Origin of the sequence: Trichocoleus sp. ST-U2, assembly GCF_039961875.1 — a bacterium.
GTDB lineage: Bacteria > Cyanobacteriota > Cyanobacteriia > Cyanobacteriales > FACHB-T130 > FACHB-T130.
In genome coordinates, this window is the sequence record NZ_JAMPJY010000025.1 from 1 (window position 1) to 57,671 (window position 57,671).

Annotated in this window: 42 protein-coding genes, 1 tRNA gene and 1 other annotated feature; of the genes, 30 read left to right on the forward strand and 13 right to left on the reverse strand. The window is 47.0% G+C overall.

The genetic code is table 11. From position 1 onward, the window contains the following. Nucleotides 1-120 precede the first annotated feature (120 nt). Nucleotides 121-816: a cytochrome b N-terminal domain-containing protein gene (locus NC996_RS16880; RefSeq protein WP_190441204.1), complete on the reverse strand. Its 696-nt coding sequence runs from the start codon at nt 814-816 to the stop codon at nt 121-123. A 151-nt stretch (nt 817-967) separates the two neighbouring features. After that, nucleotides 968-1,669 carry an alpha/beta hydrolase gene (locus NC996_RS16885; RefSeq protein WP_190682935.1) on the reverse strand — a complete coding sequence of 234 codons (702 nt, stop codon included), beginning with the start codon at nt 1,667-1,669 and terminating at the stop codon, nt 968-970. A 41-nt stretch (nt 1,670-1,710) separates the two neighbouring features. On the opposite strand from NC996_RS16885, the gene NC996_RS16890 reads away from it, so the two are divergent. The 4 genes from NC996_RS16890 to rfbB all read left to right on the forward strand — a co-directional run bounded on the left by NC996_RS16890 (nt 1,711) and on the right by rfbB (nt 6,941). Beyond that, on the forward strand, nt 1,711-2,430 hold the full coding sequence (locus NC996_RS16890) for a precorrin-2 C(20)-methyltransferase (RefSeq protein WP_190415225.1): 720 nt from the start codon (nt 1,711-1,713) through the stop codon (nt 2,428-2,430). A 246-nt stretch (nt 2,431-2,676) separates the two neighbouring features. Next, a complete protein-coding gene (locus NC996_RS16895; RefSeq protein WP_190682938.1) occupies nt 2,677-4,575 on the forward strand; it encodes a hypothetical protein in 1,899 nt (632 codons plus the stop codon). Between the two features lie 227 nt (nt 4,576-4,802). Beyond that, the gene (gene rfaE1 / locus NC996_RS16900) at nt 4,803-5,828 is read left to right on the forward strand and encodes a D-glycero-beta-D-manno-heptose-7-phosphate kinase (RefSeq protein WP_190427557.1); all 1,026 of its coding nucleotides are present in this window, start codon (nt 4,803-4,805) and stop codon (nt 5,826-5,828) included. 51 nt (nt 5,829-5,879) lie between these two features. After that, a complete protein-coding gene (gene rfbB, locus NC996_RS16905; protein WP_190682941.1) occupies nt 5,880-6,941 on the forward strand; it encodes a dTDP-glucose 4,6-dehydratase in 1,062 nt (353 codons plus the stop codon). Nucleotides 6,942-7,146: 205 nt separating this feature from the next. Here rfbB and NC996_RS16910 read toward each other — a convergent pair whose 3' ends face one another. From NC996_RS16910 to rpaB, 3 genes are all read right to left on the reverse strand, one after another. Beyond that, nucleotides 7,147-7,680, reverse strand: coding sequence for a DUF456 family protein (locus NC996_RS16910; protein WP_190415217.1), 534 nt, complete (start codon nt 7,678-7,680; stop codon nt 7,147-7,149). Nucleotides 7,681-7,686: 6 nt separating this feature from the next. Continuing rightward, entirely contained in the window at nt 7,687-8,355 is a 669-nt protein-coding gene (locus tag NC996_RS16915; RefSeq protein ID WP_190682944.1) for a cofactor assembly of complex C subunit B, read from the reverse strand. Between the two features lie 97 nt (nt 8,356-8,452). Beyond that, nucleotides 8,453-9,181, reverse strand: a complete 729-nt coding sequence (gene rpaB / locus NC996_RS16920; RefSeq protein WP_190415215.1) for a response regulator transcription factor RpaB — start codon at nt 9,179-9,181, stop codon at nt 8,453-8,455. Nucleotides 9,182-9,357: 176 nt separating this feature from the next. Here rpaB and radA point away from each other — a divergent pair, with 176 nt between their 5' ends. Together radA and NC996_RS16930 are read left to right on the forward strand one after the other, a co-directional pair. Continuing rightward, the gene (gene radA, locus NC996_RS16925) at nt 9,358-10,917 is read left to right on the forward strand and encodes a DNA repair protein RadA (protein ID WP_190682947.1); all 1,560 of its coding nucleotides are present in this window, start codon (nt 9,358-9,360) and stop codon (nt 10,915-10,917) included. A gap of 562 nt (nt 10,918-11,479) precedes the next feature. After that, a complete protein-coding gene (locus tag NC996_RS16930) occupies nt 11,480-12,817 on the forward strand; it encodes an MFS transporter (protein WP_190682951.1) in 1,338 nt (445 codons plus the stop codon). 854 nt (nt 12,818-13,671) lie between these two features. Here the strand turns inward: NC996_RS16930 and NC996_RS16935 are convergent. After that, the gene (locus NC996_RS16935; protein WP_190415210.1) at nt 13,672-14,418 is read right to left on the reverse strand and encodes a creatininase family protein; all 747 of its coding nucleotides are present in this window, start codon (nt 14,416-14,418) and stop codon (nt 13,672-13,674) included. A 170-nt stretch (nt 14,419-14,588) separates the two neighbouring features. On the opposite strand from NC996_RS16935, the gene NC996_RS16940 reads away from it, so the two are divergent. The 14 genes from NC996_RS16940 (at nt 14,589) to rplL (ending at nt 27,386) form a co-directional block, all read left to right on the forward strand. Next, complete coding sequence (locus tag NC996_RS16940; RefSeq protein WP_190415208.1) at nt 14,589-15,341, forward strand: response regulator transcription factor; 753 nt, start codon at nt 14,589-14,591, stop codon at nt 15,339-15,341. Between the two features lie 198 nt (nt 15,342-15,539). Next, nucleotides 15,540-16,856 (forward strand): ATP-binding protein, encoded by a 1,317-nt coding sequence (locus NC996_RS16945; RefSeq protein ID WP_190429550.1) that lies wholly within the window; start codon nt 15,540-15,542, stop codon nt 16,854-16,856. 340 nt (nt 16,857-17,196) lie between these two features. Further along, a complete protein-coding gene (gene phoU, locus NC996_RS16950) occupies nt 17,197-17,862 on the forward strand; it encodes a phosphate signaling complex protein PhoU (protein ID WP_190415204.1) in 666 nt (221 codons plus the stop codon). Between the two features lie 147 nt (nt 17,863-18,009). Beyond that, on the forward strand, nt 18,010-18,876 hold the full coding sequence (locus NC996_RS16955) for an iron uptake porin (protein ID WP_199302900.1): 867 nt from the start codon (nt 18,010-18,012) through the stop codon (nt 18,874-18,876). Between the two features lie 372 nt (nt 18,877-19,248). Then, nucleotides 19,249-21,150, forward strand: a complete 1,902-nt coding sequence (locus tag NC996_RS16960; RefSeq protein ID WP_190682954.1) for an iron uptake porin — start codon at nt 19,249-19,251, stop codon at nt 21,148-21,150. A 436-nt stretch (nt 21,151-21,586) separates the two neighbouring features. Then, complete coding sequence (pstS, locus tag NC996_RS16965; protein ID WP_190682957.1) at nt 21,587-22,690, forward strand: phosphate ABC transporter substrate-binding protein PstS; 1,104 nt, start codon at nt 21,587-21,589, stop codon at nt 22,688-22,690. 275 nt (nt 22,691-22,965) lie between these two features. After that, nucleotides 22,966-23,328: a 50S ribosomal protein L19 gene (gene rplS / locus NC996_RS16970; RefSeq protein WP_190682960.1), complete on the forward strand. Its 363-nt coding sequence runs from the start codon at nt 22,966-22,968 to the stop codon at nt 23,326-23,328. A gap of 92 nt (nt 23,329-23,420) precedes the next feature. Continuing rightward, nucleotides 23,421-23,493 (forward strand) — tRNA-Trp (locus NC996_RS16975). A gap of 324 nt (nt 23,494-23,817) precedes the next feature. Then, entirely contained in the window at nt 23,818-24,042 is a 225-nt protein-coding gene (gene secE, locus NC996_RS16980) for a preprotein translocase subunit SecE (protein ID WP_190415197.1), read from the forward strand. Then, a complete protein-coding gene (gene nusG, locus NC996_RS16985; RefSeq protein WP_190415196.1) occupies nt 24,039-24,695 on the forward strand; it encodes a transcription termination/antitermination protein NusG in 657 nt (218 codons plus the stop codon). Before secE ends, nusG begins: the two co-directional genes overlap by 4 nt. 9 nt (nt 24,696-24,704) lie before the next feature. After that, on the forward strand, nt 24,705-25,130 hold the full coding sequence (gene rplK, locus NC996_RS16990) for a 50S ribosomal protein L11 (RefSeq protein WP_190415195.1): 426 nt from the start codon (nt 24,705-24,707) through the stop codon (nt 25,128-25,130). Between the two features lie 99 nt (nt 25,131-25,229). Then, nucleotides 25,230-25,946 (forward strand): 50S ribosomal protein L1, encoded by a 717-nt coding sequence (gene rplA / locus NC996_RS16995; protein WP_190415194.1) that lies wholly within the window; start codon nt 25,230-25,232, stop codon nt 25,944-25,946. 92 nt (nt 25,947-26,038) lie between these two features. Beyond that, nucleotides 26,039-26,238: a sequence feature (ribosomal protein L10 leader region), on the forward strand. A gap of 45 nt (nt 26,239-26,283) precedes the next feature. Then, the gene (gene rplJ, locus NC996_RS17000) at nt 26,284-26,862 is read left to right on the forward strand and encodes a 50S ribosomal protein L10 (RefSeq protein WP_190415193.1); all 579 of its coding nucleotides are present in this window, start codon (nt 26,284-26,286) and stop codon (nt 26,860-26,862) included. A 131-nt stretch (nt 26,863-26,993) separates the two neighbouring features. After that, nucleotides 26,994-27,386: a 50S ribosomal protein L7/L12 gene (gene rplL, locus NC996_RS17005; protein WP_190415192.1), complete on the forward strand. Its 393-nt coding sequence runs from the start codon at nt 26,994-26,996 to the stop codon at nt 27,384-27,386. Nucleotides 27,387-27,691: 305 nt separating this feature from the next. On the opposite strand, the gene NC996_RS17010 is transcribed toward rplL, so the two are convergent. Continuing rightward, the gene (locus tag NC996_RS17010; RefSeq protein WP_190682963.1) at nt 27,692-28,936 is read right to left on the reverse strand and encodes a serine hydrolase; all 1,245 of its coding nucleotides are present in this window, start codon (nt 28,934-28,936) and stop codon (nt 27,692-27,694) included. 73 nt (nt 28,937-29,009) lie between these two features. Further along, the gene (locus tag NC996_RS17015) at nt 29,010-30,530 is read right to left on the reverse strand and encodes an IMS domain-containing protein (RefSeq protein WP_190682966.1); all 1,521 of its coding nucleotides are present in this window, start codon (nt 30,528-30,530) and stop codon (nt 29,010-29,012) included. 164 nt (nt 30,531-30,694) lie between these two features. On the opposite strand from NC996_RS17015, the gene NC996_RS17020 reads away from it, so the two are divergent. Beyond that, nucleotides 30,695-33,076, forward strand: a complete 2,382-nt coding sequence (locus tag NC996_RS17020; RefSeq protein WP_190682969.1) for an ATP-binding cassette domain-containing protein — start codon at nt 30,695-30,697, stop codon at nt 33,074-33,076. A gap of 177 nt (nt 33,077-33,253) precedes the next feature. On the opposite strand, the gene NC996_RS17025 is transcribed toward NC996_RS17020, so the two are convergent. Further along, complete coding sequence (locus tag NC996_RS17025) at nt 33,254-35,086, reverse strand: serine/threonine protein kinase (RefSeq protein ID WP_190682972.1); 1,833 nt, start codon at nt 35,084-35,086, stop codon at nt 33,254-33,256. Between the two features lie 65 nt (nt 35,087-35,151). Then, complete coding sequence (locus tag NC996_RS17030; protein WP_190682975.1) at nt 35,152-35,697, reverse strand: GIY-YIG nuclease family protein; 546 nt, start codon at nt 35,695-35,697, stop codon at nt 35,152-35,154. 427 nt (nt 35,698-36,124) lie between these two features. Between NC996_RS17030 and NC996_RS17035 the strand changes: the two genes are divergently transcribed. From NC996_RS17035 to NC996_RS17045, 3 genes are all read left to right on the forward strand, one after another. Continuing rightward, on the forward strand, nt 36,125-37,777 hold the full coding sequence (locus NC996_RS17035) for an ABC transporter substrate-binding protein (protein ID WP_190682977.1): 1,653 nt from the start codon (nt 36,125-36,127) through the stop codon (nt 37,775-37,777). Between the two features lie 189 nt (nt 37,778-37,966). After that, nucleotides 37,967-38,869, forward strand: coding sequence for a VWA domain-containing protein (locus NC996_RS17040; RefSeq protein ID WP_190682983.1), 903 nt, complete (start codon nt 37,967-37,969; stop codon nt 38,867-38,869). A 166-nt stretch (nt 38,870-39,035) separates the two neighbouring features. Then, on the forward strand, nt 39,036-42,314 hold the full coding sequence (locus tag NC996_RS17045; RefSeq protein WP_190682986.1) for a tubulin-like doman-containing protein: 3,279 nt from the start codon (nt 39,036-39,038) through the stop codon (nt 42,312-42,314). Nucleotides 42,315-42,340: 26 nt separating this feature from the next. Here the strand turns inward: NC996_RS17045 and NC996_RS17050 are convergent, their stop codons facing one another. The 3 genes from NC996_RS17050 to NC996_RS17060 form a co-directional block, all read right to left on the reverse strand. Continuing rightward, entirely contained in the window at nt 42,341-45,850 is a 3,510-nt protein-coding gene (locus NC996_RS17050; protein WP_190682989.1) for a PAS domain S-box protein, read from the reverse strand. A gap of 406 nt (nt 45,851-46,256) precedes the next feature. Then, on the reverse strand, nt 46,257-46,586 hold the full coding sequence (locus tag NC996_RS17055; RefSeq protein WP_190682992.1) for a hypothetical protein: 330 nt from the start codon (nt 46,584-46,586) through the stop codon (nt 46,257-46,259). Between the two features lie 220 nt (nt 46,587-46,806). After that, entirely contained in the window at nt 46,807-47,307 is a 501-nt protein-coding gene (locus tag NC996_RS17060) for a pentapeptide repeat-containing protein (RefSeq protein WP_190682994.1), read from the reverse strand. A gap of 414 nt (nt 47,308-47,721) precedes the next feature. On the opposite strand from NC996_RS17060, the gene NC996_RS17065 reads away from it, so the two are divergent. The 6 genes from NC996_RS17065 to NC996_RS17090 all read left to right on the forward strand — a co-directional run bounded on the left by NC996_RS17065 (nt 47,722) and on the right by NC996_RS17090 (nt 57,571). Next, nucleotides 47,722-50,214, forward strand: coding sequence for a GH116 family glycosyl hydrolase (locus tag NC996_RS17065; RefSeq protein ID WP_190682996.1), 2,493 nt, complete (start codon nt 47,722-47,724; stop codon nt 50,212-50,214). Between the two features lie 692 nt (nt 50,215-50,906). After that, complete coding sequence (locus tag NC996_RS17070) at nt 50,907-54,113, forward strand: peptidase domain-containing ABC transporter (protein ID WP_242037458.1); 3,207 nt, start codon at nt 50,907-50,909, stop codon at nt 54,111-54,113. A gap of 418 nt (nt 54,114-54,531) precedes the next feature. Next, nucleotides 54,532-56,292, forward strand: a complete 1,761-nt coding sequence (locus tag NC996_RS17075; RefSeq protein WP_190682999.1) for an HlyD family efflux transporter periplasmic adaptor subunit — start codon at nt 54,532-54,534, stop codon at nt 56,290-56,292. 27 nt (nt 56,293-56,319) lie between these two features. Further along, nucleotides 56,320-56,745 (forward strand): HetP family heterocyst commitment protein, encoded by a 426-nt coding sequence (locus NC996_RS17080; RefSeq protein ID WP_190415179.1) that lies wholly within the window; start codon nt 56,320-56,322, stop codon nt 56,743-56,745. A 253-nt stretch (nt 56,746-56,998) separates the two neighbouring features. Next, nucleotides 56,999-57,217, forward strand: coding sequence for a hypothetical protein (locus tag NC996_RS17085; RefSeq protein WP_190429765.1), 219 nt, complete (start codon nt 56,999-57,001; stop codon nt 57,215-57,217). Between the two features lie 141 nt (nt 57,218-57,358). Beyond that, nucleotides 57,359-57,571, forward strand: a complete 213-nt coding sequence (locus NC996_RS17090; protein WP_190415177.1) for a hypothetical protein — start codon at nt 57,359-57,361, stop codon at nt 57,569-57,571. Nucleotides 57,572-57,671: the final 100 nt, after the last annotated feature.

Genomic DNA, 57,671 nt, shown 5'->3' on the forward strand with positions numbered 1-57,671 from the left:
ACGACAATCATCAAGTTAGGAAAGTCTATGCTAGTCATCGGAGAGATGAGTTTCATGGGTGGTACTTTGATTCTCAATCTCTCCCGTTCCTTTGTCTAATTCACATTAGACGTAAATTTGCTATTTCTGTGACTCAGCACTACTGAGGCTGAGAGATTTTGGATCGTTCTTTGCCTGCGCGGATTCTGACTCGGTGGCTAAGTTAGTGGCGGCTAATTTTATCTGAAGCCGCTTGTGCTGTCTTTCCTGGACTAATAACCCGCCTAGATGAATCAGAGCGATCGCGATCGCTCCCACGGATAAAATGTAGCTGTGTAGGGTGTAGAGGTGTTCGACAGTAGCTGTAGTAATGGCTCCACCACCTGTAACGATGTCTCGCAGCTGGGAGCCAATAAAAGGAATGGCTTCGATAGTTCCCAATTCGATGCTCAGACGCCAGTAGCCGAGTTGAGTCCAGTCGAGAATCATCGCCGTCCAACCGAGCGCGATCGCGGTTAATGTCAATAGAATGCCACTAATCCAAGCAGTTAACCAACTATTCGTAAATTGTCGCCCCAGAAACATCACGACAATTTCGATTAAAGACACTGCAATTAACCCATTTCCCGCGAGATCGTGAACGCGGAGAATCACCCAGCCATTGGAAACTTCATTTGCGATCGCTTGCAGGGAATCATAAGCACCACCCGCCGCCGGTTCGTAGTAGAAAGCTAACAGGATTCCAGTCACAGCAGCGATTAGGCTCAAGGTTAGAATCCCAACAGCCAGGATCGTAGCCAGACGCCGAAGGACAAATTCATACTGCTCGGTTTTCATGGCTAAACTTTACTTTTCTTAACATTAGTCAAATGCTAGCCAGTTACAGAAGGAATTTCGTTGTCCTAACAGCGTATGCCTAAAGGCTGAATCGTTGTGATGAGTCATGAGTGATTCGCCAACCGCCAATGACTCATCAGCATTACCCATGTCATGCCAAATACTCCACCCAAGACGGTAAAGCGACTGGCGAACCGTACCAAATTCCAGGAGTTCTGGGTGAGTGCTTGACACCTTCGATAACCAGATTGGTTGCTCCCTCCAGATGAGCGGCTTCAATCGGCGTAATCCCATCTCCCCAAGTGTTACCAATCCCGCAGGTAAGTTTGTAACTGCTATAGGCTAGCCACTGCCCCGGACGCCTCGCCCCGAAGATAGATTTACCGGCAACGCAGATATAACGCACCGTTGAGTAGAAGGCTCCTGGATAGTTCATCTTGACAAAATCTAGATTTTTCCGCGTCCAGCGTTCCCCGCTGATATGGGGCGTTCCCAAGGTGACAAGCGTGGCAACATAAGGGTGAGCGTGCCACAAACCAGCGTCTTCTGTGACATCTCTGTGAATAGAATAAGGTTTTTCCCCCAGGTAGATCCGGGAAATCCAGCCGCCAGCGGAGTGACCAATCAGGTTAAGCTGAGAAACGTTGTATTGCTGCAACATTTGTTTTACCGTGCGGTCGAGTTGCCGCAAAATCGGAATCATCGACCGTCCTCCTACAGTGGGCACCCAATCCCGACTTCGCAAGGGTACGGTTACAGTGGGGAAACCCGATTCTTGTAGAGATTGTTCGAGTGGACGGTAGGCGATCGCGCCTTCGAGATATCCGGGCAAAATGACAGTCGGTAAAGGCATTTGAGATTTTGGGTTTTGGCTTTTAGATTTTAAATTTTATTGTGCAATCAGGTATCTTGTACGGCATTGGCGTGGGTCCTGGCGACCCAGAACTGATTACAGTGAAAGGACTCGGCATTTTGCAACGGGTGCCAGTGGTGGCTTTTCCCGCTGGGTTACACGGTAAGCCAGGAATCGCTCAGCAGATGGTGGCTCAATGGTTGAATCCCCGCCAAGTGCAATTAGCTTTAACTTTTCCTTACGTACAAGAAAGCGAGATTTTGACTCAGGCGTGGCAAGTCGCAGCCCAAGAAGTCTGGCAATCTCTAAAATTGGGTCAAGATGTTGCTTTTGTCTCGGAAGGCGATGTCAGTTTCTATAGCACGTTTACCTATTTGGCGCAGACACTGCAACAACTGCATCCTGAAGTAATAGTGCAGACAGTGCCGGGAATCTGTTCCCCTTTGGCGGCGGCAGCGGTGTTAGGAATTCCACTGACAATTCGCGCTCAGCGCCTTGTTGTGTTACCAGCGATCTACACGGTAGGAGAGTTGGAAGCCGTTTTAGAATGGGCAGATGTGGTGGTGCTGATGAAAGTGAGTTCAGTTTACGAGCAAGTTTGGAAAGTGTTGCAGCAGCGCGGGTTGCTGGAACGTAGCTGGGTTGTGGAACGGGCAACGCTACCAGAGCAGGTAATTTATGCGGGGTTAAGCGATCGCCCGAATCTGAAATTGCCTTACTTTTCTTTATTAATTGTGCAAGTAAACGAGTCAGTGGATTAATTTCTTCAGGAACTTGAGGAGAGTGGCAACTTTTGGGCTTTTTTTCCAGTCTTGGCGATTGGGTCAGAGAACCTGAAAATTAACTTTTAAGCATTTTAGACTGAAATAATTGAGATTAAAATTCAGAATCTGAAACTAATATAAAAGCGGAGTGCTTGTTTTGATCGCGATCGCGTGCTTGCCGCACGTACCCACCTGACCTGATTCCCAGCCTGTCCTGTCGCTGAGGAGTGTAACTTACCTGCTATGTCCTATCTCTCATTCATTAGAAACCTGCCTGAAAAGTTAACTCAGCCGCCTCTGATTGCAGCTTTGGCTTCCGTGGGCATCCACGGAGTGCTGGCGATGACCCTTCCCAGTTTATCCGCGTCCTCCAAACCGGAAGAGCAGAAGCCGCGAGGGACTGTCAAAGTTGTGGAGTTAACACCGGCAGAGCAAAGCCGCATTCCGCAACTTGCACCGCCGCCCGTGTCGCTGCCACCGAGTCCCAACCAAACCCAGCTGTTGCCACCTTTGCCGCCGCCGTCTTCCGTATTGCCGCCGATCCCTAGCTCCCCACCCTACAAATTTCCGCTGAACTCCACACCGCAACCTAACACAGGGGCTGGGTTGCCGGAGATTTTTCAGAGATCGAGCGATCGCCGTCAGCAAAGAGCTAGGCAAAATCCTTTCAATCCCAACAACCCAAACTTTATCGTAGGACGGCTTCCCGACCCCCCCAAAGTTCCCCAATCAGGTTCTCGGAAAGTTACACAGCAAGAGATTCGCCGTCGCCTGTTTCAGGGATTGCCCGCTGGTGTCCAGCCGGGGCAGGACGACATTTCCGCTCTATTTCCGCCGCCACCGCCCACTTCCGATCAACAGACACCTTTCAACCCTTCTGAGGAATCTTCTGGGAAACAGCCGCCTATCGATTTTGGACAACAGACGCCTAGCAATCCCAAGCCACAGAGGTCGATTGATTTTGGACAACAGACGCCAAATTCGGAATCACAAATAGCAGCGAATTCCGAACAACAAACGTCTAAAAATTCTGAGCAACAACCTCCAGCGACTTCCGGACAACAGACGCCTCCTCTTTCTCCACAACAAATAGCAATGGCGCGGCGCGAACTGCAACGGCAGCAAGTCCTTGCTGATATACGGCAGCAACGTCGAAACTACGCCTATGACGGCAATGGCACTCGTGATGACGATTACAGACAAAAGTTAGCGGGTTGGGGTTCTAGACTCAACAAAGTCCCATCGAAAGAACAAGAAATTACGCTGACTTCTCAATTTCGTGCGTGCTTTATTAAGAAGCCGGAAGTAACTGCTTTAGTTGGGGCGCAGGTGGATGCTAAAGGTAGTGTCACGACCGAACTGCTTAGGAGTTCTGGTTACAACATTTTGAATGAGAAAGCGCAGGAAGTCGTTAAGGCTCATTCCTTTGGTGCAAAGGAACAAGTTTATGTTGTTCAGGTCAAGTTTGCGTACAACGAAAAAGATTGTCCGCCGATGACAGCTTCACGAGAAGCTCGAAATTCTCAAGAAGTTCAAGATTCTAGAAAACCACGAGATTCTCAAGAATCCTCTGAGTCTCAAAAACCACGGGATTCTCAAAATTCCCAAAACTCCCCTGCGCCGAGAAAACTACGAGATTCTCAAGAAGCTCAAGATTCTAGAAAACCACGAGATTCTCAAGAATCCTCTGAGTCTCAAAAACCGCGGGATTCTCAAAATTCCCAAAACTCCCCTGAGCCGAGAAAACCACGAGATTCTCAAGAATCCTCTGAGTCTCAAAAACCACGAGATTCTCAAAATTCCCAAAACTCCCCTGAGTCGAGAAAACCACGAGATTCTCAAGAAGCTCAAGATTCTAGAAAACCACGAAATTCTCAAGAATCCTCTGAGTCTCAAAAACCACGAGATTCTCAAAATTCCCAAAACTCCCCTGAGCCGAGAAAACCACGAGATTCTCAAGAAGCTCAAGATTCTAGAAAACCACGAGATTCTCAAGAATCCTCTGAGTCTCAAAAACCACGGGAATCTCAAGAATCCTCGGAGTCCAAAAAACCGCAAGATTCTCAAAATTCTCAAAACTCACCTGAGCCGAGAAAACCACAAGAATCTCCGGATTCTCAAAATTCTCAACAGACACCCTGAATATAGTTCACAAGAAGCGAAGACAGTATTAGACAGTCAGTTGGGTTGAGGAACGAACCCCAACCAATACTTATGCGTGTTGAGGTTCGTTCTTCAAGCTAGCCTACAACTCTCAATAAACTCAAAACTCACGTGGGAGTAAGCGGCTAGTGGTTGGAATCCATCTGGATTCATTAAAAGCGCCCTCTTGCAGGATAATAAACCCTTGGACTTTTGCGACTTCCTCTATGGCTTTAGATGCTTCCTTCTTGGCTCAGCTGCAAAATTCATCTGAGCGATTAATTCAGCTACTGGATAACTTTGCCCAAGCACGGGTGCTGGTTGTCGGGGATCTTACCCTCGATGAGTTTCTGACGGGTCAAGTGGAACGAATTTCTCGTGAAGCACCTGTGTTGATTCTGCGCCACGAAAATACCCGGCAGGTACCTGGGGGTGGAGCAAATGCCGTCTATAACCTGGCAACGTTGGGGGCACAGGTGAAGGTGGCTGGATTAGTCGGAAAGGATGACCAAGGGCAAGCATTGCGCCATATCTTTGAGGCAGCTGGAATTGATACCAGTGGAATGTTGCTCGATCCAGACCGCCCGACGGTGACGAAAACCCGGATTTCTGGTCATGCTCGGCAGTCGGTGACTCAGCAGATTGTGCGAGTTGACCGGAAATCGGATGAGTTGCCAGATCCAGATTTGCAGCTACAGCTTGCTGAGTATATTCAGCAACATCTAGATACAGTGGATGCAGTAGTTTGCTCAGATTATGGCGATGGCGTTTTTACTCAGCCTGTAATTGAGGCGGCGTTGTCTCACCAGAAGACAATAGTGGATGCTCAAGTCGGTCTCCAAAGATACCAAGGAGCGACGCTGTTTACGCCAAATTTGCCGGAGGCGGAGCAAGCGGTGGGGTATGCGATCGCGTCTGGGCAAATCACCCAAGCTGGACGCGACCTCTTGGCACTGACTCAAGCTCAGCAAATGCTGATTACTCGCGGTGAAGAGGGCATGAGTTTGTTTGACCGCAACGGGACGGAGCAGCATATCCCAGCGTTCAACCGTACTGATGTGTTTGATGTGACTGGGGCTGGAGATACTGTGGTAGCGGCGCTGACGCTAAGCTTAGTTGTTGGGGCGTCATTCTGGGAAGCGGCGGTTTTGGGAAATTTGGCGGCTAGTATCGTGGTACGCCAATTTGGAACGGCAACCACTAGCCCAGAAGAGATGAAGGCGGCTTTACTGGCGTTGTTAGAAGAAGAATAAACGAACCGCCAAGACGCAGAGTCCGCAGAGGGAAGAAAAGGAGAGAGTTTGATGAGAGGAAGCCGTCGGTTGTTGGTGACAGGTGGGGCTGGGTTTATTGGTTCCAATTTTGTGCATTATTGGGGTAAGGCTTACCCTGACGATCGAGTGTTGGTACTAGATGCGCTCACTTATGCAGGGAATCGCTATAATTTGGCGTCCTTGGAGGGGCAAGAAAATTTTCGGTTTGTCAAGGGGGATATTTGCGATCGCGCTTTATTAGACTCACTCTTACAAGAAGAAAATATTGATACAGTAGCTCACTTTGCCGCTGAATCCCACGTTGACCGCTCAATTTTAGGTCCTGGTGCCTTCATTCAAACCAATATTGTCGGCACATTCACCCTATTAGAAGCTTTTCGGAAACATTGGGAAGGAAGGCAAGAGGGGATATTTCTTCATGTTTCCACTGATGAAGTCTACGGTAGCCTAAATCCCAGCGATCGCGCATTTACAGAAACAACGCCCTATGCCCCAAATAGTCCCTATTCCGCATCGAAGGCGGGTAGCGACCATTTAGTCCGCGCCTATTACCACACCTATGGCGTCCCCACCATTATCACCAATTGCTCTAACAATTACGGCCCTTATCAGTTTCCTGAAAAGCTCATTCCCTTGATGTGTATCAATATCTTAATCGGCAAATCTTTGCCTGTTTATGGGGATGGACAGAATATCCGGGATTGGCTATATGTTGGCGATCATTGCAGCGCTTTGGACGTGGTGATTCATCGCGGAAAACTAGGCGAAACTTACAATATTGGCGGCAATAATGAAGTTAAAAATCTTGACTTAGTGAATATGTTGTGCCAGCTAATGGATGAATTAGCACCTAATTTACCCGTGCATCCTTGCAAAAAATTGATCGCATTTGTGAAGGATCGACCGGGGCACGATCGTCGCTATGCGATTGATAGCACTAAATTAAAAACTGAGTTAGGGTGGACTCCTTCTGTAACGGTTGAAGAAGGTTTACGACGCACTGTTGAATGGTATCTCACTCACCGCAATTGGTGGGAACCGTTACTGTCTGAGGAGTACCAAGCTTATTATCGCCAGGTTTATGTTTCTTAAAAATTTCCTACCTTAACGCGAATAGCACTGATTTAAGAGCCGTAAAATAAATTTCCGGCTTCACCACGCAAACCCATTGAAACAAATTGAAATCGCTATCTAGTTGGCTTTAGCTAACTTTAGAGATTAGCTAGCCCGAAATTTGTTTCAGGGCAGAGCTGTGGGTAAGGCTAAGCTTAAGCCAGTGCAATTCGATTTAAGTTTCTTATGCCCCAGCTCCAGGGGGCCAAGTTGTGTAGAGGAAAACGCTCACGGCGGCGATCGCGAGTAATCCCTGAATCAAATTTCCAATCAGCGAACCCACCACAATGCCTATCCCGGCTTTCAGCGCTAGCTTGATTCTTGGCTCAAATTCTAAATCGCGTCGGTAGAGAAACTCTCCAGTAATCGCTCCCAGAAGCGGTCCGATCAAAATTCCGATCAGTGGCCCCGCAACTAGAAAAGCGGGTAACAATCCCAAAAAGCCTAGCACCAAGCCAACAATGGCTCCAATCTGCCCCCACTTGCTAGCCCCTGCTTGTTGCGCCCCCAAGTAGGTTGCTAAGAGATCGACGCCAACGCTAAGTAGCAACACTAGGATAGCAACGCCCAGCGCCACAGACACGCTGCTAAAACTGTGAACGGCTCCCCAAACCACAATAGCAATCACAATCAAGCTAGTTCCAGGAATGCCGGGAACCACTGCGCCCACGACGCCAACGAGCATGAGGACAACGAGAAGCCAGTAGAGAATCGTCATGGATATTTAAATTCCAGCGGGTGCAACATCATCTAAGTGGTAGCTGAGAGTAACGTCTAGTTTTTCAGCAATCCCAGCTATCCAGTTTTCATCTTGCTTGGTGTAACTGCGCGGAGCATTGGCACCTAAAATCAAGACGCCTTGATTGCCAATCGGCTGACAGATCGCTCCTTGAGTATTCTCTGGTAGATAGTCAAATTCAATCCGTCCTGGGTATATTTTTAGAGCCACTAGATAAACGGGTTTTTGTTTTTCCAACACCCGCTGTAGAATCGGCCCTGGTTTTACTTCTGGGTTGACGCCTAAGATACCCCGCCGCAACAACACTCGTCCTTTGTACCAAACGACGAGCGATCGCGTCCCAGTGTTCGTGAGCAACAGATGCGATGCCCAAGCCAGTTCTATCTTTACGGCTTCCGGCAAGTCGGGTGCTAATTCAAACCCCTCCTCACCGATGAGTTGGACAGCTTCAGGCGATCGCGGCTGCACCTGCTGCCACAGCAACCCCGTTAAAATTAACACCGCACTGATAATCACGCCCAACGCATCCGAACGAGCTTGAGAATCCGCTAGCTGCGGTGTCAATAAACGGTTAATCAACAGCAGTACCCCTGCCAACCCACCAACCACAAGGGGGAGTTGTCGTAGAACCTGATTTTGATCTGGCTTAGCCATTCTCTTAGTGCTGAGGATTGAGGGCTGAGGAATGAGTAGGAATAAAAGAGTAGAAATTTTCTCACCTTTTAACGTAATTCATTCTTCATCCTTCAGTTCAGATTTCATCCGGCTCAATGATCCGTTGAAACAAATAGCCAGTGCCTCGCGCCGTCAGTATTAGCTCTGGATTGCTCGGATCGTCCTCTAACTTTGCCCGAAGGCGCGAGATATGCACATCCACCACGCGAGTGTCTACGTGGCGTTCTGGCGTATATCCCCACACCTCTTGCAAAATCTCAGAACGGGAAAAAGGTTCTCCAGAACGGCTGACTAATAACTCCAGCAGACTGAACTCCATTCCGGTAAGCCGAATTCGCTCATCGCCTTTATAGACTTGCCGCTTATTGGTGTCAATCTTGATATTCCCGACATGGATGACGCCAGAACTGGGAATCCCAGAGGCACCCGTTTTGTCTACGCGCCGCAACACAGAGCGGATGCGGGCTTCCAGTTCCTTGGGGGAAAAAGGCTTGACAACGTAATCATCTGCACCCAGCTCTAAACCAGTGATGCGGTCGGCGACATCCCCTAAAGCCGTTAGCATGATAATTGGCACATCCGATTCCTTCCGCAATTCCTGACAGACGCCGTAGCCATCTAGCTTTGGCATCATCACATCCAAAACTACTAAGTCAGGAGTGGCATTGCGAAAGGTATCCAGCGCTTCTTCTCCATCGGCAGCCGTCACGACATCGTAGCCAATCATGGAAAGGCGCGTTTCCAGAATGCGACGGATGCTAGCTTCATCGTCAACTACCAGAATTTTTTCTTTATGGCTTTCCAAGCTCGTCAACGCTCCTTAAGTTCCGATTTCTAATCGTTAATTTTAGATACCATTACATTAAGATATCATTCTGTTTAGTCGGTTTGGAAAGCCTGAAATCCTCACAGTTGCTGGATTTTTATATTCTCTTATTCCTTGCGATTTATTAAGATTCTTTAACAAATCGAGAATGGTGCATGGCAAAGCCGCGAACTAACTATGTTTGTAACGAATGTGGGTCAGAATCTTCACAATGGTTTGGCAAGTGTCCCGCCTGCGGCACCTACAACTCCCTGGAAGAGCAGTTTGTGTCCCAGCTTAATTCTTCCCTTCCCAGCCGGGGTTTGCAAAGCTCACAGCGCAATGGCAAATTAGCTGCCAAAGCACCCCAGGCGAGGGCATCGCTGACATTCGCGCAAATTACCGATAAGTATCAGGAGCGGTGGACTTCTGGTTATGGAGAATTTGATCGCGTACTGGGCGGGGGGGTTGTTCCTGGCTCTTTGGTGTTAATTGGTGGCGATCCGGGCATTGGTAAGTCAACGCTGCTGCTGCAAACGGCGAATCAGATGTCGCAGATGTATCGCATTCTCTATGTCTGTGGGGAAGAATCGGGACAACAAGTGAAACTGCGAGCTTCGCGTTTGGGTGTTAGCAACCTGAATCCGGATCGGGAAAAAAACGGCGATCGCGTGTCTCTCCAGCCAGAAATAGAGGCATCTGTAGAGACATCTGTAGAGACATCTGTAGAGACTCCGGTGACATCTATCTCAGCGGGTGCGGATCTGTATGTGTTGGCAGAAACCGATTTAGAAGAGATTATCAGGGAGTTGGAATCTCTGAAACCGAATGTGGCAGTAATTGATAGCGTGCAGACGATTTACTTACCGTCTCTAACGTCGGCAGCGGGATCGGTGGCGCAGGTGCGGGAATGTACTGCTGCATTGATGAAGGTGGCAAAGAGAGAGAGTATCACCCTGCTGATTGTGGGACACGTTACTAAGGAGGGCGCGATCGCTGGGCCAAAAGTCCTAGAACACCTAGTAGATACCGTATTGTATTTTGAAGGCGATCGCTTTGCTTCTCATCGGCTTCTGCGTTCTGTCAAAAACCGCTTCGGCGCAACTCACGAAATTGGCGTTTTTGAAATGGCAGATCGAGGACTCCGAGAAGTTTCTAATCCCTCGGAGTTATTTTTGGGCAATCGGGACGAAGTGGTTCCGGGTACCGCCCTTGTCGTCGCCTGCGAAGGCACTCGCCCGATTGTCGTGGAACTGCAAGCCTTAGTGAGTCCAACCAGTTATAGTTCCCCCCGCCGCTCAACGACGGGTGTTGATTACAACCGACTGCTACAAATTTTGGCAGTATTAGAAAAACGAGTCGGCATCCCTTTATCTAAATTAGATTCTTATGTGGCTTCAGCGGGGGGTTTGAGTGTAGAAGAACCTGCTGTCGATTTGGGAATGGCGATCGCAGTTGTGGCTTCTTTTCGCGATCGCGTTGTCGATCCCCGCACTGTCTTAATTGGCGAAGTTGGCTTAGGCGGACAAGTCCGCGCTGTCTCCCAAATGGAACTGCGCCTGAAAGAAGCCGCCAAACTAGGCTTTAAGCGAGCAATTGTCCCCAAAGGGCAAACTTTCCCAGAATTGGGATTAGAAATTGTACCCGTCGCCAAAGTTATCGATGCCATCATTGCTGCTATCCCAGCCTCTCATCATCATGATGATGAAGAAATGCTAGATGATGATGATGAATAGACGGCATTAAGGTGCAAGTGGTAGCGCTTGGGGAATGATGCGCGATCGCCTTTATTGCGTTTTTTAGGCATCTTGTATCATTTTGGAATCTATCCATTTCACCAATTTTTGTAATATACGCTCTCTCAAAAACCGTTATTAAGCGGAACCAAGGAGAAAGCGAATATAGCAATTCTATTTGAGTTGTGAGCCAGCTCTTCAGATCCCCGACTTCTCTAGGAAGTCAGGGATCTCGCTTTCCCGCATCATTTAGGCTTGCTGTATATTGGCTCAAAAAAATGAATTTATTTATATCCCCAATTATAGAAATTTAACTTTCAATCCCTTAAGAAAATAAACTTTTTATAAAACTAAATAGTTTTATTTGTTAATATTTACCCGCAATTTTATCCGTAATATTACTGATGCACAAATACAAAAAAATAGGCTGAATTAAGAAAAGGGTTAATAATAATTAACTGTCTGGGTGCAGATAATCGATCCTGTTATTGATGAAGAACTCTGGTAAATCTTAACAGAGAGTTACAGCCAATCCAGCACCCAGATTCAGTTTAATTTAGCAATGAATATTACTACCAAGAAAAACGCATGGAAGCTTGAAAGCTCAGTTCCATTATGGTTTTTCGCTTTTGTTCCTTATAAAATAGGTGAAGGCCTACTAATTATACTAATGCCCCTATTTATCATTCAGGTAGTAGGGGGAACCGTCTCTGATGTCGCTAAAGTAAACTCACTGATCGCCCTAGTAGGTATGTTTGCCTTCATTTTATGGGGCAACCTATCAGATAAGATGGGCTATCGTACTCCCTTCTTGATATTGGGATTTCTGGGATTCACTCTCTGCACATCAATGCTCAGCTTTAGCGATAACCTCTCACAAGTATTAATTCTTGGCAGTGTGGGGGGCTTTTTCATGGCAACAATTACCCCAGTAGGTTCAGCATTGGTACTGGATAGTTTTCCCGAACAGGAGTGGCCTAAGTTTTTCGGTAAATTCTATCAGGTAACAGGATGGAGTTTTGTCGCTAGTGTTCTATTCGGGATGCTCTGGCTCAACTTTGCTTCCAAATGCGTGGGCAATGTTGCAGCAATGCGCGGATTATTATTATTTGCAGGTGTTGTTTCGTCGCTGAGTTTACTTCTGTGCTTTCTTTGGGTAAAAGAACCGAAATTTGTTCGCAAACGCCGAAAATTTAATCCGAAACTGCTAGGACAATTGACTGTAGGAGTGATTGAAAGACGAGCAGTTTTTTACCCATCCCGCGCCCTCTACTTTGTACTGCGCCCAAGCTCTCTGAGCCAAGCGGTTCAGCCACTAGGAAGCCCTTTAGGGCGTTATTATCTATGTTCTTTACTATTTTTCGTTGCCATCAACCTGGTTATTGTGCCCTTCCCGGTTTTTCTCACCAACACATTAAAAGCTACGAATACTCAGGTATTCTTAATTGCCTTAGTTAAGTCAACAATAGAGTCTTGGTTGTACGTTCCTGTCGGTCATTGGGTGCATCAGCGACCTGGTATCAAACTCCAAGCCCAGGCTACGGCTCTTAGGGGTGGCGTTTTTGGAATTTTTGTCTTGTTGGCTTTAATTCCGCCTCAACCGAGCAGTCTGGCGTTCGTTGGATTAGCTCAGATATTAAGCGGTATTACTTGGGCAGCGATCGCTGTATCTAGTAGCACGGCAGTGGGTATACTGGCTGGCAAAGACAAGGAAGGTTCGGCAATTGGGTTTTACAACGCAATAATTGGGGCATCAGGCGCACTGGGTAGCTTGGGAAGCGGATACCTTGCTGCTACCTTTGGGTATAGCGTTTGTTTTGGGATAGGCGCACTATTGACAGCATTCACTGCATGGTTGCTTTGGCAACTACAGCCTGTTGTATTAGCCAAAACGTCCTGAGTGGCTTTTGGGCTTTGTAAATAGAAGATACTAGGCAACAATTTTTGAAATGGCCGGGCAAGTGCAAACTCCGGCAAGTGCAAACAAAGACAAATTCTTGAGCGCGATCGCTTGCACTCTGTCTGATTCTGTCTGATTCTGTCTGATTCTGTCTGATTCTGTCTGATGAGGATGCGATCGCATTGCCCCAAATTGTTTCTTGTCTATTTTTATACAACTGTAAGCAAATAGACACTTGTCCTCCTTTGCATCCGACCCAAGTTTGATATTCTGCTAACCACAAAAACAAATCGAAGAATACGGAAGCTTTATCTAATCTTCATAATTTAGTTAAGTATTAATATTCAGCAAAACTCCTTAAAGCCAAGGAAATAGCAGCTTTATAGTTTTACCTACTCTATTTGTAGGTAAATCAAGATATTTTTTTGATAAAGATTCCGTGAACCTACTGGGAATTCATAGCAAGCTATGTAAGTATTTTTAAGTAGACGCCTGTATTTTATAAATATTATGTACAACTCTTCCGAAAGCTCACCTTTAAGCACACGTACAAATTTTGATACGCACAGTGGATGGATTTTGGGAAACCCCATGCAAATCAGCCGACGCAACCGCCGCTTGCTCTTTTGCGCGTTCCTGCTTTTAGGGTTTGTAGGGTGTGTTTTTGGAATATTGCTGGGAGCGGGTCTGGATATTGGAAAAGCTATACTGGCATTTATCGTCTTGTGGGCAGGATTGTGTACTCTTAGTGCCCGCTAAGCGTAAAACGAGAACGATTTTATAGGTCTAGTAGGAAATTAAGCAGATTTTACTCAATTTGCCTAAATAAAGACCTAAATAAAGAAAAGAAGCGCTCAGTTTGCATTCAAAAATTCCAGATATCCATTGCTGAGTTCTTTTACGGCTAATTCATAAAATTGCTTGCCGTGTTCGGGTGTTGCCAAAGCGGGATTAGAACCCATACGCCCATCAGGATAACGGTTACGGAAATCAGTAGCACCATAAATTGGGTGTCCAGAAGCGACTTGATCTGAGAGGGGCGCTTGTTTAATGGCTTCTGGATAGACGTACTGAGTGAGGGCAACTTCACTAGGGGTGGCATGAGAACCTTCTTGGTCTTTATATAGCTCTTTTGCCAGCTTGTAGACAGAACTGCACATGAACCAGTTGCCGACTTGACACTGCACTAACTGGGCATTGGGAATATTTAAATCAGCTAAATGAGCGTAAGTTTCCGAGAAAGCCGCCTTTAGCGTCGCAATATTACCGCCGTGACCATTAATAAAGAAAAATTTGGTAAATCCAGCCCTAGCTAAACAGAGGATATAGTCTCGAATTAGCTGAATCATGGTGCTGGGGCGCAGGCTAATTGTGCCAGGAAAAGCCGTATGGTGCAGCGCCATGCCAACATTGATAGTAGGGGCTACCATTGCGTCAATCGCTTCGCCAACCCCGCGCGCGATCGCTTCTGCACAAATTGCATCTGTCCCAATCAACCCAGTTGGCCCGTGTTGCTCTGTCGAACCAATCGGGAAAATTATCCCCTGAGAACGGTTGAGATAGACTTCTACTTCAGGCCAGGTACTTAAGTGCAGCAGCATAATCAGAATAATCAGAAATGTTGGGCGATCGCTAAAGATAAATTTGGGCGAAACAGCGCACCGACTCCATCCTAGCTGGGTTGAGGGGTCATGTACTCGAAAAGGAATCTCTGAGGCAGCAATTTTGTTGTATGAATGAGGATGGAATTACACTCTCAAGTTCCCCAATTATGCTTTCCCTCGACCTCCCGAAGAACCCATCTAGTCCAGAATTAGGGCGAACAAGCCAGATCCTAATTGTTGAAGATGAGGATCTCATCCGGGAAATGATAGTTTTGGCTCTAGAAGAGGAAGGTTTCGAGGTGGTAACAGCCGCCGATGGGCGTACCGCTTTGACATTTCTTCAGGGTGAGACCCCTGCTACGGTAGATTTCCCCTTTGACCTGATTATTCTCGATTTAATGCTTCCTCAGGTCAATGGCTTGGATCTTTGTCGCTTGTTACGGTATCAAGGAAATCCAGTCCCGATTTTGATTCTCAGTGCTAAAGCAACTGAAACTGACCGAGTTTTAGGTCTAGAAGTGGGAGCCGATGACTATTTAACCAAGCCATTTAGTATGCGGGAGTTAATTGCCCGTTGTCGTGCCTTATTGCGACGCCAACGACTTGGCGGATTGCCCCAAGCGCCAGTGCTGCAATTCAAGGATGTGACGCTTTATCCCCAAGAGTGTCGCGTGATTGTTCGGGGCGAGCAAGTTAACCTATCACCCAAAGAATTCCGCTTGCTGGACTTATTTATGAGTTATCCGCGTCGAGTTTGGTCGCGGGAGCAGCTGATCGATCAGGTGTGGGGTCCAGATTTTGTGGGGGACAGTAAAACAGTAGATGTTCACATTCGCTGGTTGCGAGAAAAATTAGAACGCGATCCTAGCCAACCAGAATACGTAATTACGGTACGTGGGTTTGGTTATCGGTTCGGCTAAAAGATGCAATATGAAGAAGGAAGAGTGAATTTTCAACCTTCCTTCTTCATCAGTAGAGGGGCACAACTAAACATGGCTGGTAGCGGTCGATGGTTGAGAGGCGCTGTTTTTATGAATCACTCCCCCCAACCATTCCCATCACCTTACGTTTATTGGCACTCACCTCTACTAACTTTGTATTTTAAACTGATAGCTTAAATGACCCTCATCGCATTTTTTGTGGGGCTAACTTTAGGAATTGGGTTTTGGATCTGGCGGCGGAACAAGCTTTACCGCCAGTTAGAGCAAATTCTTGGGTTGCTACCTTCAAGTGTCATTGGGGTATCTTTACCGCTGGTTTCGCAGCTACGCAGTGGAATTGCTTTGGCAAATCAGCAGTCTCTTCAGCTAAAGACGCAGTTGCAAATGAATCAAGAGATTCTGCAAGTGGCACCCATCGGCTATCTGGAGGTGGATGAAGAAAACCAGTTGATTTGGTGCAACGAGCAAGCCCGCATTTTATTAGAGCTTCATCGATGGGAACCAGGACAGGTGCGTTTGCTGCTGGAGTTAGTGCGATCCTATGAACTCGATCAGCTAATTGAGCAAACTCGACACCAGCAAAAGCCTTGTGAACAAGAGTGGGTATTTCACCCAGATTGTTCAGATGCAGCGGTAATTGGGGAGATGCGATCGCTTACTTTACGCGCATCTAGCTTGCCCTTAGCCTACGGACAAGTGGGTGTATTTCTAGAAAATCGCCAACCTTTAATCGAACTTTCCCAATCGCGCGATCGCTGGGTTTCCGATTTAGCTCACGAACTCAGAACCCCCCTCACCTCCATCCGTTTGGTAACTGAAACCTTGCAAAAACGCTTGCAGTCTACAAAAGAGCGCTCATTAATTGACCGCCTCCTGCCAGAAGTCAACAGACTAATGAACCTAGTTCAAGACTGGCTAGAACTAAGCCACTTAGAGCAAGATCCCAGCAAACACCTCACCCTAAAATTAGTAGAACTGCGAAGCTTAATTCACTCTGCCTGGGAAACAATAGAGCCTTTAGCACGACAAAAGCAACTCAGCTTTAGCTATTCTGGTTCCGACACCTTACTCATCAAAGCCGACGCATCTCGTCTCACCCAAGTATTTCTCAACTTACTCGACAACAGCATTAAATACAGTCCCCTTGAAGGAGCTATCCGTGTTGAAGTAAATCTTATTCCGAATAAGGATATCCCTAACTTGGTTCAGATCAATATTATTGATTCAGGGATTGGGTTCCCTGAGTTCGATTTACCCCATGTTTTTGAGCGGCTCTACCGAGGAGATCCCTCCAGGCGGCGTCAGCACAACTCCTCTGGAACTTCTGAAGAATTGTCAGTTGTGGTAACGACTGGCAGCGGTTTAGGCTTAGCGATTGTGCGGCAAATTGTCATCGCTCATGGCGGCTCCGTCAAAGCGAAGAATCATCCAGAAACCGGCGGCGCATGGCTGCAAATTGAATTACCTTCCTTTCAATCCCCGCTTGAAATTTAAGGTTAGCCTTCGTTGCAGTTTTGATATTCACTTTGAGTTTTTTGCACCATTTAAGAAAATTAGTATTAACCAATCATGCTAGTCAGACAGAACCCACAATTTAAAAGGGTCCTGAAACACTAAGATGACCAAAGTATGATTCGACTAAATGATTTTTCAAGGGTTTCAGCCCCTGAACTCGGATCGTTAAGTTATTAACTGTGCCTTCCAAAATTAGCTCATAAAAATTACATCTATCCTACGATAGGTTTTCATTTAGTCTATATGCATACAGCCAAATCAACAAATTTAAGCCATCTTAGAGAGTACAGTCGTTTTGTTTTTCTACCAGCAGAGGTGAATGCTTTCCTCTAAACACGTGCATACGGAACGGATACACTTCGATCGCAGAACTAGGGGCTTATTAAGGGATGTTTTGCGAATGGGAGCCTTAGTAGAAAACTCCTTTCGCCTCTCGCATCAAGCCTTGTTTTCCCGTAACCTGGCAGCCGCTAGGGAAATTCCCTTATTGGATAAACAAATTGACCGATTTTATCGCCAAATCGAGCTAGATTGTGCAACTTTAATGACCCTGGAAGCTCCGGTTGCACAGGATTTGCGTTTACTCAGTGCTTGTATGCAGCTGGTGCGAGACTTAGAACGCATTGGTGATTACGCCAAAGACCTAGCAGAAATTGCGATTAAACTCTTTCCTTACCCCCCTCATTCTTGCCTACCGCAGATTGAGGTAATGTCCCATCATGCTCAAGCCATGCTGGCGTCGAGTTTAGTCGCGCTGGCAGATTTGGACGCAGCCGCCGGGAAAGCTGTCAAGCAGCAAGACGATGCTGTGGATAGCGCTTACGAAACGGTTTATCAAACCTTAGCCTTTCAGCGGGATATCAAAGGGGTGGTTGAACCGATTCTGTTGATGGGGTTGATCATTCGGCATTTGGAACGAATGGCAGACCACGCCACCAATATTGGTCAACGAGTTGCCTACATTGTCACGGGAACCCGGTCTTAAAGGCTACAGTCACGGCACGGCAGTGCCCATACTGATTTAAAAGTAAACTTGCACTCATATAGCATTTTTTACTTGCGTTCTATACAGTTCGCGATAAGGGTCTACAGCTAGCTACCTGTAGACCCCTATCGCTGTATTTCCCTCTTATTGAGAAGTGATATAACTGTTACCCTCACTGCTGCTAATGGACTGCATCACTATTACGCTGACACAGTTAACCCGTATTTTGAAGGCAATGGCGGTGGCAATAATGCCCTATCCCGCTTTGCCGAACGCAACCCCATTTATCGGATTGGACCTTTAGGTGCTGGTGTCGGCTTGAACTACAAGATTAGCAACGCTCTGAAGTTGGACTTAGGTTATCTCTCCAACACAGCCAACAATCCCGAAGATGACAACGGGGTTTTTAACGGTAACTACTCAGGTTTGGCACAGTTAGTTTTTGGGACTAACCGATTTAAGGTTGGATTCACTTACATTCACGCCTATGATAATGGCGGCAATAATGCTCCCCGCTTTGCTATGGGCGGTACTGGTACTGGTCTTGCCAATTTGAATCCAGCAACGCTAGCTGCTGCGACTACAGGTGGTCTAACCCAAGCTCAGTTGAGCAGACCCGTTTCAAGCAACTCTTACGGGTTAGAAGCTTCCTTCCAATTAACCCCTCAATTTGTTCTAAATGGCTGGGTGGGCAAAACTGACGCTCGTTTGATTGGCTTAGGCGATGCCGACATTTGGAACTTTGCCCTTGGTCTTGCTATACCAGATTTTGGCAAAAAAGGCAATTTGCTTGGCATTATCGCTGGAGCCGAACCAACTCTCAGAGGTTTAAATGTTCCTGGCCCAGAAAACTTCGAGCGTGATTTTGCCTATCACATTGAAGGTTTCTATAAGTATCAGATGACAAATAACATCTCAATTACTCCGGGCATTATCTGGCTGACATCTCCTAACCAAAACAGAGATAATGATGACATCATTATTGGTACGATTAGAACAACGTTTACCTTTTAATTAGCGGTCAGGGTGAGGATCGATAGTCACAAGTGACAACTAATCACATAAACTAATCTAATCGCTTAATCGCCAACTTTGCTCTTGCCGATTCGGAGCGCAACTTGAAAGCCTCTAAATCGGCTTTATTTGTTGGGTTCCTAGCTAGCGGATTGTCAGGATTGCTTAACCTGTAGATTACCAAATCCTTACCTATCCCTAAACTGACACAACTAGCATTAGAGGAAATTATGTCGCCTACAAGACAATGTTGAGCTTGAGTTGGCAGTGTTTCATGTTTAATAATGATGGAGTTTCTCAAGAAGACTCCCTATAGCGTTCCGTTAATCCGGGATTGTTTCCCTTGAGTTCAGTTAGGTGTGAGGAGATTAGATGTCTAAAATTTTGTGGAATACTCTAAAATTAGGGCCAGCGATCCTAGGTGCATCTTTATTAGTTTGCAGTAGCACGCTTGCCGCACAGACGCCTGAAACTCAAATGGCGAGCGAGCCGATAGCTGCCACTAACCAGGTGACTGATTTATTAAAACCAGCCGACCAATCCCAGCAAGCGCAGCAGACACCTGTTCAAGAACTGGCTGTTCAACCAGAAATTAGTTCTATTCCAGTTTTCACCAACGGCACGTCTGCCCAAGAAACGCCGGTTGCTGAAGCTGAATTAGTGAGTCCGAAACCAGTTTTAGCAGATAACGCGATCGCGCAACCCACTGCTGATGCTGTCCCCACGAGCCAAAACAGCGAATTAGAACAAATCGACCAATACACCAATGAAGTCGGTACAACCGACTCAATGGATCAAGTCACCAACGTCTCGCAGTTGCAAGACGTAGAACCGACGGATTGGGCTTACGAAGCACTGCGAAGCCTGGTGGAGCGCTATGGTTGTATCGCTGGGTATCCCGATGGTACCTTTCGCGGCAACCGGGCACTGTCGCGTTATGAATTTGCCGCCGGGATGAACGCCTGTTTGCTGCAAATCGAAAAACTGATTGCGGCAAGTTCGGCTGACTTTGTCACTAAAGAAGATTTAGCGACGCTACAGCGGCTAATTGATGAATTTGGGGCAGAATTAGCCACCCTCAGAACGCGAGTAGATAACTTAGAAGGTCGCACGGCATTTCTGGAAAGCCATCAATTCTCGACGACGACTAAGCTGACTGGCGAAGTTATCTTTGCGCTTGCTGACGTTTTTGGTGAAGAAAGGGCTGGCGGGGGCGACATAGACGCTAACCTCATTTTTGCTGACCGTGCCCGTTTGAATTTTGACACTAGCTTCACGGGCAAAGACCGCCTGCGAACCCGCCTGCAAGCTAGAAACATCTTTCAATTTGATGCCGGTAGCGCGTCAAGACCCAATATTACGGGTACCAGCATGACCCGCTTGGGATTTGACGGAAATAACGGAAATGATTTCGAAATCGACGACTTTTACTATCGTTTTCCCCTAGGCGATAAGCTCTTAATCCAAATTGATGCCGCCAACGTTGAATTCAATGACAACGTCTACACCTTCAACCCCAATTTCGAGAGTAGTGGAAGTGGCTCTATCTCCCGCTTTGGGCGTTTCAACCCCATCTACCGACTAGGTTCTGAGGGGACTGGGTTGACTGCGACCTACAACTTTAGCAAGGCATTAAACCTATCTTTAGGTTATCTAGCGCCTCGAGGCAACGATCCTTCAAACGGTTACGGGGAATTCAGTGGTGCCTATGCAGGTTTAGCTCAACTTGTTTTCCGTCCTAGTGACGCCCTGAATGTGGGTTTGGTTTACGCCCATACTTATGAGAACCAAGAAAAAGGCGTCAGCTTCATGTCGAGTACGGGTAGTAGATTTGCCAACCGGCCCTTCGGGAACATTGCGACTTCAGGCAATCACTACGGACTGAATGCAAGCTTCCGGCTTGGTTCTGCCATTACCCTCTCAGGCTGGGCAGGTTACTCAGTAGCTACAGCTGAAATTAGTCCGGTTGGTCTTGCAACTACAGGATCTAATGCAGATATTTGGAACTGGGCTGTAAGCTTAGCCTTCCCAGACTTGGGCAAAAAAGGGAACCTACTTGGTTTCGTATTTGGGATGCCGCCTAAAGTGACCGACAACGATGTCAGTAACAATGAAGATCGGGACACCTCATATCATGTAGAGGCTCTGTATCGCTATCGGTTGACTGACAACATTGAACTCACCCCAGGTTTGTTGGTGATTCTTAATCCCGAACACAACGACAACAACGACACACTCTACGTAGGAACGCTGCGAACAACCTTTAAGTTCTAAGCACCTGCGTTTCGGGTAGGGGCGGGGGATTCCTCGCCCGCTCGTCTCTGACCCAACAAACGGTAGATTTACGCCAATAAAATGCTGTGTGCGATCGCTCCTATCTGAACTTAAGCGATCGCACTTTCTTGTGCAGATCCAAGCCTCCGAAACTGCTTCGATCTGCGCTTTCCTGCTGCCAATCATCACCTTTGCTTAACCTGTAGATTACCAAAGCCTTACCTTTACCTAAACTTGCAGAACTAGCATAAAGATCGGCAGGGGTAGCATTTTATTTTTGTAAATACGCTATCTTGTGGAGTTGGTTTTCATTTGCTCTAGTTCTTTCCCACCTCCTGGCAGTAAATACAACGACAATAACCGCCAGGAAGGAACATGCACCTAGCATTTTTGACAATTCTTCAGCGTCAGCTTTTTAAAGACTCAAAGATTCAGTATGTTTTCTCCAATGCATTCAACACGACGGGCTTTTCTCGTTCCCTTTATTGCCCTCTCACTGAGCGTGGCTGCCTGTCAGTCGCCAAATACCACTCCTACCAGCAGTCCAGCGGCAGGACCAACAGGTAGCCCCACTCCTGCTGCCGCTGGCGGTGGCAACGTCAGCCTCACAGGTGCCGGTGCTAGTTTTCCAGCTCCTTTGTATCAGCGGTGGTTCTCTGAGTACAACAAGCAAAATCCCAATGTCCAAGTCAGCTATCAATCGGTTGGCAGCGGCGCTGGTGTGGAACAGTTCACCCAGGGAACCGTGGACTTTGGTGCCAGCGATACGGGGATGAAACAGGAGGAAATCACCAAGGTTAGCAAGGGTGCTGTGTTATTACCCATGACAGCAGGCAGCATTGTTCTAGCCTACAACCTGCCCGATGTCAAAGGTCTCAAGCTACCGCGTGCAGTTTACACCGATATCTTCTTGGGCAAAATCAAGAAGTGGAACGATCCCAGAATTACCCAAGCCAATCCTGGGCTGAATTTACCAGACAGGGAGATTACTGTTATCCATCGCTCCGATGGTAGCGGTACTACAGCAGTCTTCACCAAACATCTGAGTGCGATTAGTCCGGCATGGAAAAGTGGCCCTGGCGACGGTAAAACTGTCAACTGGCCTGTCGGCGTGGGTGCCAAAGGCAACGAAGGCGTCACCGCTCAACTCCTGCAAAGTGATGGTGCCATCGGTTATGTCGAGTACGGCTACGCCAAGCAACAAAATATCCCTGTAGCGGCGCTGGAAAATAAAGCGGGCAAGTTTATTGAACCCTCCAGCGAAAGCGCGGCTAACACGCTAGCCGCAGTGACTCTGCCCGCAGACTTGCAAGTTTCTATCACCGACCCAACCGGCGAGAATTCTTACCCAATTGTCACCTATACCTGGGTCATGGCTTACAAGACCTATGAGAATCCTGACGAGGCAAAAGCCCTCAAGGATGTCTTGAAGTGGTCGTTAAACGAAGGACAAAAGTACAGTGAAGAGCTAGGATACGTGCCTCTTCCCCAGCCTGTTGTAGCCAAAGTTCAAGCAGCAGTGGATACCATCAAGCCGTAAGTTTCAGCGTTAGATATTGCCCGAATCGGCAAGAGGCTAATCCTTTCTGAACCGGAATGTTAGTCAAGTAGGCACTGCTTACCCTACTTGACTATGAAAACTTTACAATGAAGTTTTTGGGATTGGAGAGTGAGAATCTAGAACTTCCAATCCTGAATTCGCCTAGCACTATATCGCCTACAAAAGTAAAAACTTGGGAAAATTCAGAGATTCCCGGTAGACGTATACCTAGCTCTTGATATAAGATTAAAGGCTGTGACTTTTTGGCGAAACCAATGAACGCTCAGGAAATCATCCGCTCGATTGAAGCGGAGCATCTGAAAAAAGAGTTGCCCATTATCCATGTGGGCGACACCGTTAAGGTTGGGGTAATTATCCAGGAAGGCGGTAAAGAACGGACGCAGCCCTATGAAGGCGTCGTCATTGCCAAGGGCGGGAGCAGCATTAACTGTACGATTACCGTGCGGCGGGTATTCCAGGGAGTAGGCGTTGAGCGGGTATTTCTGCTCCATTCTCCCCGAGTTGAAAGCATCAAGATTCTTCGTCGGGGTAAGGTGCGTCGTGCTAAACTATACTATCTGCGCGATCGCGTTGGGAAAGCCACTCGCGTTAAACAACGCTTTGACCGTAGCCTGTAGTCCAATTTGGACAAGGCTATTCCCGATTGACGCCGCTAGGGGTTAAACTTAAATAGAGAAAAGTTCAGCCTCTCGCTCTCAAATCCACCTGTGCGCTCTTAGTTCAGTTGGTAGAACGCAGGTCTCCAAAACCTGATGTCGGGGGTTCAAGTCCTCCAGGGCGCGCTCTCATCACAAAACAGGACTGAGAACTGAAGAGTGTTCGCGAAGTAGCGCAACAGCGCTAACAGAGTGAAAACATAGAGGGACTCAGAACTTAGGCATCAAAGCTCTGCCCGAAAGCATTCCTGTGGTTGCATAGTCAGCCTCAAAAACGTTTACTTTCGGGTAGACTTGTGTTGTGTAGGTGGTTCATCAGTATTGCCTAAGTCAGGTGCTAGACCCAACGATTGCATCGGTATCTGCGTAGATTGGCAGCACATTAGGCTGTACACAGCTAAAAGCGGTAGAAATGAACTGCTCAAGAGCTGTATTAACGGGAGAGATATTGTGGCAAAGAAAAACGAAGCCGAGAGCGAAGCAAAAACAACTGGGTTTAATATATCAACCTTTTTTCAGGAAACCAAAGACGAACTGAATAAAGTCGTCTGGCCCAGTCGGCAGCAATTGCTCAGCGAATCTGCTGCTGTGCTGTTAATGGTAACTCTTTCGGCAGTTTTAATTTATCTGGTTGATGGTTTCTTTGCTTGGGCAGCAAAGCAGGTGTTCGGATGAGTTTTGCAACCGACAATCCACAGGATTTCAATCAACTCGAAGACACGTCAGATGGCTCGGTAAAATCCCGGTGGTACGCTGTTCAGGTGGCATCTGGATGTGAAAAGCGTGTCAAGACAAACTTAGAACAGCGGATTCAAACTCTTGATGTTCGCGATCGCATTCTCCAGGTGGAAATTCCTCAAACTCGCACCCTGAAAATGCTCAAAGATGGCACTCGCAAGGAGTCGGAAGAAAAAGTCTTTCCCGGCTACGTGCTAGTCCGGATGCGGCTAACTCCTGGGGCAGATGGTGAATTGGAGATGGACGATGAAGCTTGGCAGGTTGTCAAGAACACCCCAAACGTGATTAACTTTGTCGGTGCAGAACAGAAACGCCGTTACGGACGGGGACGCGGACACGTTAAACCCTTGCCGCTGAGTTTTTCAGAAGTCGAACGTATCTTTAAACAAGCTACCGAGCAAGAGCCAGTAGTGAAAACTCATCTGGCTACAGGAGATAAAATTATTGTCCTTTCTGGTGCGTTTAAAGATTTTGAAGGCGAGGTCATTGAAGTCAGCCCAGAAAGAAGCAAGCTGAAGGCGTCACTATCCATTTTTGGACGCAATACGCCGGTAGAATTGGAGTTTAATCAGGTTCAGAAACAAAGCTAAATAGTTAAGATGGCAAAGAAAGTTGTTGCAATCATCAAGCTAGCTCTTAATGCGGGCAAAGCTAACCCTGCCCCGCCAGTGGGACCAGCGCTCGGTCAGCACGGGGTCAATATCATGGCGTTCTGTAAAGAATACAACGCCAAAACAGCGGATCAAGCTGGGATGGTAATTCCGGCAGAAATCTCAGTCTATGAAGACCGCAGTTTTACCTTTGTTCTGAAGACACCACCGGCATCCGTTCTGATTCGTAAGGCAGCTGGCATTGAGCGAGGCTCCAACGAACCAAACCGGAAAAAAGTGGCGTCAATTTCAAAGGCACAGTTGCAAGAAATTGCTCAAACTAAAATGCCGGATCTCAATGCCAACGACATTGATGCGGCAATGAAAATTGTGGAAGGAACTGCCCGGAATATGGGCGTTACTATTAACGAATAGCGATTCTTTGATTCGCTAATTGCAAGCACGCGGAAAGCTGGCAACGTAAACCCAATCGGGGGAGAGGTAACATCTCGTTAGTGACCCCAGGAGAAAAATATGGCAAAGAAAGTATCCCGTAGGCTCCAAGAGCTGCAAAAGAAAGTCGAAGATCGACCCTACGAACCCACAGAGGCTCTCAACCTTTTAAAAGAGACAGCCACTGCCAAGTTTCCTGAATCTGCTGAGGCGCATATCCGCCTGGGAATCGATCCCAAATATACCGACCAACAGCTGCGAACAACCGTTGCTTTGCCCAAAGGAACTGGACAGACAATTCGAGTTGCCGTAATCGCCAGAGGGGAAAAGGTCCAAGAAGCCAGCAATGCCGGTGCTGATATTGCCGGTTCCGAAGAGCTGATTGACCAAATCCAAAAAGGCATGATGGATTTTGACCTGCTGCTGGCGACACCGGATATGATGCCCCAGGTGGCAAAACTGGGACGTTTGCTCGGTCCCCGTGGCTTGATGCCCAATCCCAAAGGTGGGACGGTGACGTTCGATCTAGTGCAGGCGATCGCTGAATTTAAAGCTGGTAAGTTAGAATTCAGAGCTGACCGTACTGGGATCGTCCACGTTTTGTTTGGCAAAGCTGCCTTCCCAACTCAAGACTTGCTTGTGAATCTTAAGGCGTTACAGGAAACGATTGACCGTAACCGTCCTTCTGGAGCCAAGGGTCGCTACTGGCGCACAGTGTACATATCTGCGACAATGGGGCCATCGATTGAAATTGACATCAACGCCCTGCGCGATCTAAAGCTGACTGAAGCTGCCTAAGATTTAGCCCTGTAGGGGCAAGGGTTTCCCACCCTTACAGGAACAATCGATTGAGTAAACAACAGGAGCAAGATTTAAAGTTTTCAGCCCAATTAACTGAATAGCACGCGCCGGAGACAGCAGGAGCTGATGGCTTAATTTCCTGCCTAGGTTTGCGACTTTACCGCATTAAGGTCAATCTTCTCGCCACACGCAACATGGCAGAAACTGCACCAAAAATGCGAACTCTGAAAAGGGTTCCTTGGGATATTGCGTAACCCCGGCTCAACCGCTGGGGTTTTTAATTGGGCTTTTTTAGGTTTGGCATTCTGCATTTTCTAAAGGAGGTGAAAGATACATGGGTAGAACGCCGGAAGATAAACGGGCGATGGTCGCTGAAATCAAAGAAACTTTAAATGTAGCTCAGCTGGCAATCGTCATCGATTACCAGGGGTTATCAGTTTCGGAGATTATGGACTTGCGGCGGCGGCTGCGTCCCAGCGGCACCGTTTGCAAGGTGAGCAAGAACAAGCTGATGGGAATTGCCATTGAGGGTGATTCCAACTGGCAACCGATGTCAGAATTCCTTAAAGGTTCTTCTGCTTTCTTGCTAGTCAAGGACGATTTGAGCGGCGCAATTAAGGCTTACCAAGACTTCCAAAAAGCCACTAAGAAGACAGAACTTCGTGGTGGTGTAATGGAAGGTCGAGCTTTGAGCCAAGCTGACATCAAAGCGCTGGGAGATTTGCCTTCCAAGGAACAACTCATGGCGCAAATTGCTGGAGCTATCAATGGCTTGGCAACCAAGATTGCTGTGGCTATCAACGAAGTTCCAGCTTCGCTGGCAAGAGGACTACAAGCGGTCTCCGAGCAGCAGCAAGAAGGTGGCAACGGCGAAAGCGATGCAACTGCTACTGCCTCAGCGTCTGAGGAATAAATTGGCGGCTACAGGTACAAAGTCTGCCGATGAAGGCAGCTACCTAAACGCCTAAAGAATGGATTCGCGGCTACACAAACAAAGCCTGCCTAGGCAGGCTGTAACAAAAATAACGTTACTGGAGTTTTGAAATGTCTGCTACAACTGACCAAATTCTCGATCAACTAAAATCACTGACTCTGCTGGAAGCTTCTGAACTCGTTAAGCAGATTGAAGAGGCTTTCGGCGTTAGTGCTGCTGCCCCTGCTGGTGGAATGATGATGATGGCGGCTCCTGGTGCTGCTGCTGCTGCGGAACCAGTTGAAGAGCAAACTGCGTTTGACGTGATTCTGGAAGATGTCCCAGCTGATAAGAAGATTGCCATTCTTAAGGTAGTACGCACTATCACGGGTCTGGGTCTGAAGGAAGCTAAGGATTTGGTAGAATCTACTCCCAAGCCAGTTAAAGAAGGCGCTGCCAAAGAAGAAGCTGCTGATATCAAGAAGCAGTTGGAAGAAGCTGGTGCGAAGGTAGCAGTTAAGTAGAAGGCTAATGGCTAATGGTTTTTTTCAATGAGCCATTAGCCATTCAGTAGGCGGGATTAATTATTTGTAGGATGAGTTAGCGATCGCGTAACTCATGCAAATTTGGGGTTTCCTGGCGTTTTTCCAACTAACCTACGAAAATCTACGAAAATCTTCAATTTAATTGCATCCGCCTACTTAGCAAAAAATCACCGAATAGAAATGAAGTAATTTCCTGAAGCTAAACAGGAATTACGATTCAGGAGTCTAAGGAAGGCTCCTTTTTTTGAGGTGATTTTTTAGGTAATCTAATCCCTCTTTTGTTACTAGGGGGAATTCCGAGCGACCATGCGATCGAAGACTAAACGAGACATCTTGGGAAAAATTGTCTTATCTTGGGCGTAGGCGGCATCGTCACCAAAGACTGTCAAAATATAAACGGTGCTACCATCTCTGGTTGCGACAAATGCCGCTTCTTGGCGCGAAAAAGAAGTCCAACCCGCCTTTGAGTAAAAATCAATATCCACATCAGACAAAGCCTCGCCAAAAAATTCCTGGATGGGGTTGAAGTCACCCCAGGTTTTTGACTCTTGCGTCCTCATTTCTGGACGCAAATCTCTTCTTAGCCATCCGCACATTTTTTCGCTAGCGGCTGCGGAAACCGCCTGTCCAGTTCCACACATTTCGTACAGGAGCCTAGCTGCCTGATCGGTTGTTATCTTATTCCGAATTGGATCTTTGGGATCGCCTCGCATTTGCAAATCAATCTCTAGAGGTTCTGGAAGCCTTAGGTAGGGGATTGGATAAGTTTTTTGGCTAATATTAATGTCTTTGTAGCCTGCTTCTCTAAAAAAATGATTAACTTGTTGACGCTTATCTAGCCATATTTTAAACTCTTCATCATTTTCTATTTTCGGTCTAGATTGCGTATCGGTTAACAGGTCAAGAATGACGCTAGCTGCCTCGTTATCAGACTCCTCGATCATTTTGGACACATATAAAGAAAATGCACCTTCGTCTGCCCAAATCCCGTTTTCTATCTGAGCATATAGAGCCACCATCCAAAACATCTTAATGACGCTAGCTGGATATCTCAAAGTATCTTGTTTATATCCGGCAATTTCACCTGTTTTAACGTTGATTAAGGTAATAGATAAAGGCTTTGTGGGTAAGTCTTTCTCAATCGCCAATTTCACAACATCATCAACAATTTCTTCCAAATCTTGACTCTGCTTAAAGTTCGGCGGAGTCTTGACATTGTAGGTAAGTTGTGAGGGATTGCGTCCGGGGAGGCGAGATGGAAGAGGTAATAATGCAGTTTTAGCCCAAGGGGGAAGTACCGGCAAGGTAGAACTGAGTGGTTTGGATACGACTGCTGGACGCTGAGTTAACAACCGATTTAACGTTAATCCACAAGTTGTAAAGATTGTAGCGGAGGCGATCGCTAAAGCCGCAAATCGCAGCCGTCGCACCCGTCTCTTGACTTGATGGGCACGAGCTGCACGTCTGGCTTTAAATTTGGCAATTTGTTGGGCACGTTTATTCGGTTTTGGTTGTGGTTGCTGACCCACGAGCTGCACCTTATGGTTTTTAAGTTTTCCTGATTTCTCGTTTTAAATAATTTTCAAGGAACTGCACGGGGAGTTATTGAATTTCTCTGATCGTTTTGTATTCAAGGATTTTCCATTTGCTGTCTACTGATTGCAAAGTGTATCGCACCAACCGAGTTTTGAAGTCAGTTTCGTTGGGGTCGATATTCCCATTCTTATAGAGAGTACGTTCTTCAGTTACCCTAATTTCGATGGTTGCACGATCGCCATCCACGGTAAATTGTTTAACATCTCCGACTTTTTGAACGCCGTATTGGTAGTAAGCATTGTTATTCTCTAACCAAGCCATTGAGCCGCCCTCACCAACGGTATTTTCATAGAGTTGTCCCGTGGTCAGTTCGGCAGCAAGTTCGCGATTGAAGGGGGGAGCGAATATTTTTCGCTTGCTGTTTACCCACCGATTAATTAACGCGACAGCTTCTTGTTGAGCTTGCTGAGGGTTTTCTATATTGGGAGAACGGTTAGCAAAAAAACTTGGTAACTTTCCAGTTGTGAATAAAATACCACCCAGAATTGCTACCCCGATCGCACTGCCTAAAATTACTGCCTTCTGCCAATCTCTTGAATCGGAGATAGTTCTGGTGGCAACAGGTTGGGAGGATGACACCGCAGTGGTTTGTAAAGAAGCAACTTCAGGAGGGTAAGAAGGCACCGTGGATGGCTGATAAGTGTTTTCTGGGGGTGGAGAAACGACTGGCGGAGGAATGTAAGGAACTGTGGGGGGAATTGGAGAGACTGGAGTTTCTAAAGCATGAAGCATTTCTTGGACATTCGTATAGCGATCGCTCGGATGAGACTGAATCGCCTTATCCAGCACCGCCAGCAAACTGGCGCTAACATTCAAAGTGTACTGATGCCACAGAATCTCGCCGCTGTCACGATCGATATTTAAGGATTGAGGGAGTTTTCCGGTCAGTAGATAAATCGCCGTCAAACCCAAACTATACAAGTCACTCGAAAAAAGTGGGCGTCCGATTGCCTGCTCGCTAGGCATAAATCCAGGCGTCCCAATTACAATTGAGCTGATGGTACGCCCCTCAGAATTGACGATGGTGCCCATCGTTTCTTTCACCGCCCCGAAATCAATTAAGACGGGTTTGGTATCCCGTTTTCGCACAATCACGTTGGCTGGCTTAATATCTCGATGGACAATCCCTTTGTGATGCACGTAATCTAGGACAGGTAATAGATTTACCAAAATTTCCCGCACCGAACTCTCGCTGAGAGATCCCTGCTGTTGCACCATTTGAGCCAGCGTTTCCCCCTCAATCCATTCCTGAACTAGGTAGAACTGATCGCCAGCCGCAAAGTAAGCATACAGCCGGGGAATCTGGTAATTGCCTTCGCCCAACTCTTCTAAGATGGCGGCTTCGCGTTGGAATCGATCTTTAATTAGCTGGTACTGGGGATTATTCGTCACCGGCTTGAGTCGCTTGATCGCGCACCGGCGACCCGAAGGCATATGGATATCTTCTGCCAGAAAGGTTTCGCCAAACCCACCAGCGCCCAGCGTCTGAATTATGCGATAGCGATTGTCCAACAGCGTTGGCATCATTGGCCTTCACCGCGTAAGGTTTTCTTTAGAAGATAACATCAGGTATTCAGGACATTTCTAGCAGTTTCAGCAAAATTTACCAATAGTTAAAGAAGGATAAAGAAGGAGAAACCTCGGAAAGGTTTCATTTTCCTAAAAAAAGTTACCCACTTTCAGAGAATGCAATGACCAGCCAATCAGGGCAGCGGACTGTTATCAGCACCAATCCCTATTTGGTGCTAAATAATCAGGGGCAGATTTTACCACCTTTAGAAATGACAGCAGACCGACACATACTGGGACGCGATCGCGCTTTCGCCGATCTAATTGTTCCAGATGATTGGCGCGTCATCTCCGCTTGCCAAGCCGTCTTACATAGAGATGGGGATGACTATTACATTTATGACGGCGATGGACGCAAACCCAGTACCAATAAGTTGTTTGTAGATCACCGATTGATTACACCCACAGAAGGCTATCGCCTGGAAAATGGCATTGAAATTCAAATTGGTCAAAATCCCCAGAATTTAATTCATCTGAGGTATTTCAATCCCTCCAGCGCCAAAATGCTGACGCCACCGCGTCCCGTCTCGCTGAAAAATCGGTCGGTGGAAATCGGACGCGACGCCAATGCCACGATGCAGTTAGATTCGCCCATCGTTTCTCGGCGTCACGCCACGATTGATACGGACTCTCAGGGGCGCTACATCCTGCAAGATCGCAGTACCAACGGCGTTTTTATAAACGGGCAACGAGTCACGGGTTCTGCTGTCCTGTCACAGGGGACAACCATTCGCATTGGGTCATTTACCCTGGTGCTACGCGGCGACAATCTGGTAGTACTCGATCAGGGCAATCAAATTCGTCTGGATGCTGAGAATCTGGTCATCAAAGGGCGTCTGGATGGCGTTTCCCTGGCAATTGAACCAGGGCAATTTGTGGCTTTGGTGGGGGGAAGCGGAACGGGTAAATCCACGTTGCTGAAGACTTTATTGGGGATTGAGAAGACGGCTAAAGGTGCGGTGTATCTCAATGGCGACAATTTGCAGAAAAACTTTAATATGTACCGCACGCAAATTGGTTATGTGCCCCAAGATGATATTTTGCACCGAGATTTGACGGTGGTAGAGGTGCTGACTTATGCGGCGGCGCTGCGACTTCCGCCGGATACGGATGTGTCACAGGTGGTGCAAAAAACTCTAACTGATATTGAAATGTCCGATCGCCAAGATGCCTTAATCAAACATCTCAGCGGCGGTCAGCGCAAGCGAGTCAGCATTGGGGTAGAACTTTTAGCCGATCCAAAGCTGTTTTTCTTAGACGAACCGACTTCGGGACTCGACCCTGGTTTGGATAAGAAGATGATGCAGATGTTGCGGAGATTAGCGGATCAGGGACGCACGATTATTTTAGTCACTCATGCGACGGCGAATATCAAAATGTGCGATCGCGTTGCTTTTCTCGGTCGCGGCGGACGACTTTGCTACTATGGCATCCCGGAGGACGCGCTGAAATTTTTTGGGGTGACAACGGATAATTTTGCCGATATTTACACGCAACTGGATAAGGAGAAAGAAGAAGAAACGGAAGCCATCGTTCAACAATACGCGAATCAGTTTCGCCAATCGCCCGATTATCAACGCTACATTGCAAATTCCCTCGGTGCTGGCAGTCATACGCTACAAAACGCCGGTTCACCTCCCCAGAAAGCCAGTATCTCGCCTTGGAAGCAATTAGCTTTGCTGAGTGGGCGCTACTTGAAGATGATCGGACGCGATCGCATCTATCTCGCCTTATCTCTTCTAACTTCTCCCATCGGTATCGCCTTGATTCCCCTAGCAATTGGTGGGAAAAACCCTCTCATTCTTAGTAGCGAATCCGATCCTGCCCTTGCACCTTTAGCGCTGCGAGTATTATTTGTATTTACCTGCGCTGCGATTTGGGTCGGACTTTCCAGTTCTTTACAAGAAATTGTGAAAGAATCTGCGATTTACTTGCGAGAAAGATTGGTAAATTTAGGGTTAATTCCTTATCTCGCTTCAAAAATATTCGTTCTTTCCGGTCTAGCCTTATTGCAAACCTTGCTGATTTCAGCAGTAATTCTGATTGGTTTCAAATCTCCGCAACCTGAATTGATACCTTGGTCTTTAGGATTTGCAGTAAATACCTTTTTGACGCTTGTTACTAGCATGAGTTTAGGCTTACTGGTTTCATCCCTTGCCAAAAATAGCAGTCAAGCGAATAGTGCTTTACCTTTACTTTTGCTACCTCAAATTATCTTTTCCGGGGTTTTATTTAAGATAGAAGGAATTGCCAGTAAAATTTCCTGGTTGATGTTAAGTCGGTGGTCGATTGGTGGTTACGGTTCTTTGGTCAATGTCAATGCAATGGTTCCCGATCCGATATTTTTACCGAATGGTACGCTTGCGCCGATGCCGTTTGATAAAACGCCTATTTACGATCCAACGTGGCAGAATTTAGGGTTAAATTGGGGAATTTTGTTGCTGCACGCGGTAGTCTATTTAACAATCAATTTTTGGGTACAAAAGCGGAAGGATATATTTTAATCCTTAACCCGTTCAAACGCTAGCGATTTAAATCGCCCAGCTTAAGCAAAAATCAACTAAAGTAGACTGAAAAATACTATTTGTAAACAATGTCGCTACAAGCATTTGTTATATTTTGCTGTCGCTTTAACCAAGCAGAAATAATTAGAATTCTCCCAAAGTTAACGATGAAAATATTTAACATTTCCTGGCAGCAGACGGATTGTGTTCGTGCAAATCTGCATCCCAAATACTGATGTAAATAACATCACAATCTTGGCGGACAATCATACCTTTTAAAGAGCCTTGAGTAAAAGTGTAAGAACTCCTCCGACGCTGTTGCACCTGTTTTAGTCCCTGTTTAGTATAATTGTTGGCTCCACCTGTTAATAATCCGTCTAAAGTCGTCTCCACAACTTGAGGATCTACTGTTGGGTAAAAGGAGGCTTCAGTTTGGCGAAGACGACCGGAATTCCGATCGAATAAGTAGCCAAGATCGATCTGATTTGGCACTAAGTTATAGACGACAGCGCGGGTTCTCCAAGCACCACTCACATCTCTATTTGGAGTGCCGAGGGATGCTTGGATAGTGCTTCTTGATGTACCGACGGGAAATGTGGGAACGCTCGAAACTGGACGATTTGGATTCGGGTTATTGTTTTGGGGTACGGGTGCAGGTTCGGGAGTTCGCACAGGTTCAGGCGAGCGCGCGGGTTCAGGTGTTGCAGATTGAACGGGTGCAGGTTCTTCTGGAGTTTGCGCTGGTTCGGGTTCGGGCGATCGCTCCGATTGTGGACTAGGAGATTCAGCAATAACTGGCGGCGTCGCTTCGTCCTGTCTGGTCGGTGAATTTTCCGGTGATGGTTCAGGCGATGTCTCTAGGGGACGATTTCCTTGAGGGGTTTGTTCTGTTTCTCTGCGGACTGGTTCTGATGTTGATGGAGGAGAGGCGATGGTAGGCTGCGATTCGGGTGATTTTTTGAAAAATTGGCGAGGAATGACAATAGCACTCACCAAGATCAATCCACCTACAATGCCGATTAACAGAGGATTCCATCGCCGTCCTTGACCAACTACAGGCGCAGGGTTTTGAGGGGTATGCGGCGAATTGACAGGCGCAGGCGAAACGTTCCTGCCACCACCCGGAGACACTGCAACGGTTGCCATATTAGACACTCCAGCACCCCCAGCAGAAGCCACCGTTGGAGTTGCACCCGATTGTAAACCATCGAGCATTTCTCTGGAAGTGGAATAGCGATCGCGCGGATGCGACTGAATCGCCTTATCCAAGACAGCAACAAAACCCGGACTAACATTCGCTGCGGACTGATGCCACAAAATCTCCCCCGTTCGCGGATCGGTTGGTAAATCTTGCGGTAGTTTCCCCGTGAGTAGATAAATCGCCGTCAGCGCCAAACTATATATGTCGCTGGCGAAGACGGGTTGCCCGACTCCCTGTTCCGGCGGCATAAATCCCGGCGTGCCAATTACAATCGAGGCGGGAGCATTCCCTGGATGCACCGCCGCACCCATACTTTCCTTAACGGCACCAAAATCAATCAATACCGGCTTCCCATCCCGTTGCCGGATAATAATATTGTCCGGTTTGATATCCCGGTGAATAATGCCCTTGCTGTGGATATAATCCAAGACAGGCAGCAGACTGACAAGTATCTCCTTAACTTGACTTTCAGGCACTAACCCCTGAGTTTGCACCTTTTTCGTCAGGGTTTGCCCTTCAATCAATTCCTGCACCAGGTGAAACTGCCCAGCTTCCGAAAAGTAGGCGTACAACTTGGGGATTTGATCGCTCCCTTCACCCATTGCCTCTAAAATAGCCGCTTCCCGTTGGAATCGATCTTGCGCCATCTGGAACATCTGGGGATTATTTGCCATCGGCTTCAGCTGTTTAATTACGCAGCGACGTTGTGACGGCATATGAGTATCTTCTGCCAGAAAGGTGTTGCCAAATCCACCACTTCCCAGCGTCTGGATAATGCGATAGCGATTGTTCAACAGGTGTGGATTCATGGGATGTTAGGGCGGTCGGGGTTGCTTGGTGCAAGGATTGTAGAAGACTTGCGGTTATGGCGTCCTTACTTTAGGTCTAGTAAGCCACTTTCTTTTAATTTTGGATTAAAGCGGAGTTCTTCTTGAACCCCACGAGATTTGAGCTGCTGAAAAATTTCTTCTTCAACGCGCCGTGCTACATTTTTTAACAGCTTCCCTTGCCCGACTTCATCCATCGCTGGACTTGTAAACTTAGTTTGTTCCTCAGCTGTCATGGCTCGTTTTGCATCAATCGGATCGTTCCATGCAGCTTGTTCGGAACCATTACCGGGAGGGACGGCACCATTTTCTTCAATCCAGGCATTCCGAATGCTCTCTAGCAGGGTACGGTTCGGGCGATCGCTCGTGTGTGCTTTTAGCCAATAGCAGCGTTCGTGTTGACGTACCAAATGTTGCTTGAGACTGAGATTGATATCGCGGGAATAGTTGATCAGTTGCAGCACTTTCTCTCGATCGAATATTGCGTATACGCCAATTTTTCCCTGAAATTTCTCTGGTAAATGTCCGGTTTCGTCGAGGTAAGGGATATATTCTAGGCTGGCAAGAGATGGAATATCGCTTTCAGAAGTCATCGGTATTTTTTGAGTTATTTATTTGACTTTTTGATAATCTCACAGAGGTGGCTCGGACAAATTCCAGAAAAAATATTGCTCTTGAATTTATCCCTAGATTTAGATTTAGGCTTAAACTCAGAGGTTCTTCTTTTAGGTGTCATCTTACTGCCAAAAAAGCGCTAGAAAATAATTAACCTTATCTCTACACTTCTGCGCTCACGCTTCACAAGCTTAGTGAAGGATAATGCACCTTCACCATCTTAAAGCGTCTGGAGCAGCGAACGTTGCCGCGCTAACAAGAATTAAATGATTAAGCTATAATAATCAATTTTTTTAATCTGAATGAATCCTTATGCCAATGGGGATGACACAGTTGCTCTATCCGGCAGAAGATTGGAATTATTAGAATAAATAGTAAGTATGGCTACCAGGGAGATTGGCAGAATTGAATACGCAAGGCAAATGGATCTGTGATGGTGTACCGAAAAACAACAATCAACAGTACCCAAGCAATGAAGCCCATCCACCCCAGGAAAATCACGGGCCAGACTGTATTGTTTGCGGCTTGCCTAGAGAGGCAATGAATCCTCAGAAAAGCCAGAAAACGGTCATCTCTAAGCCGCCCGGTTCTAAGCCTTCACTTCTGCTGCCAATCCTGATTCTGCTGGGGATTCTGGCGGCTCTAGCGGGGGGATTTGGGTTGTATAAACTGACACAGGGGAATAAACAACCGGCAATCGTGGCGTCTCCTGAGACTCAATCTCCCACCGCTAGCGACAATGCACCCACGGAAACTGCCGATCCGCAAGCGATCGCAAGCGATACCGCTGATAATTCCGAGTTGATCAGTCAAGGCGAGAAAATCCTATTAAAGGATGCAACAAATTCCCAAAAAACAGCCGCCGCAGTCGCGTTTGCCCAGAAAAATTGGGAGGAAGCGATCGCGCAATATCAACAAGCGGTCAGCGTCAACCCCAACGATCCCGAAAGCAAAATTTACCTGAATAACGCCAAAGCAAAAAAAGCCGGGAATCCCCTAACAATGGCAGTCGTGGTTCCCATCACCCCCAGTCCGGACACGGCGAAGGAAGTTCTCCGGGGTGTGGGACAAGCGCAAGACGAGTTTAACCAGTCTCCGGCGACACCCGGACGCTTATTAGAAGTCGTGATTGTCAACGATGTTGACCCGGTAAAAGCAGTTTCCTTGGCGCAAGACCTCACGAAGTCACCGAATATTTTAGGCGTTTTGGGACACGGGGTAGATAATGGCTCTCAGCAAGCGATTGCCATGTACGAACAAGCTGGATTAACCGTCCTTTCTCCCATCAGCACTAGCATTACTCCCGGTTCTGGCGGTCAGTCTACCTTGCAAACCATCCCCCTCGCCAAAAAAGCCAACGAGTTGCTGGGTACTTATCTGCAAACCGTCGGCAGCACTTTAGCAAAATATACCGCTGCAAAGTCCTCCGCGCCGTCTGTGGTGGTTTTTTACAACGCCGATAGTCCTTACAGTCAGCAATTAAAGCAGCAGTTCACCACCGCATTATCTAAAGTGAACGGCAAAGTCGTGAAAGAAGTAGATGTTACGGGTGCCAATTTCAATGCTGCTACTGAGATTCAGAATGCAACTGAGGCAGGGGCGAAAATTGGTTTCTTAGCACTCAGTAAGAATAAAGTTGATCAAGCGATCGCGATTGCTAAAGCCAATCCTACGGGGACGCAAGGGTTACAGTTAATTGGTGGAGATGAACTGTATAACCCAACAATTCTCACCTCTGGCGGCGATGCGATTAAAGGTATTGTGCTGGCAGTTCCCTGGAGTTCTCAACCGAACGATCCGTTTGCTAACCAAGCTGCCACGATTTGGAAAGGACGTGTCAGTTGGCGCACCGCTACCGCTTATGATGCGACGAAAGCTTTAACGTCTGCTTTTAGCCAAAATCCCTCTCGTTCGGGTGTGTCTCAGCTGCTGAATCAGGGAGTGCCCATTAGCGGCACTGCTACGGATTTTAATGTTCTCAATGAAGTTCCGCTTGTGCAAGCCGCGCCTGGTTCTAATGGTCCGCCGGGATCTAAGTATGAATTTAACCCAATTTAGAAGAGAACGAACCGCCAAGGACGCAGAGGACGCGGAGGGAAGAACAGAGGAGAGGGAAGAGAGGAGTATTTGGGTTGAGTGTAGTCCGGAGTCGGTAGTTAAAGGACTGTAGTTTATAGTTTGTTTTTGCTTGTCATGAGTCGTTGTTAATGACTTATGACTCATAACCAATTTACAACAGGGTTCTAAGTGAGTCGTTCTCGTCGCGGTTTGTGGTTGTATCCGTTATTCCAGATTCCGTTGATGTTGCTGGGAGCGTGTATCATCGTGACGGCACTCATCTGGCTGTTAGGATTAGGTAGACCGCCAGTAGCAGTTGCGATCGCTCTCGACCTCAGCAGCAGCACTTATACTACGGAATTTAACGCTCCAGGTACAGTTATGTATCAGGAAGTCGCAGCGGTGCGGTCTTATTTGCAACAAAACGCCCAGCAGTTGAGAAACAAAAACCAGATACAGGTTTTGGGATTTGGGGGAGTTGTGCGATCGCTTACGGGTGATTTTAAAACAGACAGTCAACAAGTGGACGCCGAATTAACTCAAGCTTTGGCAAATCCCGATCTCCCTCAACTGGTCGCGAACAATACGACAGATATTAACTTAGCGATTCAAAAAGGTACGGAAGCACTCAGCACGATTCAGCAAAAGCGCTGTCGAGAATTACTGTTAGTTACCGATGGCGGTGCTAACGTGTCACCAGACATCATCACCGATGCCAGGAATCGCAAAGTTAGAATTAATACAGTTGTGGTAGGTGCAGAATCTACAGAATTGCAACGTGCAGCTTTGGCTACTGGCGGTATTTACCTCGGCGGCGAACAAAATAATCTAGAAATGCTGTTCGCAGACACATTTTTTACTCGTTTCAACAGTAACCTCAAATGGCTTATCCTTGGTTTAGGCGCAACTTGGATTGCCCTGATGTGGACGCTAATTTTACCCCTGGATCGGTGGTTATTTCAAGGTTTAATTGGTCTTAATCGGTCACTTTCTGGTCAATTATCCTTAAGTAATGCCCTATTTTGGAGTATTTTGACACCTTTGATTGTTTGGCAGCTATTTAATTTATTGGACATCGTTGTCAGGTGTTAGTTTATGAAGTTACTGGCGAATAGAATTCGCGGCTATACAAACCAAGTCCGCCTACGCGGACTTAAGACGAATGCTATATTCTAAAACCTGCGTAGGCAGGTTTTGTTTGTGTAGCTGCGACTTCCAGTCGCCAGGTTCTAAAATATAGCTACTAGGAGAAAATATTATGGCAGTAGAAGAGAAAAGCATGGTTCCCACTGTATTAGTGGGTATCGGTGGCACCGGACATGAAGTATTGTCACGAGTACGCCGCTTAGTAGAGGAAACTTATGGCAGTCTGCAAAATTTCCCCCTAATCAGCTTTTTAATTATTGATACCGATAGAGAGTACAAAGTCAATAATCCTGCCGCCGCTGGTTCTCCCTTCAAAGACAACGAAAAATATTGGGCAAGTGTTGCTGGTAGTGAAGTCAAAAAAATTATGTCGGATATGGGAAACTATCCCTGGATAGAGAGTTGGTTTCCTACCGAATTGGAGCGGAATATTGGGGCAATTGAAGTTGGTGCTGGACAAATTCGCAGTTATGGGCGATTTGCTTTTTATTGTAATTATCACAAACTTCAAAGACGGTTTAATGAAGCTGCTGATGCCGTCAAAGGACACGAAACCTTTATGCGCGATCGCTATGGCATTAAGGTAGATACGACGAGTTTAAATGTCTTTGTGACGGGTTCTCTCTCTGGCGGGACTGGTAGCGGAATGCTGATTGATATCGGCTATTGCGTCCGCCATTGGTTGCGGGGGCAAGCGAGTCCGATGGTGACGGCAATTGTACCGATGCCGACAGCGTTCGCCAGTATTAATGTAGGCGATCGCGTTCTCGCTAACGGTTACGCTGCTTTGATGGAATTGAGCTATTTTTCTGACTATAGAACTGAATATATTGCCCAATTTAGCAGTGGTTTGGTGGACGAAATTCGCAGTAAATCTGCGCCTTTTGATTTCACTTATCTGGTTGGAACAAAAAATGGAGAGAGTGAATTTACTCTCGACCAAATTCGGGAGATGATTTCCCAAAATATCTTCCTTGATTTAACCTCTGATTTTGCGCCTTATAAACGTTCGATTCGAGATAATATTAAAGGAGCTTGGGCGCAGGCAGATCCCGGCGGACGCGGATATCCTAAGAATTTTATGAGTTTTGGGTTATCTACGGTAGAAATTCCGATAGCTCAAATTCGCACTTCTTTATCAGATCGACTTGCCGCTGATTTTATTCGCTGGTGGCTGAATGAATCGGTACAGTTGCCACCGAATGTGTTAGAAATGGTGCAAAGCGACCTGAAACGGATGCGCCTCACAGAAGGGGAACTGATTGCAGATTTAGCAGCGGCTGGTGACAGGTCATATATAACCGAAATCTCTGCTTGGGTAAACTCTATCCGCAATGAAATTGCTACGGATAATAAGTTGCAATGTACCCAGCAAGGCGTAAATATTGTTGGTTCAGAAAAGGGTAAAATTCTCCAATTTTTAGACTATCTCCAGCCAAAAGTTGAAGAATATAAAGCCAATCATTTGCGGAAATTAAGTCCGGACGAGCGATTGCACGGTGACTTCTTGCAAAAGATGTACGATAACCGCAACCGCATCGTACAACAAGGACGAAAAGCGTTAGACGAAGAGTTTTATCGGATTATTGAGGATCGCACGAGAGGGCCAAAATTTGCCGATGCTTTCGTGACGGCGGTGCGCCAAATTTTTGAAAATGCCGCCGAAAAGTTCCGCCGGGAATCAGAAAAAGTTTGGCAACCCAAGGAAACCGAACGACAGAGAGATTACGAAAAGGCGCTGCAAGATATTACTGAGTTTAAGAATAAGTTTGCCCTTACCAAGCACGCAGATATGGAAAAATCCTGCGAGTTAGCGCTAACCGGGTTAGAAGGTAGCTTGGTAGCAACCATTCAAACTCAAGCAAGATATTTAGGTTTAGAAGTCATTACCAGAATGCTAGAACATCTGGATGAATTAAACCGCCGTTTGGCACGCTTAAATCAAAAATTGAAGCAAACCCGCGATAATTTTCAACAAAAAGCGGATCGACAAGCGGATAGCGCTGATGCTTTGATTGTGAATGGGATTAAGCTTTATAACCGCGAAGAACTCAATGAATTATATCGAGATTTAATTGAGCAACAAGCAGGTGCCAGTGAAGGTTCTAAGAGTCGCTACGAGTTGGGAATTGATGGGATTTGTAGCAATTTGTCAGTACAGGTTCTCGCAGAAGCAAGTCCGCTGTGGAAGCGTAACCGTGCGGCGGGTGAGTTGATGCGACTATTTGATGTGCCGAATTTAGCGGATGTGCAGGAGAATGATTTTAAAGAAATTATTGGCGATCGCGCTAAATTAGTCGTGATCAGTGCGCCGGAAAGTAGCCGATTGAAGCGGGAATTGGCAGCTGGCGATCGCTTATTCAAAGTCTTCAACAACGACGAAGCCGAAATCCGCAACCGCATCGGCACTGCTTACAGCAAATCGAAGCCGCTGATTTTACTCTCTGACGCCGTTCTCAAGCGTCAAGACGCAGGCTTTACCCCCGCACTCAATGCCAAAGTTGCCCTGGTTGGCGGACGCAACAGCAGCGATGCAGCGGCAATTAAGCTCATCCCGATTCTGCGGGAAAGAGTTGGCAGCAACGAAGGGATTACACCGCTGGGAGAAGCTGAACGTCACCGGATTGTCTTTGTACAAGAAATTGGTGGTTTCTCTCTGCGTTGCATTGAGGGAATGCCAGAGTTGCAGCAATCTTATCAAGATTGGAAAGGACAATCGATTCAGGCAAAACGGGCGCAACTTAAAGGCGAAAGCAAAGAACCACCGATTCCCGTTCACATTCAAAAAGAACCGCCGTTTTGGGATATTTTTCCAGAAAATCCCGAAATCTTCCGCCTCGTTGTGCAAGCAAGGGCGTTACAAGTGCTGCGAATAGAAGAAAATCGCCTAACTAAAGAAAAGGTAATTCGTTACACCCGAAAAACCGTAATTGGTTTGGAAAACGTTGATATCGCTTCTAGTTGGGAAGAATCGGTGCAAGTGCTGCAAGTATTGGCGTGTCGCCCGGATAAAGAAGAAATTCAGCGTCAGGTAACGGCAAAATTAACCCAAGCTGACACGGTGCAGAAAAAACAAGCGCTGTATCACCAACTGAAAGTATATCTGGAGCGGCGTGCCGTCGAACTAGAAAAAGAAGGCGCAACTGATAGCTTAAATTACAAGCGCGAAGCAAGAGTGATTCAGGAGATGATTGAAGCTTTTAAGCTTTATTCACCGGGTAGTCAACCTGTTGATTCTCCTGTTACAACTCAGCCAATTGGGGTTGCTTCAAATCATTCTCCGGCTCAAGAGACTCGCACTCACGTTTTCTGTACTAACTGTGGAAATCAGAACCCAGCGAACTCAAAGTTCTGTTCTAAATGCGGCACTAAATTAGTGCAACTGAGCTAACATCAATTCTTCGGGGAAGGGTAGCTTCAGGAACTGATACTGCTCATCAGGCTAGCGATCGCTACCGCTAATTCGTCTGGCTCGATTGGCTTGGTGAGGTGTTTCTGGAAGCCTGCTTTTAGTATTTGCTGATGGTCAGTTTCGCCAGCATAAGCGGTTAGCGCGATCGCTGGAATCTCTCCCCCCTGCTCTGCACTCTTGGCTCTAATTTGACGAATCAACATATAGCCATCCATTTCAGGCATTCCAATATCGCTCAACAGCAAATCCGGCTGCATCTGAGGCAGCGCCTCCAGCGCCTCAGCCGCCGATGCCACAGCGCGTACCTGTGCGCCACACTCTTCGAGAATGAAGACGATTAACTCCCGCGTATCCACCTCATCATCGACAACCAGTAGCTTTACCCCTTCCAAATTTGGAGAATTATCAAGTAACGGATTGTCCTGACTCGTCTGAGGCGCAGTTGTCATTAGGGGTAGCGTCACAGTGAAGGTTGCCCCTTGCCCTTCTCCCGGACTTGCAGCCGTAACAGTACCGCCGTGAAGTTCTACGAGGTGGTGGACAATTGCCAGTCCTAACCCCAATCCCCCGGATACCCGTGTCGTTTGGCTATCAGCTTGACGAAAGGAATCAAAGACGAAGGGCAAAAAGTCTGGGTGAATTCCCCTCCCCATGTCTCTTACTTGGATTTGGGCATAGGAATTTTGATTGAATTTTGATTGAATGAATTCCGAATTCTCTGGACTGGGGACTTGTGAAAGTTGGATATCTACCTGTCCTCCTATCGGTGTAAATTTAACAGCGTTCGAGAGCAGATTCCAGACGACTTGCTGTAAGCGATTGGCATCCCCCAACACCTTACCAAGATTGGGAGCGATCGCTGAGTGAATTTGAATCGACTTCGCTTCAGCTGCTAGACGCACCGTTTCCATCGCCTCCTCAATCGTTGCCACCAAGTTAACCGGGGCAATATTTAAACTCAGTTTGCCTTGCAGAATCCGCGAAATATCTAGCAAATCCTCGATCAGCCGCGACTGTAATTCGGCATTGCGCTCAATCGTTTCTAGGGCGCGGGCGGTGGTTTTTTCATCAAACTTGCGGCTGCGGAGGAGTTTTGCCCAACCCAGGATTGGATTGAGAGGCGTTCTCACCTCATGGGAGAGGACAGCAAGAAATTCATCTTTCATCCGGTTGGCTGACTCCGCTTGAGCGCGTGCTGCCTGTTCCAGCTTGAAGAGGCGATCGCGTTCTTCTTCGGCTCGCTTGCGTTCACTCAGATCGAGGACGTAGCAGACACCCTGCTCTTGTAGAGATCCCTCAAACAAAGCAGTCCCCACCAGTACAAAGACGCGGCTGCCATCTTTACGGATCAATTCTTTTTCAAAGGGAACGCAAACCCCCTGTTCTCTGAGTTCGTTAACCGCCTGCTGAGTCCGCTCGACGTATTCTGGTGGAGTCATCAGATTCCAAGCAATTTCACCAGCTTGTAAATCCTCCCGCGTATAGCCGACGATTTGCAGGAAGGCATCGTTGGCTTCGGTAATTTTGCCGCTCAGATCGCCGAAAAAGATGCCAATGATATTTGAGTCAACGATGCGCCGCAGTCGCATTTCGCTTTCTTGCAGGGCGATTTCTATTTGTTTGCGATCGCTAATATCGGTAACAGTCCCAACGTAGCCAATCGTCTCACCGTTTTCTCCAATTTCAGGAGCCGCTTGACCTAATACCCAAGCCACCGAACCGTCGGAACGTTGATATCGATACTCTGATTGGAAAAGCCGGTTCTCCTGCGCGGCTTGATACCATTCGGCAAAGATACGTTGGCGATCATCCGGATGAAGGGCAGTTTCCCAGCCTGCCCCCAATGCTGCTTCTGAAGTGATTCCGGTAAGTTCACACCAGCGTTCGTTGGTATACAAACACTTTCCCTGACTATCCGTATGGAAGATTCCCACCCGTGAAACTCTCGCTAAGGTAGAATACCGTTCCTCACTCTGGCGCAGAGCTGCTTCTGCTTGCTTGCGTTTGCTAATGTCTTGGAACATTACGACACAGACAGGAGAATGACCGTGCATCGCTGGCAGGGTATCCGCAAAGACCATCAAGGGACGGATTCCTCCTGGCGTGTGCCAGTTCATCTCAAACCCGTTGAGCCGTTCGCCGCGTGCCACTCGTACCCCTGGCATTTGCTCGTCGGGAATCTGCGCTCCCGTCGCATCCGTGCAATAGTAAACGGTGTGGTACTCTTCGGCTGGTTTATTTTTGGGAAATTCGCCTCCTGCCAACTCGTCAGCGGCTCGGTTGGCGAAGAGGACTCGACCCGTCCCTGGCTCAATAAACAACAAGCCAGATGGCAACAGATTCAGCACGTCTTCTAGCCATTGCTGCTGATTCTGGAGTGCTTGCGATCGCAGTTGCAGCGCTTCCTCCGCTCGCTTGCGATCGCTTATGTCTATCAAGAAGGCCATCCCTTCTTGTTGCTGGTCGTAAGGTTCCTGTAACAGGGCACCACCAATAAGAATGGGAACCCGGCTCCCGTCTTTACGGATATATTCTTTTTCAAATGGGGTACAAACACCATTTTTCTTGAGTTCTTCGGCTGCCTGTGCATCCAAATGCAGATATTCCGGCGGTGTTATCTGTTCCCAGGAAAGCCGACCCGAAACCAAATCCTCCCGCTCATATCCGACTAATTTCAGGAAAGCGTCGTTGGCGTAGTTGATTTTTCCGGTAAAGTTGGCGAAGGTGACACCAAAAATATTCGCCTCAACCAGTCGTCGGAAGCGCCTCTCGCTCTCTTGGAGTGCTTTCTCGGTTTGTTTGCGCTTGGTGATGTCGGTCAGCATTGTCAGCACCCCGATAAACTCACCTTGCCGATTGAGAATCGGGTTTGTGGAGAGGATTGCCCAAAGGTCTTCGCCATTTTTACGGCGAAGCCGAAAGTCAAATTGCTCTCGAATTCCCTGTTTACTTCGCTCAATGTGTTGCTCTGCCTCGATGCGTTCCTCTCGATTGATGAAGTCAAAAACAAAGCGATCGCCCATCTCTTGGACGCTGTAACCCAACATCTCAGCTAACCGCTGATTCGCGTAATCTGTCCGCAAGTTTGGGGTAATCAACCAGATGCCTTCGTGAGCTGTATCAATCAGGCGACGGTAGCTTACTTCTAGTTTTGATAAGCTTGCCTCACTTCGTTGCTTCGCAGCCAGTAATTCTGCATTTAACGAACTAATCAGCAGTGCGACTAAGCTAAATATGACTAGCTGGAGAACGTCCGTCTCACGGCTGATTGCTAGCTGATAGATCGGAGGTACGAAGAAATAGTTGTTAGCTAAAACAGCCACTATCGTAGCCACTATCCCTGGCCCCAGTCCGCCATACCAGGCACTGAAAGTCACGGCGGCAAAAAACAACGGTGAAATGGATGTTTTAGTCGGCGGCAATAGCAGAAGCAGCAGCAGCGTTAAGGTGACTGACAAAGCCGCGATACCATAACGTTGCAGTTGAGAGCGCGTGACTTTTAACACTTTTAACATAGGACTGTTAGCTGAGTCCTCAGACTAACTTGATAAAACTGTTTTCACTTTATGACCTTATGATAGATAAATATTTTTGTCTATTTACCTTCTGGATTATTTTTAGCTATTTTAAAAATTCTATTTTTTATTTTTGGAGTCCTTTTAAATAAATGCTGCACAAGCTTGAAATAATTGCCTTGTAAGATGCTAAAAATTCAGATACCCGACTTCTTCAAGAAGTCGGGTATCTCGCTTTGACGACTTATGGAGGAACGCTCATCGTCAACTTATTAGCCCTGGCAACTGGAAATCGTAGCTAAACAAAATAAGCCCGCTTGGCACGGACTAACGAAAAATCATAAATTTTAAACCAGAGAAGGCAAGCTTTATGTGTATAGCTGCGGTTTCAACCACCTAGCCTATCTTAATTTAACTGCGCCTTTCTATAAATGGCACAAAGACGAGACGGTTTAAATATTTTTGCTTTGAACATAAAGTTCGGCGGCACGTTAATGATAATATGCTCGTCAGATTCTTTATACTTTTCAAATTCTGCTGGCATTCCTTTGGGAGTTGCAGTGCTGTAAGGAACAGGTTGAAAAAGTAATTCTGTAAACTCAACTGCTTCCCAGTTTGTCTGTTCGGTAATTTGGGTGAGAAAAGCTTCACCTGTTAATAAACTGAACAGAGCTTCCTTCGCTTCTGGAGCAAGCGCAAAACTACTGTCAAAATTCTCGACGATTTTAAGACCCATTTTACAAATACACGCTAATTAATCAACAACGGTCAACGCACAGCTATTGGAAAGCAAAGTAGGTAGACCTAAGATATTTTACATATACATGGAGAGTAGATGGAACGCGATCGCGCGTTGATTCAGTCAAGGGATGCCTTAGACAAACGCCGCGCCCTCTTTGCGTTGGGCGATATTCTGCTTTGGTTCTGGACATCCCTTAAGATGTTCCCAATCCTTTTCACTCATGGATACTGCCATCGGGCATAATTGCTTGAGTCAGAATGGCTCCGCTCAAGTCAACTTCCAACAAATCGGCTCCTCTGAGATTGGATCGACTCAAATTAGCTCCATATAGATTCACTCCATTCAAGTTAGCTCCTCCTAAAAAAGCTTCACTTAAATTTGCATAACTAAGGTTTGTCCCACTGAGGTCTGCTTTCCATAAGTTCGCGCCAGTTAAATTGGCTTTACTGAGATCCGATCGCCTTAAGTCGATTGCAGCCAAATCAGCTTGACTTAGGTTAGCGCCAACTAGGACAATTCCGCTTAGACAAGCAGTTCTTAGATTGGCTCCCATCAAGTTAAATGTAGAAATACATAGCTTGCCTGTCTGCATTGTTACCTTACTAAAGGTTCTTTGTCCGGTAGCGTATCGTTTGAGAAGTTCGTCAGCTTTTTTTTGAACCAACTCTGGCTGTGGATTCGCTGATGAATCAGTTTTCCGAGAGATAACTTCCATGTATGTAATACTCTAGCGATCAAATTGAATATTTTTTTATCATCCCCCTTTGGACATAAAAATAAGCATCGGAAATGATAAAGAATCTATAAAAGTTTAGTGAAGTTTGTTATTTTTTTTAGAGGTGAAGAAATAATTAAAAATTTAAGATTTTAGTGCAATTTCTTAATATTTAGTCATGCAGATGGTTATAAAGAGATGCCTGTAAAATTTAGATTAAGTTACGTATTTTTCAGGAGAAATTAACAAGAAAAGTTTTCGCAATTAAGTAATACTACGTAATGTGCAATGCTAATACATTTTGTTTTTTGTTTGCAGTATATAGACTTCTTAACTCCCCAATTTATCGGGAAGCTAGAGAAGAACTGACAAAATTTGGGTAATCGTAGGAACGAAAGACCGTAAAATCAAGGCATGATCTATCAACGCCCTCGCCCCGAAATCCCCGATTGCACTTGGAGTCGTCCCATTGGTCTCGGCTGGGACAAACCCCACACGGTTCGCTACCCTAGTAATCTCGACGATGGCCCTTGGCACGGGATGCCCTTGGGTGGCTTTGGAGCCGGATGCATCGGTCGTTCTTCGCGTGGCGACTTTAACTTGTGGCATTTGGATGGCGGAGAACACGTCTTCCGGAGTCTGCCTGCTTGTCAGTTCAGCGTCTTCGAGCAGCCAGAAGACTCCCCCGCGCAAGCTTATGCGCTTTGTACAGAACCGCCTGATGATGGGACTTTATCCCGGTGGTTGTGGTATCCGAGCGAATCAAAAATTAAAAATGAACAATTAAACGAGGAATCAAACTCAGCAGGCAGCACTGGAACCTATCATGCGCTGTATCCCCGCAGCTGGTTTGTCTATGAAGGGGTATTTCAGTCTCAGTTGACGTGCGAACAATTCTCCCCGATTTGGGCGGGTAACTATCAAGAAAGCTCTTACCCAACAGCAATCTTTCACTGGACTGCCCACAATCCCACGGATAAGCCGATTACGATTAGCATCATGCTGACGTGGCAGAATGTCGTGGGTTGGTTTACGAATGCGATTCAATCTCCGGAAGTGCGGGTGCGGGATGATGGCAGCCCGGTTTACGAGTACCAGCCGCGCTGGGGGGATAGTACCGGAAATTTAAATCAGTGGATTGTGGACTTCCACCGAGTGGGATGTCTGCTAGATCGGGTGAGACTGCACGATGAAATCGGAGAGGGGGAAGGACAGTGGGCGATCGCAACTGTCACGAATCCTAGTTTAGAAGTCTTCTATCACGGTCGTTGGAACCCGATCGGGGATGGCTCAGATATTTGGGATTTATTCGCTTGTAATGGCTCGTTGCCAGATCGAGAAGATGAAACTCCGGCAGCACCGGGAGAACAAATCGGTTGCGCGATCGCTGTCCGGTTTACTCTAAAACCTGGGAGAACCCGTCAAATTCCCTTCATCGTCTGCTGGGATTTTCCAGTAATGGACTTTTCGCAGAGTAACCAGCAACCAAATCTGGGCACTCAATACTACCGCCGCTACACCGATTTCTTTGGTCGCAATGGCAAAAATGCTTGGTCGATGGTTCGCACCGCTCTCAAGCAAGATGATATGTGGAAGGATGCGATTCGGGAGTGGCAACAGCCGATTTTGCAGCGTCAAGATTTGCCCAATTGGTTCAAAATGGCGCTGTTTAATGAGCTGTACTTACTTTGCGATGGCGGCACCCTCTGGACTGCGGCTTCAGAAGATGACCCCGTGGGGCAATTTGGTGTCCTAGAGTGCTTGGATTATCGCTGGTACGAAAGCTTAGATGTGCGACTTTACGGCTCATTTGCTTTGATGATGCTTTGGCCTAAACTGGACAAAGCGGTGCTAGAAGCTTATGCACGGGCGATTTCCACCCACGACGAGACGCCCCGAATTATCGGCTATAACCAAGCCTCAGCCATTCGCAAAGCCGCCGATGCGACGCCCCACGATTTGGGTGCCCCCAACGAGCATCCGTGGGAGAAAACGAACTACACCAGCTATCAAGATTGCAACCTGTGGAAAGATTTACCTTGTGACTTTGTGTTGCAGGTTTATCGAGATTTTGTCTTAACGGGTTCCACAGATATCGAATTTTTGCGCGAGTGTTGGGTGCCGATTGTGAAGACGCTTGCTTATGTCAAGCAATTTGATATCGATGGGGATGGGATTCCCGAAAATTCGGGTGCGCCGGATCAAACATTTGATGATTGGAAATTGCAAGGGGTTAGCGCCTACTGCGGCGGCTTGTGGATTGCGGCGTTAGAGGCAGCGATCGCGATTGGTGAAATATTACACAAGTCTGAGTTCAATTCCGAAGAAAATTCCCCTGATTACCAATTACCGATTACCGAATACCAAACCTGGCTAAAACAATCCCGGCAGGTGTATCAAGAAAAACTCTGGAACGGTCAATACTACCGGCTCGATAGCGAAAGCGGCTCTGATATCGTGATGGCAGATCAGCTATGCGGTCAGTTCTACGCTCGTTTATTAAAATTACCCGATCTCGTGCCGCTTGAGCGTGCCGAATCTGCCTTAAAAACTGTCTATAATTCTTGTTTTTTGAATTTCAATCGGCACCTCCCGTCCTCCCATCCTGAAACCTTTATCGGTGCCGTTAATGGCGTCAAACCCGACGGTACACCAGCAAACCCCGACGCGACTCATCCTCTGGAAGTTTGGACTGGTATTAACTTTGGGCTAGCAGCATTCATGATCCAGATGGGAATGAAAGAGGAAGCCTTCCAAATGACGGAAGCTGTGGTGCAGCAAATTTATGACAATGGGTTGCAATTCCGAACCCCGGAAGCGATTACTGCCGCCGGTACTTTCCGCGCCAGTCATTACCTGCGAGCAATGGCAATTTGGGCAATCTACGGCATGATAACGCACTTTTAACGGCAGTATCCCAATACTTTTCGTTATCCCATTTTTCCTTAACGATGCTACACATTTGATTCCCCCCAACTCTCTGCTCAATTGCGGGGCAAAGAGAAGCTTACGGTAATGTTAAATGGGATCGTTTTCCCCGATTAGCCAACAGCATCCTCTGAGGCGAAAAGTGAAATTATCCCTCTTCCCAGATAGGGGTCTGGGGGGTTAAGTTTGCCTGATTCAAGAAGGATTGAGCAGCATCCCCGTTTGGAAAATATATCAGATTGATAGGATTTGCTGATACATTAACGAATTTAAAGATTAAATGTGAGAGGCAATGTGGAATTTACGGAGATAAGAATGTTTATTGTAAAGTTACGATGAACAAATCGAACGATTCCATAAAGCTTCCATCATTTTTTTGTAAAGATTCTGTAAAGTTGTATGGAAGCTATGAGATTCGTTAGCGCCTCGGTTGACAAATCCTCTGTAAATTCACTAAGACATATACATTGTTAACGGTTAAATAGCCTTAACTTCCCTTTAATGCTTTTTTTACAAAAACCTAAAGTTAAAAACTTTAGGCTGTTTATAGTTTTCGGGAAATTTATCGAAAAGATGCTTTCTGGCTAAGGATTCTAGCGGTTACTACTGCGATACCTACCGGAAACGCATATTGAGCCAATCACAAACCTTGAAAGCTAAGAGGCTCACTGATGAATCGGATGCTGGTACAGGGTCATCCTCCGCTTCAGGACATACAAAACGCTTACTCTAGCCTTCCCGATATCCTCAATCTCTTGAGGCTGTCCCAATCAGATACGAGCTTTGCTTCCGACTTGAATCAAGCATTTGAACTTTGCGATTTTCAACTGGGCGATCGCCTTGTTAACTATAGTGCCGCCACTGCCTCAGGAAATTCAGTTCGTGATGAACAAAATCAGGGGGATTTTTACCTGGTTTGTCAAGGTCGGGTGCGGCTACTAGCCTTAGACGCAGCACAGGGTAAGGAAGTTCCCGCTCTGGTGGTGGAATCGGGAGAAAGTTTTGGGGCAGAAAAGGTATTTGGCAATCATTGCGAGCTGACGAGCGCGATCGCTGCCAGTGCCGGAATTGTGGCTCGGATTTCAATTGCAGACCTTCAGCCTTGGTTAGAGCGGCTCCCGAATCTGCAAGACTACCTGCAACAGCAGGCAATTTGGCGGCAATGTCTGATTTTCTTCAAAACCTCTACAGACTGGCGGCGCTTGAGCAGCCATACGCTACGACAACTGTTGCCCTACCTAGTAGAAACGCGGATCGAAGCGGGAGCATCTTTGATTGAATCCACACCCTCCGAGGCGGGTCGCTTTTGGTTACGCAGCGGTCAAATTGAAAGCCGACAAGACGCAGATTTACCCCCCGCTATCGGACAAAGTTGGGGGTATCCTCATCCCACACCGAGCAGTTGGATTGCCCAGACCGATTTAGTCGTTTATCAGTTGCCTGAGCAACACTTTGAGGCAGCACGAGCAATTGCGCCAATCGCAGCAACTTTCTCAGAGCAGTCAGAAGCAGTTGCCGAGCGATCGCTTGAAAACGGGCACCGTGAATCTACGGAGAAAGGGAAATTGCGGCATCAGCCAAAGAACCTGTCTCGACCAGCTTCTTTGAAGGGCAATCGACCGCCACAAATTCAGTCGCCGCAAATTCACTCAGAGGTGCAGGCAAATATCCAGCCCCCTGAATCGGCACCGATTGCTTTTCCCAAACCCGTCAAGCGTCCGGGTCGATGGTTTTGGCAACGCTATCCCTTGATTGAGCAGCAAAGCTCTTCCGACTGCGGTGCTGCCTGCTTGGCAATGATAGGGCAATATTGGGGGAAACGATTTAGCATCACTTCCTTACGGAATCTCGCTGGCGTGGGGCGTGCCGGTGCCTCCCTGAAGAACTTAGGCGCAGCGGCAGAAAAGGTCGGATTTCACGCCCAACCCGTCAGGGCGAGTTTAAATCGCCTAGTCGAGGGGAAAAACCCCTGGATTGCCCACTGGCAGGGCGATCACTATGTAGTGGTTTACCGAGTCAAGGGCGATCGCATCTTGATTGCCGATCCTGCTGTTGGTAGGCGATCGCTTTCCCAGGCGGAATTTCTGGCGAGTTGGACAGGATACGCCCTGCTGCTCGATCCGACGCCAGCATTGCACGCCGCCCCAACGGAAAAAAATTCTCTCAATCGCTTTTGGGGTTTGCTTTGGCCTTATCGTTCCGCGATCGGACAAATTATCCTGGCGTCTCTGCTGATCCAGATTTTTGGTCTGATTACCCCCCTGTTTACCCAGATTATTCTCGACCGGGTGGTTGTTCACAAAAGCGCGATCGCCCTGCACGTCTTCAGCCTTGGTCTGCTACTATTTGGCGTTTGGCGCGTCTGCGTCACGGGAATTCGACAATACCTGCTGGATTATTTTGGCAACCGATTAGACCTCACCCTGATCGGCGGCTTTATCAGCCACACCTTAACCTTACCCCTCGCCTTTTTTGAATCGCGCCATGTCGGGGACATTATCACGCGCGTTCAGGAAAACCAGAAAATCCAGATGTTTCTAACTCGCCAAGCGGTCACAGCTTGGTTAGACGCCTCAATGGCAATCGTCTATTTGGGGCTAATGTTTTATTACAACTGGCGTCTCACCTTAGTAGTGGTAGCCCTAATTCCCCCGATTGTTATTTTGACCGTTGTGGCGAGTCCATTTCTCAGAGGAGTATCGCGGAAAATTTTTAACGAAGAGGCGGGACAAAATTCCTCACTCGTAGAAATGATGACCGGCATCGCCACGGTGAAAGCGGCAGCAGCAGAACGACAGTTGCGCTGGCGTTGGGAAGACCGCTTAACCAGCACCCTAAATGCCCAATTTCAGGGTCAAAAACTGGCAAACGGCTTGCAAGTTACCGGCGGCTTAATTAATACCTTGGGTACTACAGCATTGCTTTGGTACGGGGCGACGCTGGTAATTCAGGATCGGCTCACGATCGGTCAGTTTGTGGCGTTCAATATGATGATTGGTAGTGTCATCAACCCGGTGCTGCAACTGGTGAACCTTTGGGATGAACTGCAAGAAGTTTTGGTATCTGTGGAACGGCTGAATGATGTGTTTTCAGCTCAACCCGAAGAAAGTCCTCAAAAACCTTTGCTAGTTCTGCCTCAGTTGCGGGGCGAGGTGAAATTGGAGAATGTTACCTTCCGCTACTCTCCAGATCAAGAGCGCAATACGCTTCAGAATCTATCTTTTGAAGTGACATCTGGGCAAACGGTGGCAATTGTCGGGCGCAGCGGTTCTGGAAAGAGTACGTTGGTCAATTTGCTCCAGGGTTTATATCAGCCAACCAGCGGTCGAATTTGTGTCGATGGTCACGATACCCGCCATGTTTCTCCCTCATCTTTGCGGAGTCAGTTGGGGGTGGTACCGCAGGAGTGTTTTCTGTTTTCTGGAACCATTTTAGAAAACATTACGCTCTACTCGGATGACTTTACCTTAGAGCAAGTTGTTGAAGTGGCAAAACTTGCAGAAGCTCATGCTTTTATTCAAGATATGCCGTTGGGATATCACACAAAAGTTGGGGAACGGGGGGCAAATCTCTCTGGCGGACAGAGACAACGAATTGCGATCGCTCGAGCGCTTTTGGGAAATCCTCAAATTATGATTTTAGATGAAGCTACCAGCTCTCTAGATACTGACTCCGAGCGGCGATTCCAGCAAAATTTAGCTCGAATTAGCCGAAATCGCACAATTTTTATCATTGCCCACCGACTCTCAACGGTCCGACACGCTGACTGCATCCTGGTCTTAGATCGAGGCATTCTAATTGAGCGCGGTACTCATGATGAACTGATTTCGCTTCAAGGTCTTTATTACCATCTAGCGCAGCAACAACTGGATCTTTAACTCCAAATGTTCTAAACCGAGCCAACTTGTATGAATTATTACAGTTTTACTTGAAATTGGTTTCATCCGTTGGCAGGAATGTGGAGCAAATTACAACCGTTACGATGTTAAAGATTCTTGTTCTGCCAAATTCCTCTTCCACGACCATTTGTTCAGTAGCATTGCAATCATCAATTCCAGTCCTCGGTGAATTGGCAGCTAATTCAGAAAATTTGGCAAAAAATATGCCAATTTGGCAGACTTTCCAAGCAGCAGAAATTAGGATAAAAAGGGAGTTCCTGTGGAAAAATTGGTAACGATGAAAAGCCAAACCAAAATGTTGCTGAAACCGGCTAAAAATGGCACCGCTCGTTAAATCCAAGCAACGAGAGCCATCCTCAATCTCAAACTTTGAACTTGCTCATTCTGGGCCACAGCCATGCAAAAACCAATCAGATCGATTTCTGCATCAACGGCCTCAAACCTACCCTTAACTCCACCCGTTGAGCCTTTTGGCTCAGGCTATACAGGTAGCAACCAGAATTCATTCGATAGCCAGGGGATATTATCCCGTACTCCGACTCAAGGCGAGTCGGTTACTCATCCTGGCAAGATTCAGCGTCAGTGCGATCGCTCTTTTGCTGAGATTTATGGGGGTGCGACTGGCTCTATCGAAATGAGCGTACAGCCCACCTCGACTGAAACAGCTAGCAATTCTCAAGTTCATTTCGCGTCTGCCACTTCTCCAGAGACTCGAACCAACCAATGGTCTACCTCGTTGCAGACGGTGCTTGACCAGCCACCTTCCACGCTTCCTCGTCAGCTGATATTGGGCGGAATGGCTTTCTGTCTGGCTTTTGGGGCTTGGGCTACCTTTGGGCAAATTGACGAAGTGGGTCACGCTCAAGGACGGTTAATGCCCAAAGGAGCCGTCTATAAGATTGACCCAGTGGAAATGGGCAAGGTTGCCAATATTGCCGTCAAAGAAGGTCAAGCGGTAAAAGCCGGTCAAGTGTTAGTGGAACTGGATACCCAAATTGCGGCGGGTGAAGTAGAGCGTTTGCAGCAAATGCTGGCAACGAATCAAATGCAACTTATTCAGAAACAAGCGCTTCTAGAGAAAACGCATCTGGAAGTGAAAACCCAGACAGCGATCGCTTCTTCAGACACTCAAGCAGCTTTGGCTGCGATCTCCGAAGTCAATGCCAAAGGATCTGCTACCCGCGAACAAATCGCTCAACTTCAAACGGCAAAGACGGCGAATCAAGAAAGACTCGAAACACTAAAACCCCTGTCGGCGACGACGGCAGAACTGCACAAGAAACTAAAAGCTGATGTAGCGGCGGCGGTTGAGGAAGTCGAGAGGGTAAAACCGCTGGTCAAAGAGGGGGCGATCTCCAAGAAATATTTGCTGGATGCCGAGCAAATGATGCGCGATCGCCAAAGTGCCATCACCAAAACTCAACTAGAAGAAGACACAACTCTTAAAGACCGGCTGTTTGAAGCCCAGCAAGCTCTGCGCGATGGCGATCGCGCGATCGCTTCAAGTCAAGGCGATTTAAAGCAGACACTCGCACAAGCACAGCAACTCCACGCAGAACTCGCTCAAAAACAAGCTCAAGAGCGCAAAACTCAGATAGAAACACAGCAGCAAATTCAGGAATTAGAAGTTGAAATGACTCAGCTTAAAGCCCAAATTGCTGAAACTCAAAATCTGCTGAACGCCGCTAAAGCAAAGCTCAAACAACGGTTTCTGACTGCTGCCGTTGATGGAGTGGTGTCGTCTCTGAAAGTCCGCAACGTTGGCGAAGTGGTTCAACCCAGCCAAACTGTTGCCGAAATCGCTCCCCACAAAGCACCCATGATTCTCGTAGCCAGTTTACCCAATCAAGAAGCGGGCTTTGTAAAAACGGGAATGCCAGTAAAAATCAAATTCGACGCTTACCCCTATCAAGAGTACGGTATCGTTGCCGGGAAGATACAATCCGTCTCCCCCGATGCGAAACCCGATGAGCGGCTGGGAGAAGTCTATCGAATTGAAGTAGCGCTGGATCGTAACTATATCAATGCAGATCGTCAAAACATCAAATTTAAAGCCGGTCAAACTGCCTCTGCGGAGATTATCATCCGCCGACGCCGGATTGCCGACATTCTGTTAGATCCCATCCGCCAGATGCAAAAAGGCGGCATCAGTTTGTAAAACCAAATTTATCCAAGGGCAATTGTTATGGCTTATCACATTCCCTGTTCTAATCCTAAACTTGACAAAACCATGAATTCCGAACAGTTTAATCAAGTTGTTGAAGCCATCATGGAAGGAAAGTATTCTTGGGCTTGCGTTTTACTATTGCGGTTTGCTGGTTACAATCCCCTACACTACATCCCCTATCGAACATACAACCGATTGCTCAAAGAAAACTGCCAAGTTGGCAGACACACCAACTGTAAAACAGATACTTTAAATACAGATAATCAAAGGGCTGCAATCGGGTCAGAGAGCCTAGAGTCACACAAGTGCTTAAGCACAATTAAAGACCTTGGTTATCTAGAAGCGATCGCTGAGCCACAAGTACGGGGAAGCGGGGGTCATTTTGACCCCTGGTTAGTCATAAAAACTCAAAAAATAAACTCAATTTTTCGGGAATTAAAATAACAAAAAAATCTGCTCTTCAAGATTGAAGTTGATTTTTTGACCAGTCGTAAAAATCCTGCCGCGTTCATCTTTACTAAAGAATGGGGCAGGTTTTTCTTTTACAATTGCCAAAAAACTGCTCTCACACTATTTTTTAAATCATCGACGAAAAATGCCAAAATGGCAACACGACCTTAACCATACTGTTTATATTGTTTATATCAACCAAACAAGGTTGTTTCAGAAAAAAACTGAATTGCAAAGGAAACATTTAATGATTATTTCTGACCTAAGCCATTTGGAAGTTGCCGACCAATCTCCCAGTCTTGTTGGTGCTGGCTATAGCTACTCCAGCTACAGCAAATATAAGAGCAATTCCAGCTATCTCAATCAATACGCTTCTTCCAAAGCAACGGCTAAATCAGTATTTGGTCCAGCAACAGCCGTAGCAATTTCTACAAATGTAGCCACCGTTACCCAACTAAATTTTTAAAAGTTGCGGTTGCTGTTAAATAATGCTCTAAATATTGAGCATTATTAGGGGAAACTTCTCTGGAAGTCTATCGACAATAGGCTTTCTAACTCGGTTACTCAAAAAGTAAACCAAATTCTCAATCTGGAAAGGAGACATCGAATGATTATTTCTGACCTGAGCCATTTGGAAGCTGCGAAGCAATCTCCCAGTGTTGTTGGTGGTTGGTATAGCTATAGCTATAGCAATTATAAGAGCAATTCCAGCTATGTCGATCAATACGCTTCTTCTAAGGCAAGTGCTAAATCATTTTTAAGTTCAGCAACTGCGGTAGCAATCTCTACCAATGACGCCAGCGTTTACCAAATTAATTGATGAAAGGTGACTGCTGCTCTAAACCTTGAGCTTTTTCAGTAGTAAACCTTGGGGAAACTTATCCCTAGAATTGGCTTTTCAACCAGATTTCTGCAAAAAC

Coding starts and splice junctions, on each gene's coding strand:
- rplS (WP_190682960.1), top strand. CDS start 22,966: ATGAACGCTCAGGAAATCATCCGCTCGATTGAAGCGGAGCATCTGAAA.
- rplL (WP_190415192.1), top strand. CDS start 26,994: ATGTCTGCTACAACTGACCAAATTCTCGATCAACTAAAATCACTGACT.
- rplA (WP_190415194.1), top strand. CDS start 25,230: ATGGCAAAGAAAGTATCCCGTAGGCTCCAAGAGCTGCAAAAGAAAGTC.
- nusG (WP_190415196.1), top strand. CDS start 24,039: ATGAGTTTTGCAACCGACAATCCACAGGATTTCAATCAACTCGAAGAC.
- pstS (WP_190682957.1), top strand. CDS start 21,587: ATGTTTTCTCCAATGCATTCAACACGACGGGCTTTTCTCGTTCCCTTT.
- NC996_RS16960 (WP_190682954.1), top strand. CDS start 19,249: ATGTCTAAAATTTTGTGGAATACTCTAAAATTAGGGCCAGCGATCCTA.
- NC996_RS16915 (WP_190682944.1), bottom strand. CDS start 8,355: ATGGCTAAGCCAGATCAAAATCAGGTTCTACGACAACTCCCCCTTGTG.
- NC996_RS16940 (WP_190415208.1), top strand. CDS start 14,589: ATGCTTTCCCTCGACCTCCCGAAGAACCCATCTAGTCCAGAATTAGGG.
- NC996_RS17030 (WP_190682975.1), bottom strand. CDS start 35,697: ATGACTTCTGAAAGCGATATTCCATCTCTTGCCAGCCTAGAATATATC.
- NC996_RS17050 (WP_190682989.1), bottom strand. CDS start 45,850: ATGTTAAAAGTGTTAAAAGTCACGCGCTCTCAACTGCAACGTTATGGT.
- NC996_RS17075 (WP_190682999.1), top strand. CDS start 54,532: ATGCAAAAACCAATCAGATCGATTTCTGCATCAACGGCCTCAAACCTA.
- NC996_RS16880 (WP_190441204.1), bottom strand. CDS start 816: ATGAAAACCGAGCAGTATGAATTTGTCCTTCGGCGTCTGGCTACGATC.
- NC996_RS17060 (WP_190682994.1), bottom strand. CDS start 47,307: ATGGAAGTTATCTCTCGGAAAACTGATTCATCAGCGAATCCACAGCCA.
- NC996_RS17015 (WP_190682966.1), bottom strand. CDS start 30,530: ATGATGCCAACGCTGTTGGACAATCGCTATCGCATAATTCAGACGCTG.
- NC996_RS16930 (WP_190682951.1), top strand. CDS start 11,480: ATGAATATTACTACCAAGAAAAACGCATGGAAGCTTGAAAGCTCAGTT.
- NC996_RS17055 (WP_190682992.1), bottom strand. CDS start 46,586: ATGGGTCTTAAAATCGTCGAGAATTTTGACAGTAGTTTTGCGCTTGCT.
- rfaE1 (WP_190427557.1), top strand. CDS start 4,803: ATGGCTTTAGATGCTTCCTTCTTGGCTCAGCTGCAAAATTCATCTGAG.
- NC996_RS16895 (WP_190682938.1), top strand. CDS start 2,677: ATGTCCTATCTCTCATTCATTAGAAACCTGCCTGAAAAGTTAACTCAG.
- NC996_RS16945 (WP_190429550.1), top strand. CDS start 15,540: ATGACCCTCATCGCATTTTTTGTGGGGCTAACTTTAGGAATTGGGTTT.
- radA (WP_190682947.1), top strand. CDS start 9,358: ATGGCAAAGCCGCGAACTAACTATGTTTGTAACGAATGTGGGTCAGAA.
- rplJ (WP_190415193.1), top strand. CDS start 26,284: ATGGGTAGAACGCCGGAAGATAAACGGGCGATGGTCGCTGAAATCAAA.
- NC996_RS16885 (WP_190682935.1), bottom strand. CDS start 1,669: ATGCCTTTACCGACTGTCATTTTGCCCGGATATCTCGAAGGCGCGATC.
- NC996_RS17045 (WP_190682986.1), top strand. CDS start 39,036: ATGGCAGTAGAAGAGAAAAGCATGGTTCCCACTGTATTAGTGGGTATC.
- NC996_RS16910 (WP_190415217.1), bottom strand. CDS start 7,680: ATGACGATTCTCTACTGGCTTCTCGTTGTCCTCATGCTCGTTGGCGTC.
- rfbB (WP_190682941.1), top strand. CDS start 5,880: ATGAGAGGAAGCCGTCGGTTGTTGGTGACAGGTGGGGCTGGGTTTATT.
- NC996_RS17025 (WP_190682972.1), bottom strand. CDS start 35,086: ATGAATCCACACCTGTTGAACAATCGCTATCGCATTATCCAGACGCTG.
- phoU (WP_190415204.1), top strand. CDS start 17,197: ATGCTTTCCTCTAAACACGTGCATACGGAACGGATACACTTCGATCGC.
- rplK (WP_190415195.1), top strand. CDS start 24,705: ATGGCAAAGAAAGTTGTTGCAATCATCAAGCTAGCTCTTAATGCGGGC.
- NC996_RS17080 (WP_190415179.1), top strand. CDS start 56,320: ATGGCTTATCACATTCCCTGTTCTAATCCTAAACTTGACAAAACCATG.
- NC996_RS17065 (WP_190682996.1), top strand. CDS start 47,722: ATGATCTATCAACGCCCTCGCCCCGAAATCCCCGATTGCACTTGGAGT.
- NC996_RS17020 (WP_190682969.1), top strand. CDS start 30,695: ATGACCAGCCAATCAGGGCAGCGGACTGTTATCAGCACCAATCCCTAT.
- NC996_RS16935 (WP_190415210.1), bottom strand. CDS start 14,418: ATGCTGCTGCACTTAAGTACCTGGCCTGAAGTAGAAGTCTATCTCAAC.
- NC996_RS17070 (WP_242037458.1), top strand. CDS start 50,907: ATGAATCGGATGCTGGTACAGGGTCATCCTCCGCTTCAGGACATACAA.
- NC996_RS17085 (WP_190429765.1), top strand. CDS start 56,999: ATGATTATTTCTGACCTAAGCCATTTGGAAGTTGCCGACCAATCTCCC.
- NC996_RS17090 (WP_190415177.1), top strand. CDS start 57,359: ATGATTATTTCTGACCTGAGCCATTTGGAAGCTGCGAAGCAATCTCCC.